Raw genomic sequence first — 57671 nt, forward strand, 5'->3', positions numbered from 1 at the left:
GCCATCGCCAAGGCACTGGCCAAAGCGCTCGGACTGAAGGCGCCCAAGGCACAGGGCGACAAGCCGACGCCGTTCAACAAGCTGCACGAGTTGGTACCGGACGTCAATGGTGACGGTATCGACGACCGCATCGGCCAGCGCCACAAGAAACCGCCCAAGAAGTTCAAGCCCAGCCCGCTTGGCCAAGTGCCCCTGGGGGCGAACCAGGCTCCGGAATCCGGCTCGGCTCCGGGTAAGGGTTCGGACAACGGCTCGGCGCCCGGTAAGGGCACCGGTTCGGGTTCGGGCAAGGGCACTGCTCCCGGTAAGGGCACCGGCTCGGCTCCGGGCAAGGGCTCGACTCCGGGTAAGGGTTCGGACAACGGCTCGGACCCCGGTAAGGGCGCCAGCTCGGCTCCCGGAAAGGGCTCGGGGAACGGCTCGGCTCCGGGCAAGGGCACCGGCACCGGCTCGACTCCGGGCAAGGGTTCGGGCACCGGCTCGACTCCGGGCAAGGGTTCGGGCACCGGCTCGGCGCCTGCTACGGGTTCCGGTTCGGGTTCGGGCACCGGCACCGGTTCGGCGCCTGCTACGGGTTCCGGCACCGGTTCGGCTCCCGCTCCGGCCACTCGGCCCGGCACGGGTGCGGCTCCCGGTACGGGCACCGGCACCGGTACGGCTCCGGGTAGGGGCGCCGCCACTGGTACGGCTCCCGGCGCGGGCAGCGGCTCGCTTCCGAGCAGGGGCCCAGCCACCGGCACGGCTCCCGCCACGGGCAGCGGTGCCTCGGCTCCCGGTACGCTTCCGAGCCGCCAGGCGGCCACCGGCGCGGCTGACGGCGGCTCTTCGGCCCCCACGCAGCCCGCGAACACGCCGAGCCCGATACGTGGCCTCGACCCGGCCATGGGGCTGCCTTCGGTCGGCAGCGCCATCAACCCGGCGCCGGCCCCGCAACCGGCCCCCGCCGCCTGGAGCAACATCCCCGGCAACACGCCCGGCACCGCCCCCAGCGGCACCGGGAGCAGCATCATCGGGAGCTCCGGCGCCTGGAGCAACATCCCCGGCAACATGCCCAACGTGGGAACCAGCTCTCCTGGCAGCAGCGGCATCGGCGGCGGCTACGGCACCGTCAATCCCGGTGCCTACGGCGGTGGCTTCGGCTCCGGCAACACCGGCAGCTCGGGTATCGGAGGCGGCAGCTCCGGCATCGGAGTCGGCAACGACGGAGGCGGCACCAGCACCGGCGGCAGCTTCGGCAGCCCCGGCGGCAGCCCCAGCGGCGGCTCCAGCATGGGCGGCTGCGGAGCCTGCTCCTAGGCCCCAGCGGCTAGTACTCCAGCAGTACTTTGACGTTTTCCCTGTTGAGGGGCGGTTTGGGGGAGTGCACTGGGCCGGTTGACGGCCCGTGTCCTCCTTCCCGGACCGCCCCTCGATCATGTGCAGCCGCCACTGATAGTGGCAACGGCGGGCGACGGCTTCTGCTGCCCCTTTTGCCGCGGCGTCGGCGGCCATGACGGCCAGGAACGCGTGCGCCGGTATGGCCAGAGTGATGTGCCACATCCAGCCGGTGTAGCGGCGGACTTCGTACTGGTCGAGCCCGCACTCGTTCTTCGCGGCCTGGAAGGCTTCCTCGATGGCCCAGCGCATCCCCGCGACACGGACCAGGTGCTCGACCGTGGTGCCGAGCGGCGCGCAGCCGGGGTAGCAGGCGATCTCCTCCGGCTTGCTGATACTGCGGCGGGCCAGTGCCCACCGCTGGTGGGTGGGCATGTCGCCGTCGAAGTCCTCGGCGGCCTCATAGTGCCGCCGGGGGCGGCTTCTGGCACGGGCCCTGCAAAAGGCTCGGCCCGGTCACCGCGGGGGTGACCGGGCCGAGCCGGAGGCCGGAGCCTGGTGGCCTGGAGGCCGGAGCCTAGGGGCCTGTGGGCCAGGGCCTAGGAGCAGGAGCCGCAGCCGCCGACGCCGGAGCCGCCGGCGGGACCGCCGAAGCCGCCCCCGCCGCCGAAGCTGCCGGAACTGCCCGGGCTGCCACCGCCGGGGCTGCTTCCGATGCCGGAGCTGCTACTGCTACCGAAGGAACCACCGGTGTTGCCGGAGCCGAAGCCACCGCCATACGCACCGGGGTTGACGGTGCTGTAGCCGCCGCCGATGAGGCTGGGGCTGGTGTTGCCGGGGTTGATGCCGCCGTTGAGGAAGCCGGTGTCGCCAGGATTGCCGGGGGCACTCCAGGCACCGGATTTGGCGGCACCGGAGCCTCCAGGGGTACCGAAACTGCCAGCGGTACCACTGAAGTTCAGCGAGGCGGTGTTACCCGGACTGCTACCCGCGCTCCAGGCACCGGGGCTCGGGTTGGGTGCGCTGGAACCACCGGCCGCAGCCGAGTTGTTCGCAAAGGTCGGATCCAGCAGGCCCGACCCGACCGCAGGCTGCGGAGCAGCCGACGAACCACCCTGAGCCGCGCCGCCACCCTGAGCCGCGCCGCCACCCTGAGCTGCACCGCCGCCCTGAGTCGAGCCGCCGCCCTGAGCCGCGCCGCCACGCTGAGCCGCGCCGCCACCCTGAGCTGCACCCCCGCCCTGAGTCGCGCCGCCGGCACCCATGGCCAGCGCCGCCGCACGATCGAGCCCGTTAGGACTCGAACCTGCACCCGGAGCAGTGCCCGAGCCCGAATCCGAGCCCGGAGCCGGAGCAGGAGCCGGAGCCGGAGCAGGATCAAGAGCCGCACCCGGACCAGGAGCCGGAGCCGGAGCCGGACGACCGGAACCCGTGCTGGGCGCCGAACCCGAACCCGAGGCCGGAGCCGAACCCGCGCCCGAACTCGAGCTCGGAGTCGTGCCGGTGCCCTTGCCCGGAGTCGTACCTGAGCCCGAGGCCGGAGTCGTGCCGGTGCCCTTGCCCGGAGCCGAGCCGTTCCCCGAGCCCTTTCCGGGAGCCGAGCCGTTCCCCGAGCCCTTTCCGGGAGCCGAGCTGGTGCCCTTACCGGGGGCCGAGCCGGAGTCCGAACCCTTGCCCGGAGTCGAGCCCTTGCCCGCACCCGAACCGGTGCCCGTGCCCGTGCCCGGAGTCGTACCTGAGCCCGAGGCCGGAGTCGTGCCGGTGCCCTTGCCCGGAGTCGTACCCGAACCCGAGCTCGGAGTCGTACCCGGGCCCTTGCCCGGAGTGGGGTCGGTGCCCTTACCCGGAGCGTTGCCCGAGCCCGGAACGTTGCCGGGGTTCGGGTGGCCGCTGCCGGGGGAGGGCTCGGGGGCCCTGCCCGGCACCGGACCGCTGACCGGGCCGTTGGCCGGGCCCTTGTTCGGGACCTTGCCCCCAGTTATGGGTTCCGCCTGCTTCAGCTTCTTGAACGGCGTCAGCTCTGCGCCACGATCCGGCGGTGTCTTCAGCCCGAGCTGCTTGGCCAGCGCCCTGCCGATGGGACCGGCCATCAACGCCCCGCCATCGGGGTTCGGGTGGAACGGCTCCTGCGAGCTCCACTTATCGCTGTCGCCGGTGACCATCACGCCCAGGTCGGTGACTGCCGGCTTGTCGGTGTAGACCTCGCGGCCGGCCATCGTCTTGGAGACATCGGCCGACTCGACGCCGCAATCACACACCTCGGCCGCCTTGGCGATCGCGGCGTTGAGCTTCTTGCCGAAGTCCCGGAGGCGCTCCATCTCGTCCTTGTTGAACCCGCTGTAGAACGGCGGCTTCACGTTCGGATCGATGGCCATCGGGTAGTTCGGCGCCACCAGCTTCGCATGCGGGGCCCGCTCCTTCAGCGCCTGATAGACGCGCAACAGGCGTGCGGTGACCGTCGGAGCGGCCTCGCCCGACTTGGCGCTCTCCGTCGCCTGCCTCTGGTACTCCTCAGGGCTCAACTTCGAGTTGAGGTCCTTCTCGAGTTCCTTGAGCAGATTGTCGAAGGCGTTGCCGGAGACCGAGGTGACGGCATCGGTCAGTACCTGGGCGAATTGGGCATCGTTGCCACCCAGGCCGACGATGATGGCATCCGCGTCGGGCCTTACCAGGCTCAGCTGCGAATTACCATTGATGATCAGCCTCTTCGCACCGCCGGACTTCGGGTTCTTGTTCGCCTGGACGGCCCCGAGCTGAGGCTTGAAGACATCCTTCGTGGTGGCGCCGGACGACGCAGTCATGGAGACGTCCAGCTCCACGCCCGGATTGGCCTCCTGGACCCGCTGCGCCGCCTGCGCACCCGCCGCGTAGGGCGACCGGTGCCGGGGATCCTTGGGATCGAAGTAGGTGTCGGTCATCCCCTCGCCCGAGGAGTAGGAGTCACCGACGATGTCCACCTTGTAGACACCGCGTGGCCCATCCGCAGCGGCCGGAACCGAGCTGAGGCTGACCAGACCCGTCGCCACTATGACTCCGGATGAAACCACCGCAAGCGCCCGACTGATCTTGAATGTCAAGAGGGCACCTTCCTCCTCGAATATGTGATGAGGACCCGGACGGATCCACGCGCGTAGTCTCAACTACCAAGCAGCCGCGCACAGTAGCTGTGCACCACACAATCGACGAGCGGTGAGTGAATTCTCGGGTTAACAGCGGATGACGGTGGGCACTCGGTATGCCTGCAAGAACTTTTTGTCCCGGCAGGGGTGTTTGGTGGTGTGTCAGGGGCTGAATTGGTTCGAGATCAATGGCAACCCGTAGGCGTCTCGGACCGCTCACGCCGACCGTCAGGTCGTTGTCGCGCGGGGCGTGCCCCAACCGTGCCCTTCGAGACGGTCGGCAACGGTAAGGACCGGAGCGGGGAAAGATTCCGAAAGGCCCCCAATGGGGCAGGTATGCACAGGTCGGACATCATGCGAATGCATTCCGCAGCATAGATTCCCAAGCCCGGAGCGCGAGTTCATTTCCGTCGCCCGCTCCATGAAAAAAGCCCTGGTCGGAGAACCGGGCATTTCAAGCAGGTCACCGCAGGATACGGCTCCTGCCGTGGACTCGGCTCCGGCCGCCGCAATTGGGGCGCAGACTATCAAAGTAGACATTGCCGGTGATTCGTATTCCTCGGGTGAGGGGATGACCGGCACCTACTTCGATGCCGCGAATCCCCGGCACCGGTCGCCCTACGCGGCCGGAGCGCAGGCGATACAGCAGGTCCAGGACGCCAATCCCAAGGTGAACGTGGACGGCGTGGACCTGGGCGGCGGCAAGGCAAGGGCAAGATCTTCCTGCCGCCCAAGCCCGAGAAGTCGGACGGGCTGCTCGCCAACAATCCGCAGCGGGACCAAGTCCGGTCCCACGCGGATGCCGTGATCGTCGGTTTCGGCGGCAACGACGCCCAGTTCGCCCAGGTACTGACCGATGCCGTGCTCTCGGGTACCGGCAAGGCGTTCGAGAAGGTCCTCAAAGATCTCCAGCCGATGCTCAACTCGCAATCGACCCGAACGTCAAGGCACCCTTCTACAGCGGCTTCAGCAAGTACGAACTGCAGCGCATCCAGCAGTTCGGGAAGCAGCTCAACGCCGCGATCGCCAAGGCGGTAGAGGTGTGCGGTTGCGCTGAACTGGCCGATGCCTCCAAGTCGATGGCCGGCCGCGAGGTGTACACGAAGGATCCGGCACTCACCGACCTGGGCGTGATGTTCAGCGGCGACAGTGACAAGTGGAGCTCGCAGGAGCCGTTCCACCCGAACACCCGGGGTGGCGCGTTGATGTCCGACGCCATCGCCAAGGGAGCGCCCCGGGCAACCCCGGCGACACCAGCTACCTCAACAACCCCGGCACCGGCGGGGGCTCCGGCGGTATCGGCGGCGGCTACGGCACCGTCAATCCGGGCGCCTATGGCGGTGGCTTCGGCTCCGGCAGCGCCAGCAGCTCGGGCATCGGAGGCAGCTCCGGCGGCGCCGGTTACGGCTCCTGCACCTGCTCGTGGGCCCCAGCGGCCGTCGGCTCGGCAACCGGGGCCGTCGCCGCACAACTGAACGCGATGACCGGCACGTGCCCAAGTCCCTGAAGGATGGCGTGCGCCGCGTCCGCGTCCGCCACGACCGTCTCGTGCTCGGGCTTGGAACCGGAGGTCTCATCGACCGCAGCGAGCGTCCTTGAAGGTGAGAACCGTGCGTGTGCTCTCGGCTCCGTGCACCGTGCGGACCCTGAGTTCCTGGTCTGCCTTCTCCAGTGAGCCGTCGGGCCGGTCGTAGTACGTATCCCCGTAGACCTCTACCCGGGCCGTTGCACGCTCATCGAGCCGCCGCACGACCTCCTCGGGTGCGTGAACGCGAGCCTTCAACTCTGCCTCGATCACGAAGATCACGAACTGTTCCCTTCGCCTTCAGACCGTGCGCTCGGTGCTGGTGCGCCAGGAGCCTGCGCGGCGTGGTCGGCGCCGTGTCCGTCGGCATCGCGCGCGGTCGGGACGGCGCCCATGTCCTCGACGTTGGGGTCCATGCCTGCCCCGACTGCGCCCCGAAGCACAACCAAGGAGGTATCCCGTGAAGATCTGTCGCCGGTGCGACCAGCCCATCACCGGCCCGGCCGACGAGGTGTCGCCGCTGCGCTCGACGGGCGTCTGCCAGACCGTGTACACGCACCCGGGCGGCACGTGCCCGAGGCCCCGCAGCAGACCGCACCGGTACAGCGCACCCCATAGCCCCCGCCCGCCCCCGCACCCCGTGATCCTCGGGGGTGGGCGGAACCAGGCCCCGGCCGGACGGCATGGCCGACGCCAAGGTGCGCGGCACCGGATGCCTCTGGTGCACCACAATGCTGAACCCCGACGTCGTTGACTTCGGTGTGCAGTTCGACCCGGTCAGCGAGTCTTCATCCGTCTCCGGGATGACAGCCTGTCGAATGTCACCGGGCCGGGTGCAGCAAGTGCGGGGCATGAGCGTTGACAGCTTCCAGAAGTTCCTTCTTCGACGGATTCACCATGGCCCGCCCCGCCACGGTCACCGTAGGCACGGTCTCGTTCCCGTCTGCGACCGAGCGGACGAACGCCGCAGCATCCGGGTCTCTCCAGATGTTCACGGTGGTGTACCGCAGTCGGGTAAAGCGCAGACGCAGCAGCAACTTCATGCAGTACGTGCACATAGGGCGCCAGTAGACGACCACACCGTCATGTTTCTGGGTCACGGATTCCCCTAGTTTCCTTGGGAGTTGGACCGAGCCTGGAGAGGCGTTCGTCGGTGTCGGGGGCTGATCGAAATGGGCGTGCTGAACGGTCGACAGGCGGTGGGCAACGACGGGAACGGTGGAGGCCGTGTTCCCTGTACAGGGGCGGTGAGTGCGTCCGGGTCAGTCGCCGTGGTGGAGGCGAAGCGGATCGATCAGCTGGATGGTGGGGTCGTTTTCCGCGAGGTGGTGCAGTTCGTCGGTGAAGCCGGCGCCGCTGTAGCACTGCAGCCGGGTGGCGTCGGTGGCGTTGCCGCGTGAGGTGAGCAGAGCACGGATGTGCTGGAGACGTTCGAGGTGCGCCCTACCCATGATGTCGTTCCACTTGGCTTCGCCGATGGCGAGCAGTGTCTCGCGGTTGCTGTCGGTGTCGCCGCGGACCGCGACGTCGACTTCGTGGCTGGTCTTGGCGGCGGGATCGTTGACGGTGCCGCTGGCGACCCGTGTGACCTGCCCGCCGTGGGTTTCGGGGGCCGCGTGCCAGCGGGCCCATTCGCGGCAGACCTGTTCGAAGTGCGGGCCGGCGACCTTGCTGCGGAAGGTGGACTGGGCGCGGCGCCAGACGGCGGGGGCGCGTCCGGGGCGCTCCAGATCGCCCCAGGCGGGGCGCATGACCGCGTGGTAGAAGGCGATGAGGGGTTCGGCGATGCGGTAGGCGGAGCGGTTGCGGCGGAAGGCGTCGGCTTCGTGGGTGATCATGCCGACGTCCTGGAGGACGCTGAGCGGGTGGGCGAGGTCGGTGGACTTGCGACCGAGGTAGTCGGCGATGCCGCCGCGTGCGGCGTTTCCAGCGGCGATGGCGGCCAGAACGGAGTGGTAGAGCGCGGTGTCGTGGAGTTCGGGTTCCTCTGCGAGAAGGTAGCGGGCCTCGCGGAAGAGCGGACGGGCGGGGTTGAGGACGGCGCGGGTGACCCAGGCGTCGAAGTCGTCGGGCCCGGCGGGGGTGTCGCCCTGGGTGAACTCGCGGCGGTAGGCGGGGGTGCCGCCGACGATGGCGTGGGTGAGAAGTGCGGTGCGCGGGTCGTTGATCTCCCAGAACTCGGCGGCGAGGCGGAAGTCCAGGGTGGGCACGACGAGTTCGAGGCCGGCGCGACCGCGCAGCGGGGCGTTGCCGGCGAGGAGTCCGCCCATGAAGGACAGGGCGGAGCCGCACAGCAGGAGTCGTACGGGGGTGTTGGTGTGCTGGGCGGCGGGGTCGAGGGCGCGCTGGATGATTGAGGGGAGGGCAGGGGATGCCTTGGCGAGGAAGGGGAACTCGTCGATGACCGCGACGACGGGGCTGCCTTGGTCGGCGATGCGCATGAGCTCGGTGACGGCTTCGTCCCAGTGGGTGAAGCGGAACGGGGTGGGCTGGTCGCGGTGGCGTGCGAGGGCTTCGCCGAACTGGCGCAGGGCGTCGGACTCGGTGGTCTCGGTGGCGGTGAACATGAAGCCGCCGCTCGCGCGCGTGAGGGCGTCGAGCAGGAAGGTCTTGCCCTGGCGGCGGCGGCCGGAGACCACGCCGAGCGTGGCGCGGGGCCCGGGCAGCGTGGCGAAGCGGGTCAGCTCGGCCCACTCGAAGTCGCGGTCGAAGATCTCGGCGGGTTTGTCCACGGTGCACCTCTGAACGATAGACGCGCTTATTATATCTGGACTTATTCAAGCGTGGCGCGCGGCATCGGCGGCCTGGTGCGGGACGGTTCGGGCGCCGCCTGCGGCGTATGGGTGCGGGTCGCAGGGCGGGGGCTGACGGCGGAATGCGACGGCCCGTGCACCCTGGCGTCAGGATGCCTGTGCCGGGATGCTGTCGCCCGCGCCCTGCACGCCGTCGAACGGCCGGACGCGGCCGAGGCCGTGGCCCTCGGCGTACTCGACGGCCTGGACGCCTGCGCAGGCGAATACGACGGCGACGAGGTGCTGTGCTACGCCGGTGAGGACTTCGCCGAGACCTACGGCTACAAGATCCCCGAGTGTGATGTGGTACCCCGACAGGATTCGTATCCGCACGCCCGTCGGCAGCCGCCGTGCCGCCATCCGATCGGCCGTGCTGTCGCCGCGCCGCAGGCTGGTGAGCCGCTCAGGGTCGTGTGGAGTGTCTGTTGCGCCCGTTGTCCCCGGTCATCGTGTCGATTCGGAGCGCAGCGTGATGGCGGACTTGATCGTTGTCACATTGGGTTCTCCAGCACCTCTCGTTCATCTTGGTTCCGTTCGGCCTTCGCTCGGCTGTGTTCACAGGACCTCCACAGCGGAAGACTCTCGGGTGCGCCGACACCAAGGGGACCTTTTTCGGTCAGCGGCGCAAAAAACGCTTAGGGGAGGGGGGTGGTCCCCATGGTCAGCCCACGCTTTTTGTATGTGCCGATCGAGGACCTTGGCATGGCCCTGCCTACGGGCCCGGAGGGACAACGAAGACCGGAGACAGGACGTATAGCGGTCGGGTGGCGGCTGGTCAGCGCCAACAACCGTGAACTCGGGCGTTGTGTCGGCGCGTTCGGGAGCCTTGCCGCAGGTCAGGCCACCGTTGCCCGGCTTCGGGAGCGGGTGGCGGACGTACGGGCGCTGCTCGTCATGGCCGACGTACCGGGCTCCTGGACCTGGCGGGTCGAGCTCGACGGGCAGGACATCGCCATGGCCGGGCGGTCGTATCAGCGGCATCGGGAGTGCCAGTACAACGTGAACCTGTTCCTGGCCACGGTGCCGGTGGCCCAGCTGGGCGAGGGGCTGGTCAGCCGGCCGCGGCTGCGCGGGCTGCATCTGCCCGGTCCGGCGCGGCCGGCCCGGCCGGCCCGGTCGGAGACCGAGGGCGGGGAGCCTTCCCTGTCCCCGGCGTCCCCGGCAGGATTGCGGGCCGGGGCGGGTGCGTCGTGAGCGCTGTCGTCTCCGGGCCCGGGCAGCCGGGGCCGGGGGGCCCGGAGCTCCTGGACACGCCGCGTGATCTGCGGGCCAAAAACGAACTGGTGGACCGTCTCTTCCGGGGCGCGGCACGCGGCAGCGGTGCCGTGGTGCTGGTGATCATGCTGCTGGTCGGCATCTTCCTCGGCTATCGCGCGGCGGAGGCGCTCCGTGTGGCCAAGTGGTCCTTCCTGACCACGTCGGCCTGGGAGCCGGACTCCCACCACTTCGGCATCGCCGCCGTACTCACCGGCACCGTGCTCATCGGCCTCGTGGCGATCGCCTTCGCCGTGCCGCTGGCGCTGGGCACCGCCCTGTACATCTCGGAGTACGCACCGCGGCGGCTGAAGCGGACACTCGTCAGCCTCGTGGACCTGATGGCCGCGGTGCCGAGCGTGGTGTACGGGCTGTGGGGGGCCTTCTTCCTGCAAGGGCAGGTGGTCGGGCTGTCCCGGTGGATCACCACGTACTTCGGCTGGATCCCGATCTTCAAGGTCGACGGGGCCGACCCGAGCGACCCGCTGGCCACGACGACGGTCTACACCTCGTCCACCTTCATCGCAGGGATGGTCGTCGCCCTCATGGTGACGCCGATCGCCTGCTCGGTCATGCGGGAGGCGTTCTCCCAGGCGCCCGTCGGCGAGCGGGAGGGAGCGCTCGCGCTCGGCGGGACCAAGTGGGGCATGATCCGTACGGTCGTGCTGCCCTTCGGCCTGGGCGGGGTGATCGGCGGGACCATGCTGGGGCTCGGCCGGGCCCTGGGCGAGACCATCGCCGTGTACATGATCATCTCGCCGGTCTTCGCCGTCCAGCCGCACATCCTGCAGAACGGCGCCAACTCCGTCTCGGCGCTGATCGCCCTGCGCTACGGCTCCGCGAGCGACTTCGGCATGTCGGCCCTCATGGCCGCCGGCCTCGCCCTCTTCCTCATGACCCTCGTCATCAACTTCATCGCCTCCTCGATCGTGGCGCGCAGCCGCTCGGGCGTCGGGGCGGAGGCCTGACATGAGCGACCTCCTCAACAGTGACCTCGTCAAGAGCGACCTCCCCAACAGCGATCTCGTCGACAGCGATCTCCTCGACAAGGAACAGATGCGAGGGGGCAGCCGGTCCGACGGCGGACCCGAGGTCCGCCGCAACACCTCCGCCGTCCACGCCACCGAACTGCTCGCGCTGGCCGGTGCCGCGGTGGGGTCCGTCGCCCTGACGCTCCTGCTGTTCGTCAGAGTCGCCCCGTTCACCTCGGTGCTGGGCTTCATGGCCGTCACCTATGTGCTCTTCATCGCCCTCTACGCGGTGCTGGTCTCCTTCGACGAGAACGGCGCCGCCGTACGGGACCGGGTGGCCGCGGTCCTGTGGCACAGCCTCGCCGTGCTGCTCCTCGTCGCCCTGGTCTTCGTGATCGGCTTCACCCTGTGGCGCGGCCACCGGTCGCTGGTCCACCTCAACTTCTTCACCCAGGACATGTCGAGCACCGGCCCGCTGCAACCGCTCACCGAGGGCGGCGTGGTGCACGCGATCGTCGGCACGCTGGAGCAGATCGCCATCTCCCTGGCCATCACCATTCCGCTCGGGCTCGCCTGTGCGGTGTTCCTCAACGAGGTGCCGGGACGCTACGCGCGTTTCGTACGGACCATCGTCGAGGCGATGACCGCGCTGCCGTCGATCGTGGCCGGCCTGTTCATCTACGCCACGGTCATCCTCATCCTCGGTATCGACAAGTCCGGCTTCGCCGCCGCGCTGGCGCTCAGCGTGATGATGCTGCCCATCATCATCCGCGCCGCCGACGTGGTCATCCGGCTGGTGCCGGGTTCGCTGCGCGAGGCGTCGTACGCGCTGGGCGCGAGCCAGTGGCGCACCGTGTGGACCGTGGTGCTGCCCACCGCGCGCTCCGGCCTCACCACCGCGGTGATCCTGGGTACCGCCCGCGGGATCGGTGAGACCTCGCCGGTGCTGCTCACCTCCGGGGTCAACGCCGGACTCAACGCCGACCCGCTCCGCGACCCGCAGATCTCACTGCCGCTCGCCACCTTCGACCTGGTGCGTTCGCCCCAACCCGCCTATATCGCCCGGGGGTTCGGTTCCGCCGCCCTGCTGATGGCCCTCGTCCTGCTGTTGTTCCTGCTGGCCCGGGTGATCGGCGGACGCGGTCCCGGCGACCTGTCCCGGGGCCAGTTGCACCGCAGGGTGCTGGCCTCACGCCGCGACGTCGAGCGCATGGCAGCCCATCGCGCCGCCCCACCGGCCACCGCCTCACCGGCCGCCACTCCACCGGCCGCCGCTCCGCCCCCCACCGAACACCGCTGACCAGGACCACGAGCCAAGGCATCACGAGCCAGCGCATCACGACCCAGCGCACCACAACCCAGCGCACCACGACCAAGGAGCCAGGAGCCAACCCGCCATGTCCGGATCACGCCCGGCAGCCCCCGCGCCCGCCCGAGCCAGGACCGCCAGGACCGCCCGAGCCAGGACCGCCAGGACCGTCCGAGTCAGGACCCTGACCGCCCTTGTGATCGCCTTCCTCTACTGCACCCTCGCGCCCGCCGCTGCCGAGACCTATGTCCCGATCTCCGGCGCCGGCTCCACCTGGAGCCAGAACGCCCTGGACCAGTGGCGGGCCAACGTCAAGCAGTACGGCATGACGGTGAACTACAACGGCACCGGCTCCTCCGACGGCCGCAACCAGTTCCGCAACGGCACCGTCGACTATGCGGTGTCCGAGATCCCGTACGGCATCAAGGACTCGGGGGTGGTCGACCCGCCGCCGTCCCGCAAGTACGCGTACATGCCCATCGTGGCCGGTGGTACGTCCTTCATGTACAACCTCACGATCGCGGGCCGTCGGGTGACCAACCTCCGGCTGTCCGGAGATGTCATCGCCAAGATCTTCACCGGTGCCATCAAGACCTGGAACGACCCGGCGATCAAGGCCGACAACCCGGCCCTCGCCGCGGCGCTGCCCGCCCGCCGGGTGGTGCCGGTGGTGCGCTCGGACGGCTCGGGTACGACCGCGCAGTTCACCACCTGGATGAGCAAGCGGTACGGCTCCGTGTGGGACGCCTACTGCCGCCAGGCCGGACGCAGCACGCCCTGCGGGGTCACCTCCAACTACCCGCTCGTACCGGGCAGCGGCTTCGTCGCGCAGTCGGGTTCGAACGGCGTCTCCGGCTATGTCGCCCAGGCCGGCAACGTCGGCACGATCACCTACGTCGAGTACTCGTACGCCAAGTACACCACCGGCTTCCCGGTGGCCAAGGTGCTCAACTCGGCCGGGTACTACGTGGAGCCCACCGCCAGAAACGTCGCCGTGTCCCTGCTCAAGGCGCGGATCAACGAGAACAGTTCCTCGGCGGGCTATCTCACGCAGATCCTCGACGACGTCTACACAGACCCGGACGCGCGGGCCTATCCGCTGTCGAGCTACAGCTACATGATCCTGCCGACCAAACTGGAGTCGAACTTCAACACCCAGAAGGGCAAGACGCTCGGCGCCTTCGCGTACTACTTCCTCTGCCAGGGACAGCAGCACGTGGACGACCTCGGCTACTCCCCGCTGCCGATCAACCTCGTGCAGGCCGGCCTCAACCAGGTCCGCAAGATCCCCGGGGTCAACGTCGAGTCGATCAACATCAAGAACTGTCACAACCCCACTTTCTCCGGTGACGGCAGCAACACCCTCGCCAAGAGCGCCCCTTACCCGTCCGCCTGCGACAAGAAGGGCGCGACGCAGTGCTCGACCGGCACGGGCGGTGCCAAGACCCCGACCGTCGTGGGCGGCGGCTCCGGTGGCTCCGGTGGCACGGGCGGTTCGGGGGCGGGCGGTTCGGGTGCGGGCGGGACCGGCGGGTCAGGGGGTGCCGGTGCGTCCGGCGGCGCGGGCGGTTCGACCGGCGGCGGCTCCGGTGGGGGGTCCTCCTCCGGCGGGAGTTCGAGCGGCGGATCGACCACCGGTGGCGGTGGCGGCAACAGCGCGAGCCCGTCGATCGACCCGGACACCGGCCAGGCGATCGGCACGGACGGCGGCTCGACGGCGGACGGCGCCGGTGGCGCGTACGCCGTGCCCGTCTCGACGTCCAAGAGCATCGGCAGCGGCATGCAACGCGCGTTGATGGCGCTGGCGGGCGTGCTGCTGCTGGCTCTCACCGTCGGGCCGCCCCTGATCAACTCCCGGCTCCGTGCGAAGCGGGGCCGCTCATGAGCGCCGTGCGCAGATCGCTCGCCGGCCTGCTCGGCGTCCTCGCTCTCGTCCTCGCGGTGACCGGCGCCGCCGCCCCGGTCACCCCTGCAGCGGGATCCGCGGTCACCGTCTCCGGGCACGGCGCCTACGCGCACCTGAAGGTGACGGTCAGTCAGACCACCCATCTGGTCAACCAGGTGGTCAAGATCTCCTGGAAGGGCGCCGCCCCCACCGTCTCGGACACCGACTACGCCGCCGACTACCTCCAGATCATGCAGTGCTGGGGGGACAGCAAGAGTGGCCCCGACCCCGAGCAGTGCCAGTTCGGCGGCTCCTCCGCGCTCGGCGCCGGCGCGGGCAGCCAGGGCGCCGGCGCGTACACCAACACCCGCCAGCTCACCTACGGCGGCCTGAAGGACCCGGCGCAGCAGCTCCCGCCGCCGACGCCGACCGGCATCTCGTACATGCCCTTCCACTCGGCGACCGGTGATGTCATCAAGACGGGCAACTGGAACGAGTTCTACGACTCCAACAGCACCAACGAAGTCCCCTACGCCCGCACCGGTTCCGACGGCACCGGCGAGGTGTACTTCGAGATCCAGACGTCCCAGGAGGCGCCGGGCCTCGGCTGCGGCGCGGTGCCGGCCGGGGCGAAGAACCCGGCGACCGGGCGCAAGTGCTGGCTGGTCGTCGTGCCGCGCGGTGACAAAGAGGTGGACGGCGGCCCGTACCGGTCCCAGCCGAACGGGCTGCTGCAGTCCTCGCCGCTCAGCGCCACCAACTGGCAGCAGCGCATCGTCGTACCGCTGTCGTTGGAGCCGATCGGCAACTTCTGCCCGATCGGCGCCGACGAGCGCAGCACCCTGGGCGACGAACCGGTCGCCGAGGCGATCCTGCGCTGGCAGCCCGCCCTGTGCCAGACCGGGGACAAGGCCATCTACGGCTACGCCCAGGTGACCGACGACACCGCCCGCGCCAAGCTGGTCTCCGGCAAACCCGGCATGGTCTTCCTCAACCGCCCGGCCACCGCCGACCAGGTGCCCGCGGACCAGCACCCCGTCTACGCACCCGTGACCCTCTCGGGGCTGACCCTCGGCTTCTTCGTCGAGAGCCGGGCCGGTTTCAACGCCCCCGCCGCCGTCAAGGCACGCGACGGCACCCGGCTCTCCTCGCTGAACCTCACCCCGAGGCTGGTCGCCAAGCTGCTCACCGAGTCGTACCAGGACGGCAGCTCCCGGTTCGCGCCCAGCACCCAGAACAACCCGTTCAACCTGGCCCGCGACCCCGAGTTCCGCAAGTACAACCCCGACTACGCGGACCTGGACTTCGGCGGCAACCTCGGCGACGCCCTGGTGCCCGAGGCGCTGTCCGACGCGGCCTGGCAGCTGTGGAACTGGGTCGGCCAGGACCCGGCCGCCCGCGCGTTCCTCGACGGGACCGCCGACAACGAGGGGCGCTACGGTGACGCCTCCTTCTCGGGGATGACGGTCAACCCGGCCTACAAGGGCATCAAGCTGCCCATCAGCGACTTCCCCAAGAGCGACCCGTTCTGCCAGCAGTTCCAGGACCATCCGGACAACCCGCTGTGCGTGCAGGACAAGCACCCGTACGCCACCGACCTGCACGCCGCCGCCCGCGCGGTCGCCCGCGGCGACACGCTGGCCCGTACCACCTGGGACAACACCGCCATCCCGCCCGCCTACAAGAAGAACCCCCCGCAGCCGGCGGGCCAGCGAGCCGTGCTCGCCGTGACCGACACGGCGACGGCGAGCCGGTACGGGCTGGTGACGGCGAAGCTGCAGAACGCAGCGGGGCGGTTCGTGGCTCCGGTCACGAAAACGCTGCTGGCCGGTGAGGCGGCGATGAAACCCAGCGGTGTTCCGGGCGTGCTGCGGACCGACCCGAGGTCGACGTCCGCGGGTGCCTATCCGCTGACCCTGCTCAGCTATGCCGCGACCGTGCCGGAGAAACTGACCGAGAAGGAAGGGCGGGACTTCGCCGCGCTGCTGAAGTTCGCGGTGGGGAGCGGGCAGCGGCCGGGGGTGTCCGCGGGGACTCTTCCGGACGGATATGCGCCGCTGCCGCACGACCTTCGTCGGCAGACCGTCGCGGCGGCCGATGCCATCGCGTCCAGGGCGGGGTCCGGTTCCGGCGGCTCTGACTCCGGTGACCCGAAGGGTGACGCGAACGGTGGCGCCGGCGGGGGTTCGGGCGGCGGGTCGGGCGGCTCCGGGTCGTCGGGCGGCGGTACGTCGGGCGGCGGTGCCGGCGCCGGAGGGACGGCCGCGGGCGGCGCCGGGGGCACGGCCTCGTCCGCCTCGTCTCCCTCGTCCTCCCCGTCGGCGTCCGCCCAGCCGTCCGGATCGCCGTCCGCCACGGCCCCCACCGCGAACGGCAGCCCCGCCCTGCTCACCCCGCCCTGGGTGCTCGGCGCCGTGCGCTACACCCTCCTGATCGCCCTCGTCGTCGGCCTCGCCGCGACCGTCGGCGGCCCCCTTCTGCCGAGGGTGGCACCGCAGCTGGCGGCCGGTATCGCGGCCTGGCGGGCGAAGGCCCTGGCAGCACGCGACCGAGGGAGGTGATGCCCGCACCCGAACGATCGACAGGTCCGCGCCAACGAACTGTCTGACACAGGGCGCCGGGCATCACCCGGCGCAAGCCTATCCGAGGGGTTAACCCACGTGAACAGAAGCAAGATAGCGATCGCCGCCATCGGACTCGCCGGCCTTCTCACCGGCACCGTCAGCGCCGGTATGGCCGCCGCCGACCCGTCCGGCACCCCGACCTACCGTCCGCTGGCCGGTGTGGGCTCCGACACCACGCAGGGCGTGATGAACGGCCTCGCCAACGTCATCACCGTCAACGGCCAGAAGGTCCTCGGTTCGTACGACGCCGTCGGCTCGGCGAACATCACCACCAAGGACCCCGCCACCACGCCGGGCTGCACCATGACCCGGCCGAACGGCTCGGGTGCCGGCCGTACCGCCCTGCAGAACTCGCTGGCGGCGAACAACGGCTGCCTGGACTTCTCCCGGTCCTCCAGCCTGAACCTGGCGGCGTCGAACCCGGGCCTGACCTACGTCCCGTTCGCCGTGGACGCGGTCAGCTACGCGATCACCCCGTCCAGCCAGGTCCCGCGCAAGCTCGCCCTGAGCGACCTCAAGGCGATCTACCACTGCGACCCCAACTACGTGGGGACCGGGCCCAACTACGACCTCACCGTCTACCTGCCGCAGGCGGGCTCCGGGACGCGCTCCTTCTGGGAGTCGACCATGGGCATCACCGACGCCGACGTGGTCGCGGGTGTCTACCCCTGCATCAAGGACACCAAGAACGGCTCGCCGGTCGAGGAGCACGACGGCCGCGTTCTCGACGACAAGTCGATCACGCCGTTCTCCATCGCGCAGTACGACGCGCAGAGTTCGCAGACCATCGCGGACGTCCGGGGCCGGGCCATCCTCGGCACCATCGACAACGTGGCGCCGAACACGCTCAACAGCAGCTTCGGCGTGAAGCGTGACGTCTACAACGTGATCCCGACCTCCAAGATCGGCACGGCGCCCTGGAGCAACGTGTTCGTCGGGTCCAACTCCCTCATCTGCCAGCAGTCCAACGTGATCAACACGTATGGCTTCGCGACCAACGCGAGCTGCGGCGACACCAGCAAGCAGACCCCGTGACCGGGTCGGTCACCCCCGAAGCACCCGCATCCTCCAAGAAGGAGAGCACAACCGTGTGGAAGCTCAGACTCTCCCGGGTCGCCGCGGGCGGTCTCGCGAGCCTGGTGGCCCTGCTGACGGTCGGCCTGGTGGCCCCGTCGGCGTCCGCCGCTGAGATCGGCACCGCGACCGTCACCCCGGCGACCGGCAGCGACACCTCCAGCATGAGCCTCACCACGTCGGGCGCCTGCCCGGCGAACGCCACCAACGTGATCGTGTCGGTGACCGGCTCCGGTTTCCCGTCCGGCGGCCAGAACGTCGTGGGCAACTCGCCGATCAGCTCGTACGGCACGGACACCGACGGTGGCCTCATCATCCCGCTGACGCAGACCATGCGGGACTACGCGAACACGGCCGGTTTCACCACCCTGACCGGCAAGTACACCTTCCTGGTCACCTGCCGTACGGCGTTCAACGGCACCAGCCTCGGTGACTTCCCGGCTTCGGTCTGGTTCACGTCCAACACGGCGTACCAGAACACCGACCCGGCGGTGAAGACGCCCACCACCACGTCCCTGGCGGTCTCCCCGGCGAGCCCCGCCACGGCCGGCACGAACGTCACGCTGACCGCGACCGTGGGCCCGGCCGGCGCCGCGGGCACCGTGCAGTTCCGGGACAAGGGCACCGCGCTGGGCGCCCCCGTCACCGTGAACAACGGTACGGCCACCTTCAGCACGACCACGCTGGCCGCGGGCTCGCACTCGCTGACCGCGGACTTCACGCCGACGAGCACCTCCTTCGACGTGTCCTCCTCCACCGCGGTCCCCTACACCGTCGACACGGCCCCGGCCCAGGCGACGACCACCGCGCTCGCCGTCTCCCCGGCCGGTACGTCGGCCCAGTACAGCCCGGTCGGCTTCACGGCCACCGTCACGCCGAACGGCGCCGCCGGTTCCGTGAAGTTCCAGGACACCGTGGGAGCCACCACGACCACCCTGGCCACCGTGCCGGTCTCGGGCGGGCAGGCGACGTACAACACCTCCGGCCTGGCCACCGGCGACCACTCCTTCTCCGCCACCTTCGTCCCGGCGGACACCACCGCGTACACCGGGTCGTCCTCGGCCCAGGTCGCGTACACGATCGGCGCGTTCGCCGGCGTCACCGCCTCGGAGAACATCACCACGACCGTCAACCCGGGTGCGCTGGTCATCAGCGTCGACGACCCGAACGTCACCCTGCCGTCGCCCGTGCTGAACACCAACGGCGACCTGCTGACCACCACCGGCAAGATCAACCCCGTCACGCTGACCGACACCCGTGCCGGTAACCCCGGCTGGTCGGTGAGCGGCCAGGTGTCGGACTTCTCCGACGGTGGCACGCACAGCATCAACGGCCAGAACCTCGGCTGGACCCCGAACGTCATCGACAAGTCGTCGGCGCAGACCGTCACGGCCGGTGGCGCCGTCGCCGCCGCGAACGGTGTCGCGCCGGCCGACGCGGGCAACGCCGGTCTGAAGTCGTCCCGTTCGCTGGCCACCGGCACCGGGCTCGGCACCGCGCACCTCGGCGCCGACCTCGCGCTCAACGTGCCGACCTCGACCGTGGCCGGCACCTACACCGCAACGCTCACCCTGACGGCCATCTGACCTTCCCGGATGGCCAGGGGGACGTCGATACCCCCCGGCGTCCCCCGCCCCGAGTCCGGGGCGGGCGCGCTCGCCCGCTCCGCCCGCCCCGGACTCACCCCGGCTGCCCCGTACGGGCCGTCCGCCCCGACTGCCTTTCGGGGCGGGCGGCCGTACCTCCGTCCTGCCCGCGCTCGATCGGACGACCGACATGATCACCGCCAGAGCCCGCCGCCTCGCCGCCCACCTCGCCGTCTGTGTTTTCGCCGTTCTCGCCGTCCTCACCGTTCTCCCGGTCGGCGGCGGTACCGCGTGGGCCGCCCCCTCGTCGACCCCGGCCGCCCCGCACGGGCGTACCACCTTCGGCATCCAGCCGTCGGGTGCGAAGAAGCCCGACCAGCGGCCGAACCTCTCGTACAGCGTGACCCCGGGCGCGGCCCTGCGGGACCACCTCGCCGTATGGAACTACGGCACCGAGCCCATCACCCTGCGGCTGTACGGGGGCGACGGCCTCATCACCGCCGACGGCGGCTTCGACGTGCTCGCGGCCAACAAGAAGTCGACCGCCGTGGGTTCCTGGGTGAAGCTCGGCAAGGAACGGGTGACGGTGCCCCGCCGGTCGCACGTCATCGTCCCCTTCACACTGGCCGTGCCGCAGAACGTGACTCCCGGCGACCATGCGGGCGGCATCGTCGCCTCGCTCTCCGCCACCCGCACGGACGCCAAGGGCAACAAGGTCAAGGTCGACCAGCGCGTGGGGGCGCGCATCTACCTCCGGGTCGCCGGCAAGCTCGACGCGCGGCTCTCCGTGGACGGCCCGCACACCACCTACCACGGCACGCTCAACCCGTTCGGGACCGGATCCGCCACGGTCACCTACACGGTGCGCAACACGGGCAACGTCCGGCTGGGAGCGCACCAAGTGGTGCGCGTCAGTGACCTGTTCGGCGGCGATGCCAGGATGCGGAAGCCCCGTGACATCCCCGAACTGCTGCCCGGCTCCGCCCTGACGTTCACCGCTTCCGCGACGGGTGTCCTGCCCACGGTGCGGGACACGGCGACCGTCACCGTCGATCCGGTTCCGGTACGTGGCGATGTCCCGCCGCCCGTGCGGCCCCGGGTCACGGCGTCCGCCGACTTCTGGGCCGTCCCCTGGACGGTGCTCGGCCTGATCGTGCTGGTGGTCGTCGGCGTCGTGGTGTTCTTCGTACGACGTCGGCTGCGGCGGCGTCGGGGTACGGGCGCCACGAGCCGCCGTCCCGCCGTGGTCGGGACGAGCCGGGCCACGACCGGGCGCGCGGCGGCGATGACGGTGGTCACGGCGGCGATGGTCACGGCGGTGATGGTGCTCGCCGGTTCGCCCTCCTGGGCGGCCGACGCCGGGCAGCTCACCGTCTCTCCCCAGCACGGCAGTGACACCCAGCCCATCACCATCACCGCGGCCAAGCCCTGTCCGTCGGGCACGACGAACGTCATCGCACGCGTCGCCGGTGCCGGATTCCCGCGCGGCGGCCAGATCGTCGTGGGCAACGCGCCCGTCACCACGTACCCGAAGGCGCCCGGGGGCGGCGCGTCGATCCCGCTGATCTACACCATGCGGGACTACGCCAGCACCGCCGGATTCCACACACTGCGCGGTACCTACACCTTCACGCTCAGCTGTCTCAAGGGGGCGTTCTCCCGAACGAGCGCGGGGGACTTCAGCGGGTCGCTGCGGTTCTCGTCCAACACCGTCTATCGGGACGGTACGAAGGCGAAGGTCCCGGCGGGCGCGGGCGCGGGCGCGGGCGCGGGGGCGTCGGCGCAGCCGTCCGGGTCGGGTCAGCCGGGCGGCTCGGCCTCGCCGGGAGGCAGCGGCGCGGGCCCCGAGGGGTCGCCGTCCGCGGCGCCGAACGGCTCCGGTGCCGCGCCGTCGAACGGCTCCGGTGCCGCATCGCCGAACGGCTCCGCCGCACCCACCGGCGCGGCCGGTGCCGCTCAGTCGGCCGCCGCGCCCCCGGCCCCGCACTCGAACGCCACGCTCATCGCGTTGTCGACGTCCGGATTCGTCGTCGCCCTCCTGGCCCTGCTCGTGGGCGCCCTCTTCTGGGTGCGCGGGCGCCGGGCCCGCGCGGCCACATCCGGATCGAGCGACTGAACACCCACACCCGAGCCAGAGGAGATTTCACCGTGTCGTCGAAACGTCTGTCCCGTCCGGCCGCCGCCGGCCTCGGAACGCTGCTGCTGGCCTGCGGCACAGCGGGCCTGCTCGTCGCTCCCGGCGCCCAGGCGGCCGCCGCGGGCAAGCTGGAGGTGGACCCGGCCAAGGGCAAGGACACCCAGACCATGACCCTGACCTCGGCGGGCGCGTGCCCGTCGAACGCCACCAACCTGATCGTGAAGGTGACCGGCTCCGGCTTCCCGGCGGAAGGCAAGAACGTGATCGGCAACTCGCCGCTCACCACGTACGGAACGACGCCCGCCGGCGGCTATGTCGTCCCGCTGACGCTGACGATGCGGGACTACGCGAACGAGGCCGGCTTCCAGACGCTGCAGGGCCGGTACGACTTCACGCTCACGTGCCGTACCGCGTTCAACGGCACCAGCCTGGCCGACTTCACCGCGCCGATCTGGTTCACCTCGAACACCGACTACCAGGACACCGACCCGAGCGGCGGCTCCACGACCACCCCGCCCGCCTCGTCGCCGCCCGCGACCTCCACGCCGACGGACTCCGCGGGCCCGACCGACTCGACGAGCCCGACGGACACTTCGGAACCGACGGACACTTCGGAACCGACGGACACTTCGGCACCGACAGACACCTCGGCACCGACGGACACCGGCATGCCCACCGACACGGGCAGCCCGACGGACACGTCCGGCACGGGGGATTCGGCCGGCACCGGTGATTCGGCCGGCACGGGTGATTCGGGCGGCAGCGCCTCCGGCGGCTCCGAAGGCATAAGCACCGACGTCACCGGCGGTTCCGGCGGCGGCAAGGGGTCCCTCGCCGCCACCGGCACCGGCGCGGCCCTCCTCGCGTCCGCCTCCGCCGCCCTCGTTCTGCTGGGCACCTTCCTCGTCCAGTCGGTCCGCCGACGCCGACTGCTGGACTTCCCCGACACCCCGCACACCCCGTTCCACGACACCGACCGCTCACGGGACTGAGCCCAGGAGAAGACACACGCCATGATGTTCACTTCAGTACGCCGTGCCCTGCCGGCCGGTATCGCCGCCGTGCTCGTCGCCGGAGCGATCGGCCTCGGCGCGACCGGAGCCGAAGCGGCTTCCCTCGGCACCCTGGACGTCGGTCCGCCCACGGGCACGGACACCAGCGGGATAACCCTCACCACGTCCGGCGCGTGCCCCAGCCCGGCGACCAACCTCATCGTCTCGGTGACCGGTTCCGGCTTCCCGTCGGACGGCAAGATCGTGGTGAGCAACTCGCCGATCAGCACGTACCAGACGGCGCAGAACGACGGCATCGTGGTGCCGTTGACGCAGACGATGCGGGACTACGCGAACGAGGCCGGCTCCCCGACGCTGCAGGGCCGGTACGACTTCACGCTGACCTGCCGAGGGGCCTTCGGCTCGGCGACGTACGGCGACTTCGGCGCCCCGATCTGGTTCACCTCCGAAACCGCCTACCGGAACACCGACCCGGCCGGGTCCGTGACCGCGACGACGACCACGCTCACGGCCGCCCCGGCGGGCCCGGTCGTCGAGGGCACATCCGTCAAGCTCACCGCGGCGGTGGCGCCGAACACGGCAGCCGGTACGGTCCAGTTCAAGGACGGCACGAAGGCACTCGGCAGCCCGGCCGCCGTGTCCGCCGGAACGGCGTCGCTGACCACCACCGCCCTGGCCGCGGGCAGCCACTCCCTGACCGCCGAGTTCACCCCGTCCGACGCGTCCGCGTACGCGCCCTCCACCTCGGCCGCGCTGCCCTACACCGTCAAGATCAAGCCCCCGACGGTCGTTACGGCGCCGAAGGTGACGGGCACGGTCCGGGTCGGCTCCACCGTGACGTGCAGCGCCACCTTCAACGGCGCGACCTCGTACACCTACGCCTGGCTGCGCGACTCCGCCGTGATCAGCGGCGCGACCGGGCGCACCCGCGCCCTCGTCGCCGCCGACTACGCGCACAAGCTCGCCTGCCGGGTGACCGCCACCAACGGCGGCGGCAAGACCACCGCGACCAGCCCCGCCGTGACCGTGGCCCGGGGCCCGGCCCTGAAGAACACGGTGCGTCCGTCGATCACCGGGACCGCCAGGGTCGGCAAGCGGCTCACCGCCAAGCCCGGCAGCTGGACGCCGACGGCGACGTCGTACGGCTACGTCTGGAAGCGCGACGGGCACGCGATCCGCGGCGGGACGCACTCCACGTACCTCCTCACCCGCACCGACAAGCGCCACCTGATCACGGTGACCGTCACCGCGAAGCGGTCCGGCTACACCAACGGGACGGCCACGTCGAAGTCAGTGAGGGTGGGATGACCTCACCCAGCGCCGTGGCGCAGGCTCCGTCCGCCGACGGGTCGCCCGACCCGTCACGGGCGGAGCCCGCCCGGGCACGGCAGACCCGCCAGGCCGGCCCCGGGGTCCGCGTCCTCGGCGTCGCGCTGAGCATCCTCGGCGCGCTGCTGCTCGGATTCGTCCTGGACGTCGGCCCGTTGGGCGACCTCCGCCATGTCCGCGACCGGCAGGTCGACTACGCCGCTCTCAGGGGCACCCTGGCCAACGGGGTCGCCCCGGTGGGCGGTGCCGTTGCCCCGGGCACACCGGTGGCGCTGCTGAACATCCCCGCCCTGCACCTGCGCGAGGTCGTCCGGGAGGGCTCCACGGCTCAGGACCTGTCCCGTGGCCCGGGCCATCGCAGGGACACGCCCCTTCCGGGCCAGGCCGGGGTCAGCGTCATCATGGGCCGCCAGACGACGTTCGGGGGCCCGTTCCTGCACCTGCGGGAGCTGCGGCCGGGGGTGGAGTTCACCGTGACGACCGGCCAGGGCAAGCACACCTACCGGGTGCTCGGCCTCCGCCGAGGCGGAGACCCGCAGCCGGCGGCGTCGGCGGCGGGCCACGGCCGCCTGACCCTGGTCACGGCCGACGGTACGCCCTTCATGCCCCGGGGCATCCTGCGCGTGGACGCGGACCTGGTCTCCCAGGTCCAGGCCACACCGGCACCGAGTGTCGGGCCGGGCGCCCTGCCCCAGGACGAGACGCCGATGGCCGTGCAGTCCTCGGCATGGCTGCCGCTGGTGCTGTGGGGACAGGGGCTCGTGCTGGTGGCCGTGGCCATCGCGTGGAGCCACGCCCGCTGGGGCCGCCGCCACACCTGGGTGTTCGGCGTCCCCCTGCTGGGTGTCCTCGGCCTCACGGTCGCCGACCAGGCGGCTGCTCTCCTCCCCAACCTGATGTGACCGCCGATCGAGGACATGCCTTGACCGATCAGAGTAGTGACACCAAGACCACGCTCCCCCTCCCGCCGTACCCGGACGGGCAGCCGTCGGCCGGCGCCCACCCGGACGGGCCGCCGCCGGCCGGCGCCACCCTCGACACCCGTCGGATCTCGGCCTGGTTCGGCGACCACAAGGTCCTCGACCGCGTGTCGCTGACCATGTCGTCCGGCCTGGTGACGGCCCTCATCGGCCCCTCCGGCTGCGGCAAGTCCACCTTCCTGCGCATCCTCAACCGCATGCACGAGCTCATCCCGGCCGCCAGCCTGGCCGGCGAGGTCCTCCTCGACGGCCAGGACATCTACGCCCCCCGCCGCCGCCTGACCGAGACCCGGCGGAACATCGGCATGGTCTTCCAGAAGCCGAATCCGTTCCCCGCGATGTCCATCTACGAGAACGTCACCTCGGGTCTCAAACTCACGGGCACGCAGGTGAGCGGCGAGGCCCGCGACGACCTGGTCGAGGAGTGCCTCACCAAGGCGGGTCTGTGGCAGGAGGTCCGGACCCGGCTCCGTCAGCCCGGCGGTGCGCTCTCCGGAGGCCAGCAGCAACGCCTGTGCATAGCCCGTTCCCTGGCCGTACGCCCCAAGGTCCTCCTGATGGACGAGCCCTGCTCCGCCCTGGACCCCACCTCGACCCTCCGCATCGAGCAGACGATCCGCGAACTGGCCCAAGAGGTCACGATCGTCATCGTCACCCACAACATGCAGCAGGCGGCCCGCATCTCCGACCAGTGCGCCTTCTTCCTCGCCGCCCAGGGCACCCCCGGCACCATCGTGGAACACGGCCCGACCTCCACCATGTTCTCCACCCCCTCCGACCCCCGCACGGCGGACTATGTGGAGGGCCGCTTCGGCTGACGGATTCCGGTGAACCGCCCATGGGGCCCACGGGGCGTCTACCTTTTCGTGACCTTTCCTGCGCACGCCTCGGTCGTGCGCAGGACGCGCAGCACATTGCCGTGGGTCAGCGCGGCCAGATCGGAGCTCGACCAGCCGCGCCGGTCGAGCTCTGCGAGCAGTGCGGGGTAGCGGTCCACCGAGGCCATGTCGTCGGGGGGTGTCATACCGTCGAAGTCGCTGCCGATTCCGACGTGGTCGATCCCGGCGACGGCACGGACATGCTCGATGTGGTCACTGATCTCCCGGATGCCGCAGGGGGGCTTGGGGTTGTCCGCGAGCCAGGCGGCTTCCCGGGCGGCCGCGTCCGGTCCGGTCCACTCCCGCTGCCGGGCTTTGCGGGCCGCGGACCAGGCACCGTACTCGCCGGACAGGAACTCGGGGAGGAAGACGACCATGACGATGCCGCCACTGGCGCCGACCGCCCGCAGCGTGTCATCGCTGACATTGCGGGGGTGGTCGCACAGCGCTCGGGCGCCGGAGTGCGAGAAGAACAGCGGCGCGGTGGTGATACGTGCGACATGGTCGACGGTGGTGTCGGCACAGTGCGAGAGGTCGACGAGCATGCCGAGCTCGTTCATCGTCGTCACCACCTGCTCGCCGAACGCGGTGAGACCGCCTGCGCTCGGCCGGTCGGTCGCGCTGTCGGCCCAGTCGGTGTTCGCGTTGTGCGTCAACGTCATATACCTGATTCCGCTGCGGTGCAGAAAGCGCAGGACATCGAGTGAGTCGAGGATCTGGTGCCCGCCCTCCAGGCCCATGAGCGACGCGATCCGGCCCTCGGCGAAGCAGCGTTCGACGTCGTCGGCGGACCGGGCCACGGTCGTGAGGTGCGGATAGGTCTCGCACATCCGGTGGACCGCCTCGATCTGCGCGAGGGTCAGGGCGGGGATCTCGGCCCGGTCGGTGGTGCAGGGTACCCAGATCGACCAGAACTGCGCCCCGACGCCCCCTCGGTTGAGGCGGACGAGGTCGGTGTGCAGCCGTGGCTGCTCCTGCGCGAGGTCGAGGCGGCCGAAGTCGAGGTCGGCCAACGTGCGGTGTTTCCACAACAGGTCGTTGTGGCCATCGACGATCAGCTGGTGCTCGGTGGTCATGTGTCGGTCTCCGGGGTGGTCATCCATGCACGGCGCCGGCCGCGACGGCGGCGACGATCTGGCGCCTGAGCAGCAGATACGCGGCGAGGGTGGGGACGGAAACCAGGGTCGCGGCGGCCATCGTCGGCCCCCACTGGTTGCCGCCCTCGGCGCTGGCGAACTGGGCGAGGCCGACGGTCAGGATCTGCATGTCGGGGCGGGGCGCCACCAGGTTCGGCCAGACGTACTCGTTCCACGCGCCGACGAAGACAAAGACGCCCAGCGACACGACCGGCCCGCGGACGGCCGGCAGCAGGATGCGCGTGATGACGGTCGTTTCGCTCGCGCCGTCGAGCCGGGCCGCTTCCAGGATGGCCCGGGGGAACGTCCGGAAATGCTGGCGCAGCAGGAAGACCCCGTAGGCGCCGGCCAGTTGAGGGATGATCAGGCCCGCGTAGGTGTTCAGCAGTCCGGCCTGGGCCACCAGGATGTAGTTCGGGATCAGGAAGACGATGAACGGGATGGGCAGCGACGCGAGGAAGATCGTGAAGAGGACGTTCGCGCCGCGGAAGGTCCACTGGCTGAACGCGTAGGCGGCCGGGACGGCGACAGCGAGCTGCCCGAGCGTGGTGCCTCCGGCGAAGATCATGCTGTTGAGGAACTGATGGGGGACGTCGCTGGTGGTGAAGGCGTCGACGTAGTTGGCCAGTGTGGGGTGCGTCGGCAGCGGGTTGAGCGGGCTGCCGAAGATGTCGGCCGGTCGTTTGAGGCTGATCCCGATCATCCAGACCACAGGTGCGACCGTGAGGATGCACGCTGCTCCCATCACGAACTGCACGGCGAGCCGGCCCGCCCGAGGTTTCATGTGACGCGGGCGGGTGTTGGTGGCGGTGTTGTTGCTGGCGGTGTTGTTGGTGGAGGTGTTGTTGGTGGTGGTGCGGAGGCTAGTGGTCATAGTGCACGCGCCTGTCCAGGAGTCGAAACTGCCAGATCGCGGCTGCGGCGAGCACCACGACCAGGGCGATGGAGGTGGCCGCACCAGGCCCGACGGCGAGCTGTTGGAATGCGTCGCGGTAGGACTCGTACAGCACGTTGTTCGACGCGCCGCTGGGCCCACCCTGAGTGATGATCTGGATGAAGACGAAGACGTTGGGCAGGGCCTGCAACACCGTTGTGAGCAACAGGAACAGGATGGTCGGCGCCATCATCGGCAGCATCACGTAGCGCATCAACTGGAGCGTGCCGGCCCCGTCGATCCGGGCGGCTTCCAGCTGCGGAGCCGGCACGGCCGACACTCCGGCGAGCGCCACCACGTAGTTGAACCCGAAGAACTTCCACGTCGCGATGACACTCACCGCCACCAGCGCGGTCTGCGGCGAGTTGAGCCAGTCGTGCGCTCCCAGCCCGAGGTGCCTGAGCACCGCGTCGACCGGACCGGCATCGGGCAGCAACAGGAACTGCCAGACCAGCCCGGCAACGGCGGCCGCGATCACCGTCGGGGTGAACAGCACGGCCTGATAGAGCGCCGCGCTGCGCGGTCCAGCCCAGCGGGTGAGCACCGCGAGCGCGATCGGCAGGACGAAGCTGCCCAGCACCGCCAGACCCACATACTCAAGGCTCTGCACGGCCAGCGTGCCGGACTCCGGGGTGAACAGCTCCCGGTAGTTGTCCAGGCCGACCCAGGTCGGGGTGGGCGAGATCAGGTTCCATTGGAACAGGCTCAGCACCGCGGCCAGCAGCAGCGGCAGGAACAGGAACAGCACCAGCAGCACCAGTGCCGGGCCGGTGCACACATAGGGCCGCAGCCGGGTCCACACCTGCACGCGGCGCGGACCGGGCAGGACCTGCGTGCGGCGCGGGCCGGGCAGGACCTGTGTGCGGCGGCTCGACCGCGCCGTCACCTTGGCGGTCACCGGCACGGCTGCCCCTCGACCAGGCCGTCAACCTTCGCGGCGATCCGGGCCAGCGCCGGTTTGACCTCGGTGCGCGAGTTCAACAACGAGACCATCCCGTCGAACACCGCCTGCGCGGCCTGCGGGCCCTGCGGACCGGGGAAGCCCTGGCGGGGCACGGCGAACGCGACCTGCTTGACGCCGAGCCTGCCGAATGCGTCGGCGGGAGGCGGAACGTCCTGGCGGACCGGGAGATAGCCCGTCGCCTTGTCGAGGGCCGCCTGGCTCTCGGGTGAGGCCAGGAACTGCATCAGCCGCCACGACGCCTCCTGCTTACGTTCGTCACGGGCGAAGCAGACCATGAGCTTGCCGCCGATCGGCAGGCGTTGCGGCTTCGACCCGAACGACGGGGCGGGTGTGCCGGCGATCTCGAACTTCGCTTGGGACTTGAAGGTCCCGTACAGGCCCGGGGTCGTGAACACCACCGGGAGCCGGCCGGCCATGAACGCCTGCTGGGCAGCGGCCGAGCGGGAGGGGCTGGCGAGACCGTCGCGCACAAGGCCGGTCCACATCTCTATCGCTTCCACCCCGGCGGATTCGGCGAAGGCGGCCTTGGCGCCATCGGGCCCGCACCCGACGAAGCGCCCGCCGTTGCCCTCGACGAGCGTCTGGGAGCCCCAGTTGTCGGTGGAATCGAGGTGGATCCACAGCGGCGGCGCACCGGTCCGCTGCCGGATCCTCGGGGCCGCGGCCCGCCAGTTGTCCCAGGTGGTCAGGCTCGCGGGGTCGACGCCGGCGCCGCGCAAGACATCGACGTTGTAGATGCCCATCAGCACGGCGGCGTACAGCGGCAGGCCGACCTGGGTCGAACCGACCTGCGCGGCCTGCAACATATTGCTCGGCATCTTCGCGAGGAAGTCCTTGCCGGAGAACTTTTCGGCGAGCTGGTCCACGCTGATGTAGGGGAACTTGTTCGCCACGAACCCGAGGAGCTCGCTGCCGAAGTAGATCGCGCCGACGTCGGGTGGGTTGGCCCCTCCGACGAACGTGGGCTGCAACAACTGCAGAGGCTGGGTCGCCGCGTCCTTGTAGCTGCTGATCACACGGATGTCGGGGTTCTGCTTGTTGAACTTCGCGATCAGCTTTTCCATCGTGGCTCCGCCATAGGCGGCGGAGAACTGGTGCCAGTACTCGATCGTGACGGTCTTGGCGGAGCCCGAGCCACTGCTCCCGCACGCGGTGAGGGCCACACCGGCGGCGGTCGAGCCGGCCAGGCTGAAGAGTCGGCGCCGGTTCATGGGGGTGCGGTGCGCTCTGATGGTGGTCATGACGGTCCTGCCTTTCTGGATATGTGTGTGGTGGAGGTGACCGTGCCCGAGACCGGGCCGGGGCGGGCGTCGTCGACGAACGCCATCAGGGTCGGGGCGATGATCCGCGGCCCGGCGGCGGGGTGCTTCTCGCGATCGCGAAGCCGAGCCGGTACGTACCGGCTGCGGCTACTGAAATGGCTTCCAGACGGGTCGCGACGCCCCGGCCGATGAACACGGCGAGGACATCGACAGGGGATCAAAAGCGAGCCACGTCGGGTAGGGAGCGGAAGGCGCCGTCAGGGGGGGCTTGAATCAGTCCGCGAGGCTCAAACGTCGACTGGCACAAACTCAGTCTGTCGCGAAGGATCGTATGGGCCTGCATGGCCCGGATGGCCTGGATGGCGGTCGCGGCCTCGATGACGTTTCCCGGGCCCGACATCCAGCCGACTCGCCGGCCCGTCATCCAAGAGCGGCGTTCTTCGCGGCGGCTGCGCCGGCTTCCATGACGGTGGCTGCGATGCGCCGGTCGCTGGGGCTGAGTGATGGCACCAACACAGGCACATGTGCTGCCACTTCGGAGTCGCTTCTGATCTCGTCCACGGCGTCAGGCTAGGCCGGGCCCGGCTGGGGCGAGTGACACCACCATGAACCGACGGCAAACATTTCCATGAACCGGTCGCGTGTTTGGAAATGCTTGCCAGCAGGCTCTGTCGGCCGGGCGGTTCTGCCACATGGCGGGTTCATCGGCGACCGCGTCGGCGGTCTTGCTGATCAGGTTCGGTGAGACCTGGACTCCGTACAGGACGACCAGACGGGAACGGATGTCCCGCATCACCCCCCCGCGGGCGCACAACGACGCCCTTGATCGTCGAGCCTGCGAGCCTCCGTGCGTGTCGACTGGCGCGTCGCCGAGCGCCTCGGCTGCAAGGCGATCGTCCACCGCCACCAGTGCAATCTCTGGGGACGCCAGATACGTACACGTAGACGTCATATGGGGCACAGCCGCCCAGGAGGTCACGTGTCATGCGTCTCTCAACAGCCACGATCATCCCCCTCTTGGTAGCCGGGGTGGCCTTCACGGGGGCGGCGCCCGCCATGGCAGATCCGCAACCCAGCCCGACTCCGCCCACCACCAGCACCATGCCGCAACCCAGCCCGACTCCGCCCACCACCAGCACCATGCCGCAACCCGGAACGGCTTCGGGATCCGACAATGTGGGGCGGGTCGGCCACGGCCAAGACAACGGGCTCGGGCTCGGCGACGTCCGGCCAGGCCACGGGTTCGGTGACCGGAACCACATCCCTCACTTCCGGCTGCACCGGCACCACGGGTTCTGCTTCTTCGTGCACCGCCACATAGTGATCCGGATTGTCCGGTTTGATGACCGTCGTGTGGTGATCGTCAAGACGATCGTGCCCGGCCACCTTGTGTGTCTCGGACCGTTCAGGGACTTCTGAGGAAAATTCCAGTGTGGGAACCAGAATCAGCCCCCGTCAGCTGCGGCGAGCTCAGTCGTACGCCTTCAGGCACAACAGCGTGGCGCCGTCGTCCACCTTCTGGGACCAGTATGTGTTCGTGTCGTACTGCCCGGCACGGCAGACCGCGTTGGTGGTGCTCGCCGTCGCCCGGTAGATGGCCGTGATGACGAAGATGTCGTTGTACGCGCTGGGGACCTGTCTGTCCGTGCAGTTCACGGACGACAGCAGCGCGATGCTGGCGGAGTCGCCGTCGTTGTTGGCGAGCAGGCAGTCGCCGCTGTGGTACTGGCCTTCGAGACAGAGCGCGGTGCGCTCGCCGCTGCTGCTGGAGTAGTACGACCAGGTCGCCTGGTCTGGGGCGCGGAGGCAGTCGCCGGTCGTGCGGTAGACCCGCACGCGCGCGATGCTGCAAGGCGTCGTGTTCGGCTCTTCCTCGCTCCAGTCGTACTTCTCCTCGCCACCGTACCCGGTGTCGAAGACGTCCAGGCAGTCCCCGACCGAGACGGCTTTGAAGGCGTCCTCGGTGGGGTCGGGCTCCGGTGAGCTGGTCTCCGGTTCGGGCTCGGGCTCGTAGTCGTTCGAGCCGCCGCTCGACGAGTAGTCGTCCGAGTCGCTGCTCGGCAAGCTGGAGGAGCCGTCGGAGCCGGACGAGGTGTCGCCGCTGCTGCCACCGCTGGCCAGGCCGGAACTGTATGTCGGCTGAGGGCTGCTGGCCGGGCTGTTGTCATCCTTCTTGTCCCAGGGCTGCCAGAACAGGAGCCCGATGATGACCGCGCCCACGAGCAGCCCGACCCAGCCTTCGGAGCTGTTCGATGTCTTCGAGGCGGACTTCGCCGGAGTCCTCGGCGTCGAGGAGGGCAAGGAGGTAGAGGACGTCGAGGTGGTGCCGTGGGGGGAGGTCTGAGTCCGCGCCCGCGCTACGCGTTCGCGCTCCTTCTCCGCACGTTCCTTCTCCGCGCGCTCCTTCTCCGCTCGGTCCGCCGCTTTGCGCGCCTCCTCCCGGCGCCTACGCTCCTCCTCCTGGCGCCGCCGCTCCCGCTCCTCCGCCTGCGCCCGCTCCTCGGCTTGCGCCTGCGCCAGGGCGTCCCGCTGCTTGCGTAGGGCCTCCAGTTGTTCGCGCATCGAGCTGACGGCCTCGTCCGAACCCTCCCGGACGGCCCCGGGCCCCACCCGTGTCCGTGCGTCGGCCGTATCGAAGTCGATCGCGCCATCCTGCAGTTGACGCCCCTGCTCCGCGTACTCCTCGATGAGCGTGGTCCACTCCAGCGGCAGCCACCGTGCGGCCTCTCCGGTCGCCGTCGGCGGGTCGAGACCGCGCAGGCAATCCCGCAGTACATCGGTGGGTGCGGGCCGCTCCTCGGGCTCGGCCCTCAGCAACGGGAGGATCAGCGGCTCTAGTTGCGAAGGCAGCCCCTCCGTGTCGAGCTCGGCGCGCTGGACGAGAGCCAGAAGCCCGATGGAGTGGTCGGTCTGCTGGTACGGGGGGCGGCCGACCGCGAGGAAGAAGAGTGTCGCTCCCAGCGAGTACATGTCGGACGCGGTGGTGGACTTCCTGCCGGACGCCTGCTCCGGCGACGTGAACGGGAAGGTGCCGATCGTCGTCGCGGAGCTGGTGTGGTCATGGGCGTGCGAGATGCCGAAGTCGATGAGGCGGGGCCCGTCCCGGGTCAGCAGGATGTTCTGGGGTTTGACATCCCGGTGGACGACCCCCACGTCGTGTAGTTCGACCAGCGCACGCGCTGCCTCGGCCGCGATCCATCGCACAGCGTCAACAGGTAACGGCCCTGCCTCGCCGACGAGTTCGGCCAAGTTGGGTGCCGGAATGAACTCGATGGCCAGCCACGGGCGCTTCGCCGTCGCGTCGGAGGCCAGGACCTTGGCCGTGGACGCGCTCTCGACGCGTCCGGCCAACTCCACCTCGCGGGCGAACCGGTCCCGGTCCGGCCTGCTGACGAAGCCCTCAGCGAGGAGCGTCTTGACCGCGACCAGAGGATGGTCCACCACGGTTCCGGTGGGCCCGGCAGCACTCACGGCGCCCGCTGCCGCCTCCTCCTGCCGCGCGAGATAGATGCGGCCCATCCCGCCCGTGGCGATCCGCCGCAGCAACCGGTAGGGGCCGAGCCGCTGCGGATCATTGGATTCGAGTGAATAGAGCTTCATTCCAGCCATGCGGCGTCACTCCCCATGCGTGTCCCCCTCGGTGCTGTCCGCGAGTGCCCCGTGCGACCTGTGCGCCCCCGCGATGCTGTGATTGAACCGTGCCGGCCTCGGACGCAAGGCGGGTCGTGGTGACGTGGCGGTAACCGAGGGTATCGGTGACATCGCTGTGCTGGGTACTGGCGGCCACATTCGCCAACGCACGAGACTTGCGGGCAGGCTCGCCAAGCAAGAACGCCGCTGACAACCGGTCGGCTGTGTGGAGCCGGTCGGCCTCACGCAAGTACCGCGAAGGGCCGGGAGAAGGCGCCACCGCTGTGATCGGCGGCGCCCCGATGTTCCGGTCGGACGGGGCGCGGCCGTTACGCCATGGCTTCCCCGTCCGGACGTTGATCCCGACGATCCGGCATGCCTCCGCGTTGCTCACATCCTGCTGCAAGTGCTGAAGTCGGACGCGCCGTTCCGGTCAAGGAACCGCGCCCCTGGCTGACCGAACGGTCCCGAACCTCGAAGTCCATCGCACCCCCCGAGCTGGGGTGTTGCGACGACTCCTAGGACCCAAGATCGGTTCGGGGCCCTTTGACCTGGTGCCCCCGGCAGGGCACCAGACAGATGGGAACCGTTGCGGGCGGTGGTTGCCGGTATCACGGATCACCGTGGAATCCACTCTGCACCTGTGAAAGCTCGGCCGCTGGCCGCAGGTTAGAGTCCTGGGCAGGAGCCGCAATCAAGGGCTGGTCGTGGCAAGCCCCATGTGACCTGCGGAGATGCGCTTGCCGTGACGATGTCGACACATCTACCGAAGACACGGGCCGGCTGACGCGGCGATCGCGCTTGTTGCGTTGCGTTCGACGGGGATGGCGCCGAGGATCTGGTGGGCCTCCGCCGCGTCGGCGAATGCGGGAGACAGCGGTGGCGAGGCCGTCTTTCGTCGTACTGCTCTCGGCCTTCCAGGCCCTGGTGTCCCGCTACACCGGCTGGCGCGACGTCCCCGTCGGCACGACCGTCTCGGGCCGCACCCACCCGCAGTTGGACGCGCTGATCGGCTACGGCATCAACAGCCTCGTGATGCGTGGGGCGCTGGCAGAACGATGCGAGCTTCGACGATCTCGTGGCGCGCGCCCGCACCACCCTCGCCGACGCCACGACCATCAGGCGGTGCCCTTCGCGCAGCTGGTCGACGAGTTGCGGCCGGACGCGACATGTCCCGGACGCCGCTGTACCAGGTGGCGGTCACCATGCACCAGCGCGGCGACGGCGATCTCGAGCTCGGGGATCTCGACGTCGAGCCCTGCCCGGTGACCAGCCGTATCGCCAAGTGCGACCTGGAACTCCAGGCCAACGACGCGGCGGAGGACAGTTTCCAGGCCCAACTGGTCTACGCTACGGGGCTCTTCGACGAGGAGACCGTCGGGCGCATGGCGCGGCACTTCGTACGACTCCTCGAATCCGCTGTCGCCGAACCCGGCCGTCCGGTCTCCCGGACCGACATCCTCGACGAGGCCCTTGCTGCGAGAAACCTCAAGATCCCCGACAGAGTCGCTCAGTGGCCAGTGTGTCGGATCTTCAACTTCCATATGCTTCTTGAAGATTGCCCAGGGACCGACGGGAACGGCCGTGACTGCACGGTCGGTACGGGGGGAGAAGCGCAAGTGACCGGATCCGACCTCATCGCGTGGTGCTGCACATATCTGGACGAACTGCGAGACGTTGCGGAGACGGAGGCTCAGCGGGCCGAACTCGAGGAATGTGTGGCTGCCGCGGCCCGGGGTGAGGACTGTACGGACCGGCTTGGTGCTGCCCTACGGTCCATGGGTCAGGAGGTCGAGGTTTCCCGCGGCGGGGGCTACGTCATGGTCTCAGGACTGCGGGGCGGCATGGGCGCGGTCCTCCGGGCCGTCTGCCCGAACGGGGTCTGTTCGCGCGACGCCGAGGCGGGCGCACCTGAGGAGCAACGGCGCTGCTCGGTCCAGGGGGCTGTGATGCCCGAGAAGTGGACATCGCCGTCGTGACGGGGTTCCTCGCCGGGCTCGGCGGCAAAGTCGTCGAGCGCTGGCTCTCCCTGCTCACCCTCCCTGGCTGCCTGTTCGTCACCGCCGCTTGGGTAGCCTCCGCTCTGGGCCAGAGTCATGCCACGAACCGCAGGCACCTGGCCGATACCCTCTCCGGCTGGTACGAGGGCGCGCAAGACACCCGCCCCGGCACCCTCGGAGCGATCGCGGCCGGGCTGATCGTGCTGGCGGCACTGGCCGGACTGACGGCGAGGATGACCGGACAGGTGGTGATGCTCCTGTGGTTCGCCCGGTGGCCGGGGTCCCTGGGACGGCACATGCGGGACGTCGAGCAGCGAGTGTCGGACTACTACCAGATCGACCTGGAGATGCTCTGGCCCCGGCTCTGGCTCGTTCTGGCTCCGCACGTGCGGAAGGAACTGCGGGCCGTGATCACCGCGGTCGAGTCCGCCACCATCGTGGGCGCCTGGGGGCTGGGCTACCTGGTGTTGGGCTGCTGGTGGTGGCCGGCCGCAGTGATCGGTGCGGCGGTCCTGTGCGCCGGATGGGTGCTCGCCCGGCAGCACACGGTGGAGCTGGCCGCACTGGTGGAGAGCGCCGTCGACATCGGCCTGCGTCCCGTGGCGCGCTCGCTGGATATCACGCCTCCGTCGGCCGCCTCCCCCGCCGAGGTGGGACTGCAGCTGGCCCCCGTGCTCCACAAGCGGCTCGCCGCTACTGCCCCTCCCGCTACTCCCGCGCCGCAACGCTGGCGGGCTCCGTCCGGTCCGCCGGTCCGCAGGCGTGGCACCGCATCCGGCGGCTCGTGACACGGCGCGCCTGATGTCGCGTCGGGTCAACGGCCCACGACAGGTCAGCCCACGTGTACGAACGGTGCCCAGGCCCGCGGGGAAGGCTGCTGCGCGCGGACCTGCCGCACCGCCCTGTGCACGGCGGCGGCCACTCTGTCGTCCGCGGTCTCCCGGGTGCCGTCGTACGGCAGTGTGCCAAGAGAGGTGTAGAACGCCTTGGTGAACTCGGCCGCGGACCGGTCGCCGGTCTCCCACAGGGTGCCCACCACATGGCGGGCCCCCGCGACGCGGAAGGCGGAGGTCAGGTGGAGGACTTCGTCGGGCAGTTGCTCACCGGCGTCTGCTGTGCTGCAGGCCGAGAGAACGGCCAGTTCGAGACCGTCCAGTCGCTCCGTCATCAGGTCGGCGACGGTGAGGGTCTCGTCCCGTAGGACCAGTTGGCTGCGTGACGGGTGCTGCGCGTCGCTCTGCCCGTGACAGGCGAAGTGGACGCCCCGGGCGCCCCGCAGACCGGCCCGCACGGCAAGCGCCGACACCGCCTCCGCTGGCAGCGGCAGAGCCCCTGGAACGGTCGAGACCACGTGTGCCGCCTCCCTCCCGGCTCCTTCCAACGGCCGGTGCGGCATGAGCGAGGAGTGGGGCACCGGAACGACCAGGTGCCCCGCACGGCGACTCGTCCCCGCGGCCGGGGAACAAGCATCGTCGAGCAACCTCAGAGTCGGCGTGTACGACGAGACGACACGGTCCGCCACACACGCGCCGGGTACTTCGGGCAGCCCGGCGGCGTGCAGGGGAAGCATTGTCAGCGGACCGGTCGCCGACCAGCGCAGGCGGGACGGGAGACCGCCGTCCTGCGGAGCGGATGTGATGCCCAGCGCGGAGAGCACTGGTTCCGCGACCGCCTCCCAGAGCCACGCGAGAACCTCCCGTACCACCTGCTGGTGCTTCTTCGCTGCGGCGGGCCCCGGCGCGGGCCACCGGGTCAGCTCAGCCGTCGCGGTGGCGAACCGTCGGACGTTCTCTGTCACGTCGTGCAGGACGAGATCGGACAGCGGAACCACACCGGTCTCCTCGTCGGCCCGGAGGACGAGCGCGTCGCACCGGTAATCGCTCACGTTGAGGGTGACCACCGGGACTGCCCCTGCCCGCCGGCGCAGCACGTCCGTGCCGGGCGCGCGGAGATAGTCCTCCAGACCGGGAACGGCACGGATCTGCAGTGTCACCTCGTGGATGGCGTTGGTCAGCCGGTGACGGCGGTCGGCGGCCGGGCCGTAGGGTGCGTCCTCCACCTGCGCCAGGTCCGCGCGGAGTTCCCGCATGCGCTCCGCCAGGCGCGGAGCGAGCGCACGAACCGGATCGAGATCGGCATCGCTGCGCCGGGTGAGAGCCTGGCCGACCAGCGTCGCCCGGCCGGTCTCCAGGGCCTGCAGCGCCTGGTCCGCCGAACCGCCCGTCCGGAGTACGAGCGCGCAGGCGTCACGGGCCAGGCTGGTGGCCATCGTGGACAGGCCCTTCTCCCGGTCCTCCACGCTCAGAGCCTCCGAGGCGGCATGCGGAAGGATCTCCACCGCGCGCAGGATCAGCCGTGCGGCGGTCTCCCAGTCACCGACTCGGGCAGCCAAGCCGGCGCCGAGCTGTCCGGCCAGAACCGCGTCGAGCCGGTGGGATCCGTCGAAACTCGTGGAGAGCGCCTGGATCGCCGCCGCGGGGTCGTCCCGGTCCCGCCTGCTGCGCAGGAGCCCCACCACCGAGGTGATGGTCTCCGCCTCGCGGGCCGTGGGGCCGGCAGCGGATGCGCGGCTTCCCTTCTCGGCCGTGTCGATCGCCTCGTCCAGCAGGGAGGGATCCCCGGTCTCCTCCGAAAGGCCCGCCAGGGCCATGCTCAGATTGGAGGCGAACGTGGGGTAGTCCGGCACCGTCGGGTCGGTCGCGCGCAGCGCGGCTCGCATCATGTGGACGGCCACAGTGAGTTCGCTGCGCGCGGCATCTCCCGGACCGCTCAGCCTGGAATGCGCGTGCATGGCGCCTCCGAGCTGGTTGAGCAGGCCGGGCAAGAAGGAATGACCAGGCGGCAGTTGTGTCACGGCCTTCTGGAGCAGCTCCACCCCCCTCTTGAGCATCGGAGGATTCCGGGTGTCGTGTCCCTTCTGAGCGTAGAGCTGTCCGGCCCACAGCAGACGCCATGAGTAGTCGTCGTCGTCCGTACGGGTGTCGAGAGCCAGAGCCCGCTCGGCAAGACCGATGGCTTCGTCCAGGGCGGAGAAGTCCCGCGTGGCGAGGTAACGCAGATTCAGCTGGCCCGCGAGGTTGATCATGTTGACCGCGTGGTTTCGCGGATTGGGGTCGCCGGCCTCCACCGCCTCCCTCAGCACATCGAGGGGAACCGCCCCCGAACCCGGCCGCAACGAGTGAATGAGGGCCTGCTGGGCCCGGAGCCGATGGTGGGAGCGATGACCGGGGTCGGCGAGGGCGCAGGCCGTGTCGATTGCCGCGGTCGCCCGCCGCAGATCCTCGTCCACTCCGGTGCGTCGGTACCGGTGATGCCAGGCCACGGACTCGAGTCCAAGGAGATCGGCCTGCCATTGGTCGTCCTGGGGAATCCTGGCACGGCAGGCGGCCAAAAGCTCAACCGTCGGCTGCGTGATGCTCAGCGGAGCCCCGGCGTCCATGGCATGGTTGCAGGCCTCGGCCACGGCCGCACAGTCCTCCAGCGAACCCTCGACCCTCAACTTTCGCGCCGCCGCGACGAGTCCATCGGCGTCTTCCGTCGATATGGCCATTTCTGCTTCTCCCCGTACCGCTGCTCGGCCACGACAACCACACAACGCTCACTGCCCGAAGACAGTCTCACAACTTCACCCAGTGGCGATGAGGCCGTGCGGCAGGGTGACGGCGAGCCGGCCACCGTGGTAGTCGGCCAGGGCGGCGACGGCGTGCGGTGCGGCGGATGCCGGCCATGGCGCAGCGGGGCGGCTGTCCGGCCTCCTCACGGGTCTCGTACGGGACCGGGCCGCCGCCGCAGCGCGCCCGGCTCTCGGGTCCGGATTGCCGATCATGTGGCTGGCCGGGTGAAGAAAGCCTTTGTCCATTGCTTTGCCCGATACAAGAGAGCCGACCCCGGATCCGTTGTGTCAGTGCGCGATCACCCGATCAGGAACCCCGTTCGATCAGACAAGCCCGTTGATCGGTAAGCCGATGGCCTCTGACATCGGCAGCCTCTTCGCTGGCTTCCCCCGCCAGGCCAGTGCGCTCGGCTCCCGGGCAGTCCGATCGGGAAGGCGAATGACGATCACCGTGCGAATGCTGCCCCCAGGCAGCATGGGGCGGTCATCAGAGCCCAACTGCGGGACCAGGGTGTCTCCGCACTCTGGTGCCCCGAGGGCGGGAGCGGGGAGAGCTTGCGCCGTGCCGGCGGCCTCCGCTGTGCTCGTCCGCCTGCCCTGGGTGCGCGTTGGGACGTCCACTTCGTGGTGCGTTCTCCGGCGGCGGAAGTGGTGCAGCGAATTCTCGGCCAAGACCGGACCAGACCGCGACCAGTCCCTGACCGGACGATCCGGTTGACTTGAGCCATGGGTCGCTCGGGCTCGCGCCGGGTATGGAGGTCGTCGGTGTTGTACGACACGGCGTGAGGGGGCTCATCACATACGAGGACGCGCACCAAGGCGCCCACAAGTGCGCTCACGGGACGCCTGTAGGCAGAGGACCGGTTGCGGCGTGGGAACGCTCCCGCGACAATAGGCCCTCCGATGGAGGGAACCGAAGAAATCAAGCTGGGCGTCTAGGAGTTGACTACAGAGCTCGGTGTGACCGGATAGCTCCTCGGTCTCATCTCGGACCGGGCTTCTGGCCTCGCATCGGCACTGCCCTGTGCCGCTGCGAGGGGGAAGCCGCGGCAAAGCGGGGGCAGGGGGCAGATGTGACATCCATCAATGGTAGTGCCGGGTGCGGATGTTGCTTCAGGCTGCCCTGAGAGGGTGCCGCGAACGTGCTGCTCTCTTCCGGAGCTGACGAGAATTGGTCTGGCCTGGTGGTGCCCTGTCCAGTCTGCCTCCACCCGGGGCGGGGCGAACGACGGTGCCGAGCCTGCGGATTTCTGCTCAACGGGGATCCGGTCCTGGGGGCCGCGACCGAGGAGGACCATCGGTCCGCGGCGGCCGAGCTGGCCGCCGCCGCGCACGCCTGGGATTTCGACGCGGCCCGGCGCACGCTGAGCGATCCGGCCGAGCGGGGTGAGATCGACGGGCTGCTTCGCCCGGCGCCCTCCGGCATCCCGCACCCCGGCCCCGTCGCGCCCCCCGCACCCGAGGCGGCCGCCGACCCGCACGCCCTGGCCGACCTGTTGCACCGGCTCACCACCGGTGAGCTGCCCGAGGTGCTGTTCGTCGAGTTCGGCACCCAACGGGCAACGGTGGTACGGGCGGGCGCCGACGCCGCCGGCCTGCCGTACGCGCGCTCGCAAGCCGAGGCGTCCTGGACCGATGTGGTCCCCGGGCTCGCCCCCGCGGGCGCCCTGCGCCGCTTCCAGCTCGGCGGCGGCGTGGGCACCGTCGAGCCGGTGGACCGCCTGCGCTTCGACCGGGCCGTGTGCGACTGGCTGCACACTGTTATGCCCCTTGCCCGCGCGGGGACGGGCCCCCGTCCCCCTGCGGTGGTGCTGCTGCGCGGCGACCCCGGCTGGACCCTCCTCGACCGGGCTGCCGCCGTGCTGCACGAGTCCTGCGCGGTGAGTGCCGAAAGCGCCACGGAGGCCGCACCCGGTTCGGGCACGGCGTCCGCCACCACGGCCCGGGTCCGCCGACTGCTGCGCGGCGCGCCACTGCGCCGACCGCACACCCTGCTCCTGGCGCGCGCGGGAGCCCCCGCGGGCGACTACGTTCGGGTGGAACTCCACCACCACGTCCTGTTCGAGGCCGGTCTCCGGCTCGCGCCCGGTGAGACCCGGACGGCCTCGGTCACCGTGTACGGCGGCCCGCCGGTGCTGCCCCGGCGGCCCACGGCAGGCGGCCCCGCCGCGCCGGCCGAGACCCTGCCCGTCGTACTGCCGCTGCTCGCCGGTCACTACCGTCCGGAAGACCGCCAGCCCCCGCTCATCCGCATGCCCGGCGTTGAACTGCCCGTACTCGGCTCTGCCCGCCTCACCTTCGTCCTGCACGGGCCGGGCGAGATCGAGGTACGCACAGAAGACGGCCGCATCCTGGACGAGGCGCCGGACGGACACGCACCGAGCCCGTGCGCCGTGATCCCCCGCGTGCCGCAGTGCCTTTGGCTGCCGGGACCTCTGGAGCTCATCTGCGCGGTCGAGATGTCCGGCACCGACCGGGCCGAGGTCGCCGGGCGCGTCGGCTTCACGAGGGACCTGATTCGCGCCGCGGAACGCTATGCCGGCGCGGGCGGTGGGCTACGGAGGGTCGCCGTGATCGGCTACTACGACCACGACCCCCGCAACAAGCACCAGCCCGACCGGACGTTCATCCGGTCCGTGCAGCCGGGGCCACCCGGCCGGGCGCTGCAGCAACTGCGGGAGCTGCCCCTGGAGGTACTGCCCCGGGACACCCTCACCTCCTCGCTGGAGGACGCGCTCAGGGCCGCCGCCAGAATGACCGACGGGCAGCCCCCCGAGCCGGTCGACCGGGTGCTCCTGGTGGTCGGGGGGCGGCCGCCGGCACTGCCCAAGCAGGTCGGCTTGGTCCCCGGCTGCCCGGGCGCCGTGGACTGGCGGGAGCAGCTGGGGACCCTGCGTCACCGGGGCGTGCGTGTCGGCGTCCGCGCCGAGCCCTTCGCCGCGCCCACCACTCCCGGCGTACCCAGCGGGGACCGACTGCGCCAGTACCTCTCCCAGGCCTGGCAGGAGCTGGCGGTCACGGACGGCCTCCATTTCCGGCCCGGCGTCGACTCGGCGGAGCAGGTGGCGCTGTCCCTCGCCGCCGAGCAGACCCGCGACACCGACGGCTGCCCGCTCGCGTTCGCCGCACCGCTCCTCCCCCCACGGCAATCCGACCCAACTAGGAGCTGACCCAGTCCATGACGACACCGCAGTATCGACCTGGCCCGGACTCCGAGGGCGACGGGGACGAGGCAGGCTCCCCGGATCGGGGGCAGTCCCGCAACGGGCACGCCAATACGGAACGCGACTGGCAGTCGCTCGCCCTCAACGGCAGGCCCGACGCCCCCGCACCGGCCCCCGTCCCGCCCCCTCGCCCCGAACACCAGCCGCGGCAGCCCGCCGTCCAAGACAGCCACACCGTGACCGACCGGATCCAGCCGCCACAGGCCATACCCCAGCTGCATGGCGCCCCTCCCGTCGGTGTCAGGATCGGCGTCTGGGGAGCCTCCGGCTCCGGGAAGACGACGTTCCTGGGCGCCGTACCGATCGCCGCGATGCAGCACCGGCGGCAGGGGGTGAACTGGGTGGTCGCCGGGATGGACCCCTCCTCCACGGAGTTTCTGCACGACAGCGTGGATCAGCTCGTGTCGGAGCAGCGGTTCCCCCAGGCGACCCGGGCGCAGCGCGACCTCAGATGGTCCTTCAACGGCGAGACACAGGGCGCCCGGGGCCGTGGTATCCCCCGGCAGATGTCGTTCGCGCTGGAGGTGCTCGACCTCCCGGGAGAGGCGTTCAACCCCAGGTCCAACCAGGTCGCCGAGGATCTGCACGAGCAGGCCGTGACCCATCTGACTAGCTGCGGCGGCCTTGTCTACCTGTTCGATCCCCTCCTGGACGCCAACCAGCAGACCGCGAGCATCAACTACTTCTACGGGATGGCCAGTCAGATGGCGGCCCGGGTGCGCGACGAGGGCCGCCTCCTCGGGAACGGCCGGCTGCCGCACCACGTCGCGGTGTGCATCACCAAGTTCGACCACCCGGACGTCTTCGAGCCGGCGCTGCGGGCCCGCTGGGTCACCCAGGAGCAGGTCGGCGCCATCCCGCGGGTCCCCGACGATCAGGCGCAGGGTTTCTTCGACTGGATCTGCAACAGCTTCCGCGGCGGCAGCGCCCGTCTGGTCCGGGACGCCCTCGGCAACTTCTTTCACCCCGATCGGATGTCCTACCACGCCAGCTCCGCCATCGGTTTCCGGCTCAACGCCAACAACCAGTTCGACTACCGCAGTTACGTCAATGTGGAGCCGGACGGCCAGCGGATCTGCAGCTCTCCGCCGACGCCGATCAACGTCATCGAGCCGCTGATGGCCCTTGAGGGAGGTCTGCGGGGCACGGCCGAACGGCCGCCACGCGATGGCAAGCAGTGGTGGAGGCGGAAGTGAGCGAACCGCCGGCCGGGGCCTCGGTGCACGCCGCCTGGTCCCTCCAGGGCAAGGCACCGGGGCAGGTGGCCTACGACGTGCAGGCGGGCAGCGTGGAACCCCGCATTGCCCAGAAGTACTTCTGGGCCGCGTCCACGGACACGCCACGCGCCGACCGCGCCCATGCCGACGCGCTGCCCTGGGTGGCGTTCCTCGGCGGCACCGAGTCCGGCCGGCCCGTGACCGGCCTGGTGGAGACCATTTGGTCGGGCGGGCGGGACGCCACCGGCCGGATCAGCTACTCGGCCCGGCTGCTGCTCCTCGACTGGCAGCCGACCAGCGATGCCGGGCTGACCTGGTCCTCGCTCTACAACGCGGCCCTGGACACCGAGTGGCCGACCACGGACCCGGGCGACGGACACCCGCCGCACATCGTCCTCGACGCGGCACCCACCACGGTCGCGAAGCTGGCCCGGTATATCGAGCACGACATCGGGTTCGAGTGGGCCGCGCGGTCCGCCACGCTGCTCCTCGAAGGGCGACACGTGGCCATCACGCTGTCCCCGGAGCACGCCGGTCTGAACGCCGTCACCCGGGTCGCCGTGCTCGACGGGATCTGCGCCCTGCTGCCGTACGGCAGCCGCACCTGGCTGTCCGCCGCGACCTGGGCCGGTCACGGCGCCGACCACGAGCTGCGGCTGACCTTCGCGCTACGGCCCCGGGGAAGCCAGTGCCATGCCGTACTGGCCGGGCCGCCGCCGCAGGAGCCCGGCACGAGTCAGGGCCGCGCCTATCTGGCGGAGCTGCTGCGGCTGCGGCAGAAGAAGGGCATCGAGGCAGTGCTGTCCCACCTGCTGTCCCATCGGGCCCCGCTCACCCCACACGACGCCGAACAGGCGCTGCAGCATCTGCGGGACCTCGACCTCCAGGCGATGGTGATGGGGGACATCGACCGGGGCACGAGTCAGTTGCGCAATGTGGCCAGGCTGCTGAGCCGGTCCCCGTTGGAGAGCCTGATCGAGCCGGAGGCCGCGCAGATTGCGCGTCATCTGGCGTGCCGCACCCTGCCCGGCGCCCGGTTCGAGGCAGAGCGCGAACAGGCCCGGAGCCTGCTCCTGGAGCACTGGTCCCCCCGGGTCGGCGAGGCCCTCGCGGACGAGCTCAACTCCTGGCCCGCCGAGAGCCAGACCCCGCAGCGGGTGCGTGGCATCCTCGACCTGGCGGCCGCCGCGGAGCCACGGGACCGGCGGGCCCACATCGTGGTCCTGACCGGCTACCTCGACGGGGGCGGGGCGGGCGGAACACCGGACGGCCTACGGTCGCGGAGCACGCTGCTGCAGGCCATGCAGCAGGATCTGGATGCGAACAGCGCCGCCGCAGTGCACGCCGTCCTCGTCCGCCGCCCGGAACTGGCGCTGGCCTGGCTCGACGTCAACGCCGAGCGGGGCACCCTGGACGACCAGTTGGTCCGGGAACTGCTGCGCCGGCCCGGCGCGGTGAGCGAGCCGAACGCGCCGCACTGGCTGCGCGGCGTCGCCCTGATCCACCGCGAATTGCCGGCCGCCCCGCGCGATGTGGAGAGCCTCGAGGCATTCGCCGCAGTCTCCGCGACCGCTTGGCGCACCGGCCTGCACCTCGCCTGTCACGCCCGCAATCCGGACGTGCTCGCCTGGCTCGAACCAGAACTGTACGACGTCGCTGCGGGGCAGAGCGGCACCGATGAGGACCGGGGTTTCCTACTCCGCCGGATCGACATCCTCGTACCGAGGCAGCCCGGCCTTGCGGGGGAGCACGCCGCCTGGGCCGATCTGATCCAACTCCCCTTGCTCGGATGGGACTTGCCACGTTCTCGACTCCTCGCGGACGGCGACAAGGCGGCTGCCGAATACGCCAGAGTCCTCAGGCGTCTGCTGCGGCGACTGGGGCTGCCGGGCCAAGGGCAGGAGGCGGTCGCCTCGGCGCTGGTCGGCAGCCGGCTCGACCAGGTCCCCTATCCGGTCCTGTGGGAGCTGACTCACCCTCAGGACGATCCGGTCGCAGGCGGTCTGGAGAATCTGGAAGGACCCCTGCTCAGCCGTATCGCCGAGCTGCTGACACAGGCCGGGGACTGGATCACCCACGGCATGCCCGCGCAGTGGGAGCACCGTCTGAGGGGGCGCCCCGACCTCCAGTGGCTGGCCTACACCTCCGAGATCCGCCGGCTCGTCGCCACCCGTACGGCCGCCCCCGAGCAGCTGGGCGACGCCATCGTGCGGGCGAGTCCCAACTCCCGGTATGCCAGGCGCGCGCAGACCATCGAGTACCCCTTTGCCGTGCTCGAGGCGATCAAGCCCTGGCTCCAGGATCACGCCGGACGAGGCGACACGGTCCATCGACTGGCCGGGCACCTCAACCGGAGCTCCCCGCAGCAGGCGCTCGGTGACCTGCTCTACTACTCCATCTCCCAGCTGCGGTTCGGTGACCTGGTCCGGCAATGGGCGCTGGACCGCCACGAGGAGCTGAAGGACAACGTCGAGCGCGCGATCAAACTCATGCGCCAGAAGCCGAAGTCCTCCGCAGGCATGCCGTACGACGCACCGAGGGGCCCGGTACCCGGCACCTATGCCGATCCCGACCAGGGCACCAAGTCCTGGCTCCCGTGGCGGAAGGGCCGAGGTGATGACCGCCCATGAACCCGCCGTACACCCTCGCCCTCGATATCGGCACCCGTTACGCGCGGCTCGCCACCGCGCGGCCCGGCGCCGGGCCGCCGCGTCCGGTACCGCTGCCCGGTGACGTGCCGGGCGAGGGACTGCCGCTCTCCGCCGCCGTACGCGACCGGCCCGCCGTACGCGACCGGCTCGTCGCCGCGCTGCGCGAGGCATACGGCGTCTACCTTGCCCGATACGGTCCGCCCGCCGGGGCCGTGGTCGTCCTGCCCCGTCGCTCCGCGCGTGCGCTGGCCGGCCCCGCGACGGACGCCCTCGCCGAGGCGGGCTGCCCACGGGTGCGGGCGATCGGCACCGCGCACGCCCTGCTCGCCCTGGCCCGGCACACCGCGGGCGAGGCGGCCGACACCGGGGAATACCTCGTGTGCGACGCCGGGGCCCGCGCCGTCGACGCCGCACGCTGCACACTGACCGGCCCTTCGGTGCTCCTTCGCGCCACCGCCGAGAAGACCGGGCCAAGTGACCTTCTGGGAACGGAACTTGACACGGCACTCCTCGCCGCCGCCGGTCTGCCCGACGACGAGAAAGGGCACCGTCTGCTCGCCGCCGCGCGCCTGGACGACCCCGACGGCCGCCGACTGGGGCTCGCCGTGGCCCGGGCCATGGACCGCCCCGACCTCTTCGACGACACCCCGGTCTACCGCCTGGGTGACCGGGACATCACCGCGGGGACCGTACGGACGTCCCTTCCGCTGCTGATCGACACCGTACGGCGGGCCTTGGCCGAGGTCGCCGCGCCGCCCGGCGCCACGGAGCAGCCGCCCCTGCTGCTCGCCGGAGGCCTGGCCCGGCTGGAGCCGCTCACCCGGCGGTTGGGCGAGAGCCACCGGCTGGTTCCGCTGCCCGCGGACGTGGACGCCGGGTACGCCGCGGCGGCCGGCGGCGCCCTGGTGGCGGCAGGCCTCGCCGACCCCTGCGACCGCTACCCGTACGCCGTCCGCCTCAGTACCCACACTCGCAGGGCCGGCCGACTGCACACCGAGGAGCTCGAACTGGCCGCCCCCGGGGTCCTGGAGCCGGGCGGCGACACCGTGTTCGCCGCCCGGGACGGCCGACCGGCCGAGGTGCTGACCGAGGCGGCGGCCCGGCGCCCGCTGCGGATCGAGGCCGTCGGCCCCGGCGGCCGCCCGGTCCCGCTGCCGGACCTCGCGCTGCCCACCGGCACACCGGACGGGCTCTGCCGGATCGGTGTCCGCGTCGGCGCGGACGGGGCGGCGGACCTTGTGCTGCGCCCGGTCGCACAGGGCCCGGACGCCGAGACCTGCCTTCCGCTCGGCCCACTGCCCGTCCTGCCCGAAACCTGATCCGTCCCCGCCGACCCGTCCCCACCGCCCGCCGTGCCCGAGGAGCTCTCATCCGATGAACAAGCCGCCGCCACGCCCGAGGCCGGGACGAACGCGCGCCCGTACCGTCCACCGCGCCGTCGCCGGGCTCACCGCCCTGATGCTCACGATCCTGGCCGCCGCGGCGTCCGGGACGACTCCTGCGGTCGCTCGTCCGGCCACCGATCAGGCCCGGGCCGGATCGGCGCCCAGCCGCTCCGAGATCTACTCCGAACTCGGCCTGGACCAAGTTCCCGCCGACTACGTCGTCTTGGTGGACGTCTCGGGCTCGATGATGAACAAAGGGCGGTACTCGTCGGTCCGGTCGGCGCTGCTGCCGTTCCTGACGGGTCTGTCGCCGCGGGACTATGTCGCCCTGTTCACCTTCGGGAACAAGGCCGAGACGGTCTATCTGGGCCACCCGTCCGACCCGAAGGGCATCATCGGCAAGCTGCCCGCCCAAGCTGGTCCCTCGGGCGTGCGAACCGACATCGGAGCCGCCCTGGACCGCGGCCTGACCGAGCTGGAGCGGCCCGACGCCGCGGAGGTCGGCTCCGTGGTGATGTTCACGGACGGCAAACACGATCCGCCGAAGAGCTCCAAGTACCCCAAGTCCGACGGGCAGGCCTGGAACGCGCTGCGGAACCGGGCCGACAAGCTGGCCGACGGACACGAACTGGCCGCCTACTCCCTGCCGCTCGCGACCGACGAGTCCGGCACCGCGCAGCTGGCCCGCGTCATCCCGAACACCAGCGAGCTGCGGCCGGATTCGGTCCAGAGCCTCTCCGAGTACCTCGGACGGGCCGCCGAACGGGCCCGGGCGCGCAAGGCCGCGCGGCTGATCGCACAGGACGCGGGCAGGGGCGTCACGGCCACGTTGTCGCCCACCAAGGCACTCGACCTGGACAACGGCGGTGCGACGGCAACGCTGACGCTGACCGCCACGACCAAACGGCTGCCGCTGACCGTGACCGGCCTCAGGGCGACCCTGAACGGACAGCCGCTCACTGTCACCGGCCTGCCGGACCAGGTGTCCCTGAAACCGGGCGCGGCACGGCAGTTCGACGTCCAGGTGCGCGGCGAGCCCGACTCCGGTTGGCCGCCGGTCCGGCGTACCTGGGAGGACGAGGTCGGCCTCACCGTGCACGGCAAGGTCGCGACGCCTTGGGCGGCCACTCTCGACGACGTGAAGTTCGAGGTGCCGGCGGCGGTGGACGGACCGGCGAAGGGGCTGCGGCTGCGGGCCGAGGTCGGCTCGCAGCTGACCCTGCCCCTGCTGATCGGCGTTCCGCTGGCGGCCCTCCTCGCGGCCCTGCTGCTGTGGCTGCGGCGCAACCGGGCCGTCCTGAGCGGCGTACTGGTCCTGTCGCCCCCGCTCGGCGACGGCCCGCAGGACCACATCGTCCTGCGCGGGCGGCAGTTGGCGCTCATGCCGCCGCAGATCGGTGGCAGCGGCCGCGTGTACGGCCGACGCTTCCGGGCGGCCGACGGCCGGCGCGGGATCGCGCTGCACCTGCGCTACAGCCCGGACGGCACTCCGGCACGCAGCGCGGACGCCGTCTGCCGACCGGGTGAGGAGGTCATGATCAACGGCATCAGCTTCGCCTACCGGCAGGACCTCGACGGGCAGCCGTCGGCAGCACCGGGAGCCGGTGGGGTGCCTGACCCCCTGCCGATCCCGCGGCCCGGTTCCCTCCCTCCCGACGAGGACGGTCCCTGGCGCAGCGCCCCGCCGCGGCCGACGGCGCAGCCCGACCGACCCGCCCCCTCGGAACGGGACCTGCCGTGAGCGGCCACTACCTCAACGTCGCCGCCACCCGGGTCGGCACCCATGCCCTGGGGCCGGGACGCCGGTCGGTGGTGTGGGTGCAGGGCTGCCCGTTCCGTTGTGCGGGCTGTCTGGCACCGGAGTGGATCCCGGACCGCGCCGCCCGCCACGTGGATCCTGCCGAGCTGGCCGAGGAGTTGCTCGCCGATCCCGGCGTGACGGGTCTGACGCTCTCCGGCGGCGAGCCAATGGCCCAGGCCGCCGGGCTTGCCGCGCTGGTCCGCGCGGCCCGCGTACGGCGTGACCTTTCGGTGATCTGCTTCACCGGCTACCGCCTGGACCGGCTGCGCTCCCGCCCGCCTGCAGCCGGGGTCACCGAGTTGCTCGGCCTCCTGGATGTGCTGATCGACGGCCAGTACGTCGCCGGCCTGGACGACGGCAAGGGGCTGCGGGGCAGCAGCAACCAGCGCGTCCACCACCTCACCCCCCGGCTCGCCGGATGCGGATACGACTTCACGGGCCGGCCTCGTACCGCCGAGATCACCGTCGACGGGACCACCGCCCTGCTGGTCGGAGTCCCCCCTCCGGGACTGCTCGCGGCCTTCGACTCCGCGGTGGAGGAGGCCCGTTCGCGGCTGCCCCTTCCCGAGACCCCCGACGCGACGCCCCGGCACCCCCGGGCGCGGATCGCCGCCAACCGACCAGGTGAGGACTACTGACCATGAGCGGCAAGAAGCGCATCCTGGTGGACGAGACCGAGTGGTACCGGGCCCAGCGGGCGGCCCAGAACCTCAAGCAGGTCCGGCGCGACGTTCCCAGACTGCTGGAGGAGGTCCGGCGGCAGACCGAGGCCGACCAGGCCCGCACGCGCGCCCAGTTGGAGGAGCGGGCCCGCCGGACCGAAGAGGCGCTCTCCGGCCTCGCGGCCCATACCCAGCGGCTGGAGCGGGACACCGGACGCAGGCTGCGCGAGCAGTCCGAGCGCCTGCAGCAGGAGCTGCGCGGCACCGCGGACCGCCTCGAACGGGACACCCGCACCATGCTCGCGGAACAGCGCGCGGCCCTGGAACGCGAGCTCGCCGCCGAACGCGACCAGCGCCGCCGCGACATCGCCGATCTGACCGGACGCGTCGACGAGATGGCCGGGAACCGCGACCGTGCCGCGGCCGCCGCCCGGGACTGGCTGGCCGACGGCGCCACGATGGCCGATCTCATCGCGACCACCCTGCCGCACGAACGGCACGCCCCCGGCAAGCTCGACCGACTCCGCCTGAACCTCGACACGGCACGCCACAACAGCGACGCCGGCCAGCACGAGGCCGCACTCTCCCTGGCGCAGGCCGTCTACCTCGACCTCAGCGAACTGCGCCTGGACATCGAGCACCGGGAGCTGGAACGGCGGCTCGCCCAGGACGCCGCCACCGACGCCCTGGTCCTGGTCGAGACCCTGATCACGCAGAACAAGGTCAGGCCGGTCATGGGGCCCGACGGCCGGCCGTTCCCCGGGGTCGAACTCGACGTGGACCACTGGTCGGAGGGCGAGCTCGAAGAACTGCGGGGGCAGGTGGCCGAGCGGCTCTCCGGGGCCAGGGCCGATGCCAGGACCGCCGCCGAGCAGCGCGAACTGCTCGCCGAGGCGGCGGTCCTGGAGGAGCGGCTCGGCGAGGTCGTGGACCGGGCTGGCATGCAGATGCTCGCCTCACAGCTCCGCGTGAATCTCGTCGATTCGGTGGCCGGGACGCTTTCACGGATCGGCGGCTATGAGCTGGCGGACAGCGAGTACCAGGATGAGGACGAGCGCCGCTCGTACCACGCCGTCCTCGAGCACATGACTGGCAACAAGATCGTGGTGCAGGTCCTGCCCGCGCCGGACGGTGAGACCGGGCAGATCCTGCGCGTCCTCTCCTACGACTACGACACGACCGCGGAACACGAACTCCGGGGCCGGGTCGAGGCGGTACGGCAGGCGCTCGGGGAGGAGGGGCTTGCGACCGGGGCCCTGGAGAGCGAGCCCGGCATCCCGGAGCCGGAGGCCCCCGACCTGGACCGGTTCCGCAAGGGCAGTGCCCCGCTGCCCGAGCACCCGGCCGACGGCGCCTCATGACCGACCGGCTCGGCTCCCGCTTCGCCGACCTGCGGCTGAGCGTCGGCGAACCGTTCACCGTGGTGTACGGGCCCGGCGTGGACGACACCTTCATCGGCGCCGACTACCGGGAACGGAACCTGGACGCGGCGCTGTGGCACCTGCTGCGCGCTCAGTCCTGCGCGTATGTGGCCTACAGCTCCCAGCGCCGACCCCTGTACTTCCTGGACCCGGACTCCGAGGCACGGTCCCGGCCGTCCGGGCGCGCCCCCCAGGCCGACGGGCCGTCCCAGACGCCGAGGGATTCGGCGGGCTCAGCAGGGCCGGAGCTCATGCGCCATCCCAAACTGCGCGGCCCACTCGGCCGGGCGGTGGTCCGCCCGCCCGCAGAGGAGCGGAACGCCGGGCCCGCCGAGACACGGAACGTCTCCTTCGCCACGGACCGGACCGGCTCGCCCGCCGAGCCCGGACCGCCGCGCGCCCTCTCCGACCGGTTCACCGTCATGACCCTGGCCGGATACCTGGCGAATCCCCCGGACCGCACGGCCGTGGTGTTCACCGAGGCGGAGAGCACCCTGCGGCACACCGACGCCACCCGCCCGCTGGACACCTTCTTCAACGACTGGGCCCGGCACGGTGACTACGACCACCCGGTCGTCCTGGTCTTCGCCCGCCCGACGTTCGAAGCCTGTGTGGAGTACGTCGAGTCGCAGCACCGTTATCCCGGTCTGGCTGCCCGACTGGGCCGACAGGCCGCGCCCTCAGTCCTCGTCGGCTTTCCCGACGAGGACGAACTGCACCGCCTCGTCAAGCGATTGCGCCTGCGTCACGGCCTGCGCATCGGCGACTGGCGCGAACTGGACACCGTGGTCCGAGCGATGGCGGCCCAACCGCTCACCGTGAAGAACTGGCGCAGCCGCCTGCGGTCCCTCGGCGACACTCCGCTCAGCGGCAAGGAGCTGACCGAGCGCGGCTGGCTGCCCCGCTCCGGCAGTCCAGGGGCGGGTGCGCCCGTCGGCCGGCACGCGCGCCCGGCCCACGAGCAGCTGGCCGACCTGAAGGGCCTGGAGGAGGTGAAGATCCATCTGGAACGGTTGCGCAAGCGGATCACCGCCGAACGGCTGCTGCGCGCGCAGGGGCGCGGCATGGACGCCGAAACGGCCTCACCCCACCTGCTGTTCGCCGGTTCGCCCGGTACGGGGAAGACCACGGTGGCCCGGCTCGTCGGCGAGATGTATCGGGAACTGGGCGTGCTGAGCCGTGGCCATGTGGTGGAGACCAAGCTCGAGGACCTGACCGCCGGCTTTGTCGGACAGACCTCCGGACACGCCAACTCCGTGGTGGACCAGGCCTTGGACGGGGTGCTGTTCCTCGACGAAGTGCACGGACTGAGTGGAGAGGGCGCCAGCTTCCTCCCGGAGGTCATCCGGGCCCTGCTGACCCGAATGGAGAACGACCGCTACCGGCTGGTGGTGGTCGCGGCCGGATACCCGGACAAGATCGACGAGTTCCTGGCCGCCGACCCCGGCCTCGTCCGCCGGTTCGGCGAGCGCATCCCCTTTCACGACTTCCTGCCGGACGTGCTGCACGCCATCCTGCTGCAGTTCTTGGCGAAACGCGGCCTGCGCTGGGACGAGTCGCTGGCCGATCAACTGCTGCAGGTTGCGACCGAGATGTACATCACGCGCCGCCCCGACTTCGGCAATGCCGGCACCATGCGCGAACTCAGCGAGAAAATCTTCACCAAGTGGGCCTACCGGGTCGGCGAGGACATCGAGCAGCCGCTCACCGTCGAAGACCTGCCGGCCGAGTCCCGTGCCCTCCTGTCCCGGCCCGCCCCCGAGAACATCACCCTGCTGTCCGAGCTGGACGACATGGTCGGCCTCGACTCGGTGCGCGAGGCTCTCATCGACCTCGCCGACCTCATCCGGCACCGCCAGGCACGCGGCAGGAGTCTGCCCGCGCCCCCGCATCTGCTGTTCATAGGGCCGCCCGGCACCGGCAAGACCACCGTGGCGCGGGCCGTCGGCGGGATGCTCCGCGACCTCGGACTGCTGCGCCAGGGCCATGTCGTCGAGACCACACGCGCCGACCTGATCGCCCAGTACGTCGGCCAGACCGCGCCCCAGGTCGTCGAAGCCGTGCACGAGGCCCTTGACGGGGTGCTCTTCATCGACGAGGCATACAGCCTGACCGCCGGTTCCGGCATCCAGGGCGCCGACTTCGGCAAGGAGGCCATCGACACCCTGGTCAGAGAGATGGAGCACTGGAACGACCGGCTCGTCGTGATCGCCGCGGGCTATCCCCGCGAAATGGACACGTTCCTGCGCAGCAACAGCGGCCTGGCCTCCCGCTTCACGCGCGTGGACTTTCGGCCGTACAGCACCGAGGAGCTCGTCGAGGTGCTGCGCCGGAGCGTTGCGGACCAGGGCTACGTCCTCACACCGGAGGCCGCCCAGCGAGCCGGGCTATGGTTCGACGCCCGACGGCGCGCCAACCCCGACGGGTTCGGCAATGCCCGCGAGGTACGCCGCCTCGTCCCCGCCATGGAGGTCCGACTCACCCGCCGCCTCCGAACCGCCCCGACCGCAACCGACCGCTCCACGTTCACCGCCGACGACGTCCCGCCCCCCGACCGCTGATCGCCGGAAGATCAGGCCGCTCCGGCGTTCGCGTCTCCGTCTCTCTCCTCCAGCGCCTCCCGCAGCACGCGATCGATGTCGGCGAGGCGCTGCTCCACATCGGCGGCGACGCGGCGCGCGCGCTCAAGTGCCGTCCTGCCCTTGGCGAGCCGGTCCCCGCGACGTTCGCCGATGGCGTCGCCCTCGACGCCCTCCCACGCGGACAACGCCTCCGCCAACTCCCGGTTCGCCCGCGCGTAACGCTCCCACTCCGGGATCCGCTCCCCGAGCTCGGCACGGACCGCTTCGAGGTTCTGGTGCGACTCGTCCAGCTCGGCGGTGACCCGGGCCAGCTCCCGCTTCTTCGCGGTGAGCCGCTCGTCGCTCTCCTCGGCCAGGCGCACCGCCTCACGGGTCTGCGGTACGAGCGCGTCCAGCTGGTCCTCGCTGAGCCGCACCAACGCCCCGCAGCCCGCGGCCAGATCCTGCTCGGCGGAGGTATCCCGGGAGCGCAGCACCTCCAGGCGTTCGTCCACCACCTGCTGCTGTCCGCTCAGCGCGTCCAGCGTGTCCACCAGGCGTTCGAGGCGGCGCAGCTCCTCGATGCGTTCCCGCAACTCCGCGTGTTCAGCGAGGCGTTGGCGCAGCTCGTCCTCGGTGTCGGCAAGCCGTTTCAGTGCCGTTCGGTCGTCCCTCACCTGTCCATGGAGCGCGCCAAGCTCGGCAAGCTGCTTGTCCAACTGCTCCGCCAGCCGCTGTCCGGGCCGGGCGGCTGCCACGAGACGAGGAACCCCGGCGGCCAGCGCAGGGACCTCCTCCAGCGCCTCGAACAGACCGAACAGCCCATCGAGTGCGGCGATATCGTCGTCATCCCGTATCTCCGCGAGCGCCGCCGCCGCACAACGCAGCGAGGCTCCGAGCGCCAAAAGGGCGGCTTGAGCACCGGAACCGTCCCCAAGCGCACCGGGGTCGTCCGTAGCCGGCATCCGCGCCCCCGCTTCCCTGTTCACACCGCTGTTTCACACCTCTGTCCGAGGCAGCGTAGCTCCGAAGTTCCGGCCGGTGGGCGTACTTGCCCGCCCCCGTCCCGTACCCCCTTTCGATGGCGTGAATGCCCCCCTGTTCACACCCGAATTCGCCTGTGAAGCAGGCCGGTTCGGATCTAGACTGCGCACCCAGTGTCTGGGCCCTGTCGTGCGGACGAGGCCGAGGGTGGAGGGGGACCCGTGAGCGAGCTGGTGCGCTTCGAGGGGCCGGAGGGCTCCGAACTCGTGGTGGAAGTCGCCGACGACACCCCGGGCCTGGAGCTGATCTCGCGCCGCGAGGACGGCATCGTCGAGGCCCGGCGACGGCTTCGGGAGTCGCTGGAGTCCACACTGCCCACCCTGCGGTCGGTCGTGGACACCGCGCTCGCCCTCGCCCCGCAGGAGATGGAGATCGACTTCGGCATGAAGTTCACCGCGGAGGCCGGTGCCGTCGTCGCGAAGACCGCGGCGGAAGGACACTTGGCCGTACGGCTGCGCTGGACGCGGCCCGAGAGTGCGCCGGCTCAGCCGACGAGCCCGGGGAACTGACGAGCCGTGGCCGTCAGCCGGGAAAAGCCGCCCTGGCTGGTCAGCATCCGGCGCGAGGCCCCCGACGGCCCGGCGCACGGAGTCGGCGTCATGTGCGGGCCACGCCACGTCCTGACCTGCGCCCATGTGATCGGGCGGGGCGGGGAAGCGCCCGACGGCCCGGTGTACGTCCGGTTCCAGCATGTGCGGCACGTCGAGGCGCTCCGGGCGACCGTGCTGCCGGACGGCTGGCATCCGGTCACCGAGGCCCGCACGGGGGACGTGGCGGTCCTGGAACTCGCGGGTGACCCACCGCCCGGCGCCGAGCCGGCCCCCCTGTGCACCACGGAGGCCGGGATCTGGCATCACCGGTTCCGTGCCTACGGCTACCCGAAGAAGCACGCGCGCGCCGGTATCGGGGTGCGCGGCGAGATCGTCGACCACGCGGGCGACGAGTGGCTGCTGCTCGAACCGCGGGCAGGGTGGGCGCCGGAACCCGGCTTCTCCGGAGCGCCGGTGTATGACGAGGACGGCGACGGAGTGATCGGCATCCTCAACGCCCGGGAACGCGGCGGCGACTCCGGCGCGAGCGGCACCGCGTACGCGATCAAGACCGAGGCGCTGCTCCGCTACTGGCCCCCGCTGGCCGAACAGGTGCGGGAGCAGGCCGCGGACAAGCTGCGGGCCCGCCTGGAGGCACGGCTCGCGCTGCCGCTCACGGCGTCGGGGGAGCTGCCGCGCGTCGGCGAGGTGGATCCGTACCACATCGGAGTGACCCCCTCCACGTACAGCGGGCGCCGGACCGAAGGGGACCGCGCCGATACGTATGTCGCGCGCCGCAGGCCGGACGCGCTCCTGGAGGAGGCGTTGGACAGCGCGCTCTCTGCCGAACCGGACGGCGCACGGCTGCTGCTGCTCGCCGGCCCGTCGAAGTCCGGCAAGTCCCGAACCCTGTTCGAGCTGCTGCGCCGCCGGATGCCGCGGGCTCGGCTCCTGGTGCCCGCAGCCGACCGGACCGCGCCGGCGGATCTGTCCCGGCTGCGGCTGCCGGCCGGCGGCGACCCGGTCGTCCTCTGGCTGGACGAGCTGGATCACTATCTGCGCCCCGGGGCACTCGACGTCCAGGTCCTGGAACGGTTCGCGCAGGAGGAGCCGCCGGTCGTCGTGGTCGCTTCCATGACCTCGATACAGCGGCAGGCACTCTTCGACCGCGCGGACGACCAGGGCCGGCTCGCGCGCAGCGTGCTGCGCCGGGCCCGCGAGCTGGAGCTGCCGCAGCGGCTCACCGAAGAGGAGCTGGCGGAGGCCGCCCTCCACTACCCGGACGAGGACTTCGCGGCGCGGGGCATCGGGCAGATCCTGGTGGCCGCGCCCGAGCTGGAGCGGCGCCTGACGGACGGCTTCGACAGCTGCCCGGAAGGGTGGGCCGTGACCCGGGCGGCGGCGGACCGCTGGCGGATGGGCCTGCGCGGGGCGGTGTCCGAGGCCGCCCTGTTCCGGCTGTTCCGCGGGTACATGAGCGACGCGCACCCGGCACGGGACGCGGACGAGGCCGCGTTCCGTGAAGGGCTCGCCTGGGCGCGCGAGACCGTGGCCGGCCAGATCGCCCTGCTCCATCCGGACCGGCCCGTGGTCCCCGCGGTCACCGAGGACGGCACGCCGGGCGACGGGCCCGCACAGCGGATGTACGCCATCTTCCCGTATGTGCCGGACTATCTGGACACCAGGACCGACGACTCGGGCGCGACGGTGCCGGGCTTCGCCTGGCAACTCGCCCTGAGCGGCAGCACCTCCGGCGGCACCGACGCCCTCGGCGCTACGGCGGCCCTGAGCACCGACCTGCTCACGGTTGCCGTCACCGCGGTCGTACGCGACGAGCTGGACGTGG

At 70.8% G+C, this 57671-nt stretch carries 38 protein-coding genes and 4 pseudogenes (1 of these 42 running past the window's edge); 26 read left to right on the top strand and 16 right to left on the bottom strand.

Features of this window, described 5'->3' with window-relative positions:
- Positions 1-1296: hypothetical protein (locus ACWEKM_RS21585; protein WP_451622799.1), on the top strand; the 1296-nt coding region annotated here is incomplete at its 5' end.
- 186 nt (positions 1297-1482) lie between these two features.
- Here the strand turns inward: ACWEKM_RS21585 and ACWEKM_RS21590 are convergent.
- The 3 genes and pseudogenes from ACWEKM_RS21590 to ACWEKM_RS21600 all read right to left on the bottom strand — a co-directional run.
- Positions 1483-1737 (bottom strand): annotated as a pseudogene (locus ACWEKM_RS21590) (IS701 family transposase); the annotation flags it as partial.
- A 176-nt stretch (positions 1738-1913) separates the two neighbouring features.
- Positions 1914-4271, bottom strand: a complete 2358-nt coding sequence (locus ACWEKM_RS21595; protein WP_451622800.1) for an SGNH/GDSL hydrolase family protein — start codon at positions 4269-4271, stop codon at positions 1914-1916.
- Between the two features lie 780 nt (positions 4272-5051).
- A complete protein-coding gene (locus ACWEKM_RS21600; RefSeq protein WP_451622801.1) occupies positions 5052-5363 on the bottom strand; it encodes a hypothetical protein in 312 nt (103 codons plus the stop codon).
- A 226-nt stretch (positions 5364-5589) separates the two neighbouring features.
- On the opposite strand from ACWEKM_RS21600, the gene ACWEKM_RS21605 reads away from it, so the two are divergent.
- Positions 5590-5940: a hypothetical protein gene (locus tag ACWEKM_RS21605; RefSeq protein ID WP_451622838.1), complete on the top strand. Its 351-nt coding sequence runs from the start codon at positions 5590-5592 to the stop codon at positions 5938-5940.
- Here ACWEKM_RS21605 and ACWEKM_RS21610 read toward each other — a convergent pair.
- The 4 genes and pseudogenes from ACWEKM_RS21610 to ACWEKM_RS21625 all read right to left on the bottom strand — a co-directional run.
- Positions 5907-6231: pseudogene (locus ACWEKM_RS21610) on the bottom strand (CYTH domain-containing protein); the annotation flags it as partial. The gene ACWEKM_RS21605 and the pseudogene ACWEKM_RS21610 overlap by 34 nt on opposite strands.
- A gap of 548 nt (positions 6232-6779) precedes the next feature.
- The gene (locus ACWEKM_RS21615; protein WP_451622802.1) at positions 6780-7058 is read right to left on the bottom strand and encodes a glutaredoxin domain-containing protein; all 279 of its coding nucleotides are present in this window, start codon (positions 7056-7058) and stop codon (positions 6780-6782) included.
- 162 nt (positions 7059-7220) lie between these two features.
- Positions 7221-8690: an AAA family ATPase gene (locus tag ACWEKM_RS21620; RefSeq protein ID WP_451622803.1), complete on the bottom strand. Its 1470-nt coding sequence runs from the start codon at positions 8688-8690 to the stop codon at positions 7221-7223.
- Positions 8691-8858: 168 nt separating this feature from the next.
- The gene (locus tag ACWEKM_RS21625) at positions 8859-9110 is read right to left on the bottom strand and encodes a hypothetical protein (RefSeq protein WP_451622804.1); all 252 of its coding nucleotides are present in this window, start codon (positions 9108-9110) and stop codon (positions 8859-8861) included.
- 297 nt (positions 9111-9407) lie between these two features.
- Between ACWEKM_RS21625 and ACWEKM_RS21630 the strand changes: the two genes are divergently transcribed.
- From ACWEKM_RS21630 to ACWEKM_RS21685, 12 genes are all read left to right on the top strand, one after another.
- Positions 9408-9944, top strand: coding sequence for a hypothetical protein (locus ACWEKM_RS21630; protein ID WP_451622805.1), 537 nt, complete (start codon positions 9408-9410; stop codon positions 9942-9944).
- On the top strand, positions 9941-10972 hold the full coding sequence (gene pstC / locus ACWEKM_RS21635) for a phosphate ABC transporter permease subunit PstC (RefSeq protein ID WP_451622806.1): 1032 nt from the start codon (positions 9941-9943) through the stop codon (positions 10970-10972). Before ACWEKM_RS21630 ends, pstC begins: the two co-directional genes overlap by 4 nt.
- Before the next feature lies 1 nt (position 10973).
- Positions 10974-12275, top strand: a complete 1302-nt coding sequence (gene pstA / locus ACWEKM_RS21640) for a phosphate ABC transporter permease PstA (protein WP_451622807.1) — start codon at positions 10974-10976, stop codon at positions 12273-12275.
- A 97-nt stretch (positions 12276-12372) separates the two neighbouring features.
- On the top strand, positions 12373-14169 hold the full coding sequence (pstS, locus tag ACWEKM_RS21645) for a phosphate ABC transporter substrate-binding protein PstS (RefSeq protein ID WP_451622808.1): 1797 nt from the start codon (positions 12373-12375) through the stop codon (positions 14167-14169).
- Complete coding sequence (locus tag ACWEKM_RS21650) at positions 14166-16730, top strand: hypothetical protein (RefSeq protein WP_451622809.1); 2565 nt, start codon at positions 14166-14168, stop codon at positions 16728-16730. Before pstS ends, ACWEKM_RS21650 begins: the two co-directional genes overlap by 4 nt.
- Positions 16731-16829: 99 nt before the next feature.
- Positions 16830-17828, top strand: a complete 999-nt coding sequence (locus ACWEKM_RS21655; protein WP_451622810.1) for a substrate-binding domain-containing protein — start codon at positions 16830-16832, stop codon at positions 17826-17828.
- A complete protein-coding gene (locus ACWEKM_RS21660) occupies positions 17825-19453 on the top strand; it encodes an Ig-like domain repeat protein (protein ID WP_451622811.1) in 1629 nt (542 codons plus the stop codon). The genes ACWEKM_RS21655 and ACWEKM_RS21660 overlap by 4 nt, the downstream gene beginning before the upstream one ends.
- 190 nt (positions 19454-19643) lie before the next feature.
- A complete protein-coding gene (locus ACWEKM_RS21665; protein WP_451622812.1) occupies positions 19644-21569 on the top strand; it encodes a hypothetical protein in 1926 nt (641 codons plus the stop codon).
- 32 nt (positions 21570-21601) lie between these two features.
- On the top strand, positions 21602-22582 hold the full coding sequence (locus ACWEKM_RS21670) for a hypothetical protein (RefSeq protein ID WP_451622813.1): 981 nt from the start codon (positions 21602-21604) through the stop codon (positions 22580-22582).
- A gap of 21 nt (positions 22583-22603) precedes the next feature.
- Complete coding sequence (locus ACWEKM_RS21675; RefSeq protein ID WP_451622814.1) at positions 22604-23911, top strand: Ig-like domain repeat protein; 1308 nt, start codon at positions 22604-22606, stop codon at positions 23909-23911.
- A complete protein-coding gene (locus ACWEKM_RS21680) occupies positions 23908-24834 on the top strand; it encodes a sortase domain-containing protein (RefSeq protein WP_451622815.1) in 927 nt (308 codons plus the stop codon). Before ACWEKM_RS21675 ends, ACWEKM_RS21680 begins: the two co-directional genes overlap by 4 nt.
- 146 nt (positions 24835-24980) lie before the next feature.
- The gene (locus ACWEKM_RS21685) at positions 24981-25730 is read left to right on the top strand and encodes a phosphate ABC transporter ATP-binding protein (RefSeq protein WP_451622836.1); all 750 of its coding nucleotides are present in this window, start codon (positions 24981-24983) and stop codon (positions 25728-25730) included.
- A gap of 38 nt (positions 25731-25768) precedes the next feature.
- On the opposite strand, the gene ACWEKM_RS21690 is transcribed toward ACWEKM_RS21685, so the two are convergent.
- The 7 genes and pseudogenes from ACWEKM_RS21690 to ACWEKM_RS21720 form a co-directional block, all read right to left on the bottom strand.
- Complete coding sequence (locus ACWEKM_RS21690; RefSeq protein WP_451622816.1) at positions 25769-26866, bottom strand: dipeptidase; 1098 nt, start codon at positions 26864-26866, stop codon at positions 25769-25771.
- A gap of 19 nt (positions 26867-26885) precedes the next feature.
- On the bottom strand, positions 26886-27800 hold the full coding sequence (locus ACWEKM_RS21695) for a carbohydrate ABC transporter permease (protein ID WP_451622817.1): 915 nt from the start codon (positions 27798-27800) through the stop codon (positions 26886-26888).
- Complete coding sequence (locus ACWEKM_RS21700) at positions 27790-28764, bottom strand: carbohydrate ABC transporter permease (protein ID WP_451622818.1); 975 nt, start codon at positions 28762-28764, stop codon at positions 27790-27792. The genes ACWEKM_RS21695 and ACWEKM_RS21700 overlap by 11 nt, the downstream gene beginning before the upstream one ends.
- The gene (locus tag ACWEKM_RS21705) at positions 28755-30065 is read right to left on the bottom strand and encodes an extracellular solute-binding protein (RefSeq protein ID WP_451622819.1); all 1311 of its coding nucleotides are present in this window, start codon (positions 30063-30065) and stop codon (positions 28755-28757) included. The genes ACWEKM_RS21700 and ACWEKM_RS21705 overlap by 10 nt, the downstream gene beginning before the upstream one ends.
- A gap of 441 nt (positions 30066-30506) precedes the next feature.
- Entirely contained in the window at positions 30507-30647 is a 141-nt protein-coding gene (locus ACWEKM_RS21710; RefSeq protein WP_451622820.1) for a hypothetical protein, read from the bottom strand.
- A 97-nt stretch (positions 30648-30744) separates the two neighbouring features.
- Positions 30745-30940: pseudogene (locus ACWEKM_RS21715) on the bottom strand (IS256 family transposase); the annotation flags it as partial.
- A 616-nt stretch (positions 30941-31556) separates the two neighbouring features.
- A complete protein-coding gene (locus ACWEKM_RS21720) occupies positions 31557-33695 on the bottom strand; it encodes a serine/threonine protein kinase (RefSeq protein WP_451622821.1) in 2139 nt (712 codons plus the stop codon).
- An 885-nt stretch (positions 33696-34580) separates the two neighbouring features.
- Between ACWEKM_RS21720 and ACWEKM_RS21725 the strand changes: the two are divergent.
- A pseudogene (locus ACWEKM_RS21725) lies at positions 34581-35695 on the top strand (condensation domain-containing protein).
- On the top strand, positions 35677-36504 hold the full coding sequence (locus ACWEKM_RS21730; RefSeq protein ID WP_451622822.1) for a hypothetical protein: 828 nt from the start codon (positions 35677-35679) through the stop codon (positions 36502-36504). Before ACWEKM_RS21725 ends, ACWEKM_RS21730 begins: the two are co-directional and overlap by 19 nt.
- Positions 36505-36548: 44 nt before the next feature.
- Here ACWEKM_RS21730 and ACWEKM_RS21735 read toward each other — a convergent pair whose 3' ends face one another.
- Entirely contained in the window at positions 36549-39266 is a 2718-nt protein-coding gene (locus ACWEKM_RS21735; protein WP_451622823.1) for a CHAT domain-containing protein, read from the bottom strand.
- A gap of 1247 nt (positions 39267-40513) precedes the next feature.
- Between ACWEKM_RS21735 and ACWEKM_RS21740 the strand changes: the two genes are divergently transcribed.
- The 8 genes from ACWEKM_RS21740 to ACWEKM_RS21775 are packed head-to-tail and all read left to right on the top strand — an operon-like array spanning position 40514 to position 54251.
- Positions 40514-42499 carry a hypothetical protein gene (locus ACWEKM_RS21740; protein WP_451622824.1) on the top strand — a complete coding sequence of 662 codons (1986 nt, stop codon included), beginning with the start codon at positions 40514-40516 and terminating at the stop codon, positions 42497-42499.
- A gap of 8 nt (positions 42500-42507) precedes the next feature.
- Entirely contained in the window at positions 42508-43749 is a 1242-nt protein-coding gene (locus ACWEKM_RS21745; RefSeq protein WP_451622825.1) for a hypothetical protein, read from the top strand.
- On the top strand, positions 43746-46400 hold the full coding sequence (locus tag ACWEKM_RS21750; protein ID WP_451622826.1) for a hypothetical protein: 2655 nt from the start codon (positions 43746-43748) through the stop codon (positions 46398-46400). The genes ACWEKM_RS21745 and ACWEKM_RS21750 overlap by 4 nt, the downstream gene beginning before the upstream one ends.
- Complete coding sequence (locus ACWEKM_RS21755; protein ID WP_451622827.1) at positions 46397-47740, top strand: hypothetical protein; 1344 nt, start codon at positions 46397-46399, stop codon at positions 47738-47740. The genes ACWEKM_RS21750 and ACWEKM_RS21755 overlap by 4 nt, the downstream gene beginning before the upstream one ends.
- A 55-nt stretch (positions 47741-47795) precedes the next feature.
- Positions 47796-49547, top strand: coding sequence for a vWA domain-containing protein (locus ACWEKM_RS21760; protein WP_451622828.1), 1752 nt, complete (start codon positions 47796-47798; stop codon positions 49545-49547).
- Positions 49544-50245 (top strand): 4Fe-4S single cluster domain-containing protein, encoded by a 702-nt coding sequence (locus ACWEKM_RS21765; RefSeq protein WP_451622829.1) that lies wholly within the window; start codon positions 49544-49546, stop codon positions 50243-50245. The genes ACWEKM_RS21760 and ACWEKM_RS21765 overlap by 4 nt, the downstream gene beginning before the upstream one ends.
- 2 nt (positions 50246-50247) lie before the next feature.
- Positions 50248-51630, top strand: coding sequence for a hypothetical protein (locus ACWEKM_RS21770; RefSeq protein ID WP_451622830.1), 1383 nt, complete (start codon positions 50248-50250; stop codon positions 51628-51630).
- Positions 51627-54251, top strand: coding sequence for an AAA family ATPase (locus ACWEKM_RS21775; RefSeq protein ID WP_451622831.1), 2625 nt, complete (start codon positions 51627-51629; stop codon positions 54249-54251). Before ACWEKM_RS21770 ends, ACWEKM_RS21775 begins: the two co-directional genes overlap by 4 nt.
- Before the next feature lie 11 nt (positions 54252-54262).
- Here the strand turns inward: ACWEKM_RS21775 and ACWEKM_RS21780 are convergent, their stop codons facing one another.
- On the bottom strand, positions 54263-55156 hold the full coding sequence (locus ACWEKM_RS21780) for a hypothetical protein (RefSeq protein WP_451622832.1): 894 nt from the start codon (positions 55154-55156) through the stop codon (positions 54263-54265).
- Between the two features lie 300 nt (positions 55157-55456).
- Between ACWEKM_RS21780 and ACWEKM_RS21785 the strand changes: the two genes are divergently transcribed.
- Positions 55457-55804 carry a CU044_2847 family protein gene (locus tag ACWEKM_RS21785; protein ID WP_308402812.1) on the top strand — a complete coding sequence of 116 codons (348 nt, stop codon included), beginning with the start codon at positions 55457-55459 and terminating at the stop codon, positions 55802-55804.
- Between the two features lie 6 nt (positions 55805-55810).
- Positions 55811-57671: the beginning of a trypsin-like peptidase domain-containing protein gene (locus tag ACWEKM_RS21790; RefSeq protein WP_451622833.1), read on the top strand. Its footprint extends 2735 nt past the window's final position; only the first 1861 of its 4596 coding nucleotides appear in the window; its start codon is at positions 55811-55813; its stop codon lies off the right edge, out of view.

Source organism: Streptomyces sp. NPDC004752 (genome assembly GCF_053601275.1).

Bases quoted from the DNA above. Each gene is read 5' to 3' on its own strand.
- ACWEKM_RS21625 (WP_451622804.1), bottom strand. From the start codon at position 9,110: ATGGCGGCACGGCGGCTGCCGACGGGCGTGCGGATACGAATCCTGTCG.
- ACWEKM_RS21630 (WP_451622805.1), top strand. From the start codon at position 9,408: ATGGTCAGCCCACGCTTTTTGTATGTGCCGATCGAGGACCTTGGCATG.
- pstA (WP_451622807.1), top strand. From the start codon at position 10,974: ATGAGCGACCTCCTCAACAGTGACCTCGTCAAGAGCGACCTCCCCAAC.
- pstS (WP_451622808.1), top strand. From the start codon at position 12,373: ATGTCCGGATCACGCCCGGCAGCCCCCGCGCCCGCCCGAGCCAGGACC.
- ACWEKM_RS21650 (WP_451622809.1), top strand. From the start codon at position 14,166: ATGAGCGCCGTGCGCAGATCGCTCGCCGGCCTGCTCGGCGTCCTCGCT.
- ACWEKM_RS21665 (WP_451622812.1), top strand. From the start codon at position 19,644: ATGATCACCGCCAGAGCCCGCCGCCTCGCCGCCCACCTCGCCGTCTGT.
- ACWEKM_RS21675 (WP_451622814.1), top strand. From the start codon at position 22,604: ATGATGTTCACTTCAGTACGCCGTGCCCTGCCGGCCGGTATCGCCGCC.
- ACWEKM_RS21680 (WP_451622815.1), top strand. From the start codon at position 23,908: ATGACCTCACCCAGCGCCGTGGCGCAGGCTCCGTCCGCCGACGGGTCG.
- ACWEKM_RS21690 (WP_451622816.1), bottom strand. From the start codon at position 26,866: ATGACCACCGAGCACCAGCTGATCGTCGATGGCCACAACGACCTGTTG.
- ACWEKM_RS21695 (WP_451622817.1), bottom strand. From the start codon at position 27,800: ATGACCACTAGCCTCCGCACCACCACCAACAACACCTCCACCAACAAC.
- ACWEKM_RS21705 (WP_451622819.1), bottom strand. From the start codon at position 30,065: ATGACCACCATCAGAGCGCACCGCACCCCCATGAACCGGCGCCGACTC.
- ACWEKM_RS21720 (WP_451622821.1), bottom strand. From the start codon at position 33,695: ATGGCTGGAATGAAGCTCTATTCACTCGAATCCAATGATCCGCAGCGG.
- ACWEKM_RS21735 (WP_451622823.1), bottom strand. From the start codon at position 39,266: ATGGCCATATCGACGGAAGACGCCGATGGACTCGTCGCGGCGGCGCGA.
- ACWEKM_RS21745 (WP_451622825.1), top strand. From the start codon at position 42,508: ATGACGACACCGCAGTATCGACCTGGCCCGGACTCCGAGGGCGACGGG.
- ACWEKM_RS21755 (WP_451622827.1), top strand. From the start codon at position 46,397: ATGAACCCGCCGTACACCCTCGCCCTCGATATCGGCACCCGTTACGCG.
- ACWEKM_RS21760 (WP_451622828.1), top strand. From the start codon at position 47,796: ATGAACAAGCCGCCGCCACGCCCGAGGCCGGGACGAACGCGCGCCCGT.
- ACWEKM_RS21770 (WP_451622830.1), top strand. From the start codon at position 50,248: ATGAGCGGCAAGAAGCGCATCCTGGTGGACGAGACCGAGTGGTACCGG.
- ACWEKM_RS21775 (WP_451622831.1), top strand. From the start codon at position 51,627: ATGACCGACCGGCTCGGCTCCCGCTTCGCCGACCTGCGGCTGAGCGTC.